This window comes from Pseudomonas sp. RSB 5.4, assembly GCF_037126175.1.
Classification (GTDB): domain Bacteria; phylum Pseudomonadota; class Gammaproteobacteria; order Pseudomonadales; family Pseudomonadaceae; genus Aquipseudomonas; species Aquipseudomonas fluorescens_H.
This window is the reverse complement of the sequence record NZ_CP146986.1, coordinates 6,033,050-6,088,826: the sequence shown is the minus strand read 5'-3', so window position 1 is coordinate 6,088,826 and position 55,777 is coordinate 6,033,050. Positions and strand designations below refer to the sequence as shown.

The 55,777-nt window shown below is 61.0% G+C and carries 55 protein-coding genes and 1 pseudogene (2 of these 56 cut by a window edge); 22 read left to right on the top strand and 34 right to left on the bottom strand.

What is annotated here, in order from left to right:
* The 3 genes in view from V9L13_RS27475 to V9L13_RS27465 are tightly spaced (at most 37 nt apart) and all read right to left on the bottom strand, a layout consistent with a single transcriptional unit that may run on beyond the window.
* Positions 1–317, bottom strand: partial view of a hypothetical protein gene (locus tag V9L13_RS27475; protein ID WP_338801023.1) — the beginning only. The gene continues 400 nt to the left of window position 1, outside the view; only the first 317 of its 717 coding nucleotides appear in the window; it begins with the start codon at positions 315–317; the stop codon falls past the left edge of the window.
* Between the two features lie 37 nt (positions 318–354).
* The gene (locus V9L13_RS27470; protein ID WP_338801022.1) at positions 355–1,089 is read right to left on the bottom strand and encodes a hypothetical protein; all 735 of its coding nucleotides are present in this window, start codon (positions 1,087–1,089) and stop codon (positions 355–357) included.
* 22 nt (positions 1,090–1,111) lie between these two features.
* Complete coding sequence (locus V9L13_RS27465; protein ID WP_198286793.1) at positions 1,112–2,023, bottom strand: LysR family transcriptional regulator; 912 nt, start codon at positions 2,021–2,023, stop codon at positions 1,112–1,114.
* Between the two features lie 77 nt (positions 2,024–2,100).
* On the opposite strand from V9L13_RS27465, the gene V9L13_RS27460 reads away from it, so the two are divergent.
* The 3 genes from V9L13_RS27460 to V9L13_RS27450 all read left to right on the top strand — a co-directional run bounded on the left by V9L13_RS27460 (position 2,101) and on the right by V9L13_RS27450 (position 5,177).
* The gene (locus V9L13_RS27460) at positions 2,101–2,589 is read left to right on the top strand and encodes a DMT family transporter (protein WP_338801021.1); all 489 of its coding nucleotides are present in this window, start codon (positions 2,101–2,103) and stop codon (positions 2,587–2,589) included.
* A 171-nt stretch (positions 2,590–2,760) separates the two neighbouring features.
* Entirely contained in the window at positions 2,761–3,996 is a 1,236-nt protein-coding gene (locus V9L13_RS27455; protein WP_003222486.1) for an aminotransferase class I/II-fold pyridoxal phosphate-dependent enzyme, read from the top strand.
* A 14-nt stretch (positions 3,997–4,010) separates the two neighbouring features.
* Entirely contained in the window at positions 4,011–5,177 is a 1,167-nt protein-coding gene (locus V9L13_RS27450) for an MFS transporter (RefSeq protein WP_338801020.1), read from the top strand.
* Here V9L13_RS27450 and yiaY read toward each other — a convergent pair.
* Positions 5,174–6,322 carry an L-threonine dehydrogenase gene (gene yiaY / locus V9L13_RS27445; protein ID WP_338801019.1) on the bottom strand — a complete coding sequence of 383 codons (1,149 nt, stop codon included), beginning with the start codon at positions 6,320–6,322 and terminating at the stop codon, positions 5,174–5,176. The two genes, V9L13_RS27450 and yiaY, sit on opposite strands and share 4 nt — an antisense overlap.
* A gap of 153 nt (positions 6,323–6,475) precedes the next feature.
* Between yiaY and V9L13_RS27440 the strand changes: the two genes are divergently transcribed.
* On the top strand, positions 6,476–7,495 hold the full coding sequence (locus V9L13_RS27440) for a DUF4917 family protein (protein WP_338801018.1): 1,020 nt from the start codon (positions 6,476–6,478) through the stop codon (positions 7,493–7,495).
* A 99-nt stretch (positions 7,496–7,594) separates the two neighbouring features.
* On the opposite strand, the gene V9L13_RS27435 is transcribed toward V9L13_RS27440, so the two are convergent.
* On the bottom strand, positions 7,595–8,137 hold the full coding sequence (locus V9L13_RS27435) for an XRE family transcriptional regulator (RefSeq protein ID WP_123586926.1): 543 nt from the start codon (positions 8,135–8,137) through the stop codon (positions 7,595–7,597).
* Between the two features lie 106 nt (positions 8,138–8,243).
* Here V9L13_RS27435 and V9L13_RS27430 point away from each other — a divergent pair, with 106 nt between their 5' ends.
* Positions 8,244–9,026 (top strand): aldolase, encoded by a 783-nt coding sequence (locus V9L13_RS27430; RefSeq protein ID WP_338801017.1) that lies wholly within the window; start codon positions 8,244–8,246, stop codon positions 9,024–9,026.
* A gap of 25 nt (positions 9,027–9,051) precedes the next feature.
* Entirely contained in the window at positions 9,052–9,933 is an 882-nt protein-coding gene (locus V9L13_RS27425; RefSeq protein WP_338801016.1) for a dihydrodipicolinate synthase family protein, read from the top strand.
* Between the two features lie 51 nt (positions 9,934–9,984).
* Here V9L13_RS27425 and V9L13_RS27420 read toward each other — a convergent pair whose 3' ends face one another.
* From V9L13_RS27420 to V9L13_RS27400, 5 genes are all read right to left on the bottom strand, one after another.
* Positions 9,985–10,509, bottom strand: a complete 525-nt coding sequence (locus V9L13_RS27420) for a hypothetical protein (RefSeq protein WP_338801015.1) — start codon at positions 10,507–10,509, stop codon at positions 9,985–9,987.
* The gene (locus V9L13_RS27415) at positions 10,509–11,096 is read right to left on the bottom strand and encodes a hypothetical protein (protein WP_338802909.1); all 588 of its coding nucleotides are present in this window, start codon (positions 11,094–11,096) and stop codon (positions 10,509–10,511) included. The genes V9L13_RS27420 and V9L13_RS27415 overlap by 1 nt, the downstream gene beginning before the upstream one ends.
* Before the next feature lie 209 nt (positions 11,097–11,305).
* On the bottom strand, positions 11,306–11,650 hold the full coding sequence (locus V9L13_RS27410) for a YegP family protein (protein WP_338801014.1): 345 nt from the start codon (positions 11,648–11,650) through the stop codon (positions 11,306–11,308).
* A gap of 195 nt (positions 11,651–11,845) precedes the next feature.
* Entirely contained in the window at positions 11,846–12,151 is a 306-nt protein-coding gene (locus V9L13_RS27405; RefSeq protein ID WP_003222468.1) for a ribbon-helix-helix domain-containing protein, read from the bottom strand.
* Between the two features lie 13 nt (positions 12,152–12,164).
* Positions 12,165–12,746, bottom strand: coding sequence for a DJ-1/PfpI family protein (locus tag V9L13_RS27400; RefSeq protein WP_338801013.1), 582 nt, complete (start codon positions 12,744–12,746; stop codon positions 12,165–12,167).
* A gap of 329 nt (positions 12,747–13,075) precedes the next feature.
* On the opposite strand from V9L13_RS27400, the gene V9L13_RS27395 reads away from it, so the two are divergent.
* On the top strand, positions 13,076–14,050 hold the full coding sequence (locus tag V9L13_RS27395; RefSeq protein ID WP_338801012.1) for a DMT family transporter: 975 nt from the start codon (positions 13,076–13,078) through the stop codon (positions 14,048–14,050).
* On the opposite strand, the gene V9L13_RS27390 is transcribed toward V9L13_RS27395, so the two are convergent.
* The 4 genes from V9L13_RS27390 to V9L13_RS27375 all read right to left on the bottom strand — a co-directional run bounded on the left by V9L13_RS27390 (position 14,041) and on the right by V9L13_RS27375 (position 17,558).
* Positions 14,041–15,255, bottom strand: a complete 1,215-nt coding sequence (locus V9L13_RS27390) for an SAM-dependent methyltransferase (protein WP_338801011.1) — start codon at positions 15,253–15,255, stop codon at positions 14,041–14,043. The genes V9L13_RS27395 and V9L13_RS27390 overlap by 10 nt on opposite strands.
* A gap of 280 nt (positions 15,256–15,535) precedes the next feature.
* The gene (locus tag V9L13_RS27385) at positions 15,536–16,153 is read right to left on the bottom strand and encodes a membrane protein (protein WP_003222459.1); all 618 of its coding nucleotides are present in this window, start codon (positions 16,151–16,153) and stop codon (positions 15,536–15,538) included.
* A 33-nt stretch (positions 16,154–16,186) separates the two neighbouring features.
* Entirely contained in the window at positions 16,187–16,936 is a 750-nt protein-coding gene (locus V9L13_RS27380; RefSeq protein WP_338801010.1) for a TPM domain-containing protein, read from the bottom strand.
* Positions 16,937–16,949: 13 nt separating this feature from the next.
* Positions 16,950–17,558: a LemA family protein gene (locus tag V9L13_RS27375; RefSeq protein WP_226501539.1), complete on the bottom strand. Its 609-nt coding sequence runs from the start codon at positions 17,556–17,558 to the stop codon at positions 16,950–16,952.
* A 258-nt stretch (positions 17,559–17,816) separates the two neighbouring features.
* Between V9L13_RS27375 and bglX the strand changes: the two genes are divergently transcribed.
* Complete coding sequence (gene bglX, locus V9L13_RS27370; RefSeq protein WP_338801009.1) at positions 17,817–20,108, top strand: beta-glucosidase BglX; 2,292 nt, start codon at positions 17,817–17,819, stop codon at positions 20,106–20,108.
* 141 nt (positions 20,109–20,249) lie between these two features.
* Here the strand turns inward: bglX and V9L13_RS27365 are convergent, their stop codons facing one another.
* Positions 20,250–21,407, bottom strand: a complete 1,158-nt coding sequence (locus tag V9L13_RS27365; RefSeq protein WP_003222452.1) for a phosphatidylserine/phosphatidylglycerophosphate/cardiolipin synthase family protein — start codon at positions 21,405–21,407, stop codon at positions 20,250–20,252.
* A 1-nt stretch (position 21,408) separates the two neighbouring features.
* A complete protein-coding gene (locus V9L13_RS27360; RefSeq protein WP_103485669.1) occupies positions 21,409–21,999 on the bottom strand; it encodes a YceI family protein in 591 nt (196 codons plus the stop codon).
* A 74-nt stretch (positions 22,000–22,073) separates the two neighbouring features.
* Between V9L13_RS27360 and V9L13_RS27355 the strand changes: the two are divergent.
* Positions 22,074–22,187, top strand: a pseudogene (locus tag V9L13_RS27355) (metal ABC transporter ATP-binding protein); the annotation flags it as partial.
* Between the two features lie 30 nt (positions 22,188–22,217).
* On the opposite strand, the gene V9L13_RS27350 reads toward V9L13_RS27355, so the two are convergent.
* The 3 genes from V9L13_RS27350 to V9L13_RS27340 form a co-directional block, all read right to left on the bottom strand.
* Positions 22,218–22,523, bottom strand: a complete 306-nt coding sequence (locus V9L13_RS27350; RefSeq protein WP_338801008.1) for an amidase — start codon at positions 22,521–22,523, stop codon at positions 22,218–22,220.
* Positions 22,520–23,599 carry a serine hydrolase gene (locus V9L13_RS27345; RefSeq protein WP_338801007.1) on the bottom strand — a complete coding sequence of 360 codons (1,080 nt, stop codon included), beginning with the start codon at positions 23,597–23,599 and terminating at the stop codon, positions 22,520–22,522. Before V9L13_RS27345 ends, V9L13_RS27350 begins: the two co-directional genes overlap by 4 nt.
* Before the next feature lie 168 nt (positions 23,600–23,767).
* On the bottom strand, positions 23,768–24,646 hold the full coding sequence (locus tag V9L13_RS27340; RefSeq protein ID WP_338801006.1) for an acyl-CoA dehydrogenase family protein: 879 nt from the start codon (positions 24,644–24,646) through the stop codon (positions 23,768–23,770).
* Between the two features lie 153 nt (positions 24,647–24,799).
* On the opposite strand from V9L13_RS27340, the gene olsB reads away from it, so the two are divergent.
* Complete coding sequence (olsB, locus tag V9L13_RS27335; RefSeq protein WP_003222441.1) at positions 24,800–25,555, top strand: L-ornithine N(alpha)-acyltransferase; 756 nt, start codon at positions 24,800–24,802, stop codon at positions 25,553–25,555.
* Entirely contained in the window at positions 25,555–26,349 is a 795-nt protein-coding gene (locus V9L13_RS27330; RefSeq protein ID WP_338801005.1) for a lysophospholipid acyltransferase family protein, read from the top strand. The genes olsB and V9L13_RS27330 overlap by 1 nt, the downstream gene beginning before the upstream one ends.
* 110 nt (positions 26,350–26,459) lie before the next feature.
* Here the strand turns inward: V9L13_RS27330 and V9L13_RS27325 are convergent, their stop codons facing one another.
* On the bottom strand, positions 26,460–27,038 hold the full coding sequence (locus V9L13_RS27325) for an ACP phosphodiesterase (protein WP_338801004.1): 579 nt from the start codon (positions 27,036–27,038) through the stop codon (positions 26,460–26,462).
* Between the two features lie 169 nt (positions 27,039–27,207).
* Between V9L13_RS27325 and V9L13_RS27320 the strand changes: the two genes are divergently transcribed.
* Genes V9L13_RS27320 through V9L13_RS27310 form a run of 3 tightly spaced genes read left to right on the top strand, consistent with a single transcriptional unit; the run spans position 27,208 to position 29,780 of the window.
* Positions 27,208–27,528: a helix-turn-helix transcriptional regulator gene (locus V9L13_RS27320; protein ID WP_003222436.1), complete on the top strand. Its 321-nt coding sequence runs from the start codon at positions 27,208–27,210 to the stop codon at positions 27,526–27,528.
* Between the two features lie 5 nt (positions 27,529–27,533).
* Positions 27,534–28,700: an MFS transporter gene (locus V9L13_RS27315; RefSeq protein ID WP_003222434.1), complete on the top strand. Its 1,167-nt coding sequence runs from the start codon at positions 27,534–27,536 to the stop codon at positions 28,698–28,700.
* Positions 28,701–28,730: 30 nt separating this feature from the next.
* The gene (locus tag V9L13_RS27310; protein ID WP_003222432.1) at positions 28,731–29,780 is read left to right on the top strand and encodes an alkene reductase; all 1,050 of its coding nucleotides are present in this window, start codon (positions 28,731–28,733) and stop codon (positions 29,778–29,780) included.
* 342 nt (positions 29,781–30,122) lie between these two features.
* Here the strand turns inward: V9L13_RS27310 and emhR are convergent, their stop codons facing one another.
* Complete coding sequence (gene emhR / locus V9L13_RS27305) at positions 30,123–30,755, bottom strand: efflux system transcriptional repressor EmhR (RefSeq protein ID WP_045122322.1); 633 nt, start codon at positions 30,753–30,755, stop codon at positions 30,123–30,125.
* A gap of 267 nt (positions 30,756–31,022) precedes the next feature.
* On the opposite strand from emhR, the gene emhA reads away from it, so the two are divergent.
* From emhA to V9L13_RS27280, 5 genes are all read left to right on the top strand, one after another.
* A complete protein-coding gene (gene emhA / locus V9L13_RS27300) occupies positions 31,023–32,177 on the top strand; it encodes an efflux RND transporter periplasmic adaptor subunit EmhA (RefSeq protein WP_262141274.1) in 1,155 nt (384 codons plus the stop codon).
* Between the two features lie 3 nt (positions 32,178–32,180).
* Positions 32,181–35,330, top strand: coding sequence for an efflux RND transporter permease subunit EmhB (gene emhB / locus V9L13_RS27295; RefSeq protein WP_338801003.1), 3,150 nt, complete (start codon positions 32,181–32,183; stop codon positions 35,328–35,330).
* A complete protein-coding gene (gene emhC, locus V9L13_RS27290; protein ID WP_003222424.1) occupies positions 35,327–36,787 on the top strand; it encodes an efflux RND transporter outer membrane subunit EmhC in 1,461 nt (486 codons plus the stop codon). The genes emhB and emhC overlap by 4 nt, the downstream gene beginning before the upstream one ends.
* 416 nt (positions 36,788–37,203) lie before the next feature.
* On the top strand, positions 37,204–38,463 hold the full coding sequence (locus V9L13_RS27285) for an OprD family porin (protein WP_338801002.1): 1,260 nt from the start codon (positions 37,204–37,206) through the stop codon (positions 38,461–38,463).
* Positions 38,464–38,742: 279 nt separating this feature from the next.
* Positions 38,743–39,549 carry a methyltransferase domain-containing protein gene (locus tag V9L13_RS27280; protein WP_338801001.1) on the top strand — a complete coding sequence of 269 codons (807 nt, stop codon included), beginning with the start codon at positions 38,743–38,745 and terminating at the stop codon, positions 39,547–39,549.
* Between the two features lie 122 nt (positions 39,550–39,671).
* Here the strand turns inward: V9L13_RS27280 and pcaC are convergent, their stop codons facing one another.
* The 11 genes from pcaC to pcaR all read right to left on the bottom strand — a co-directional run bounded on the left by pcaC (position 39,672) and on the right by pcaR (position 50,683).
* A complete protein-coding gene (gene pcaC, locus V9L13_RS27275) occupies positions 39,672–40,064 on the bottom strand; it encodes a 4-carboxymuconolactone decarboxylase (RefSeq protein WP_003222417.1) in 393 nt (130 codons plus the stop codon).
* A 10-nt stretch (positions 40,065–40,074) separates the two neighbouring features.
* Positions 40,075–40,866 (bottom strand): 3-oxoadipate enol-lactonase, encoded by a 792-nt coding sequence (pcaD, locus tag V9L13_RS27270; RefSeq protein ID WP_338801000.1) that lies wholly within the window; start codon positions 40,864–40,866, stop codon positions 40,075–40,077.
* A 12-nt stretch (positions 40,867–40,878) separates the two neighbouring features.
* A complete protein-coding gene (locus V9L13_RS27265; protein ID WP_338800999.1) occupies positions 40,879–42,243 on the bottom strand; it encodes a 3-carboxy-cis,cis-muconate cycloisomerase in 1,365 nt (454 codons plus the stop codon).
* Between the two features lie 44 nt (positions 42,244–42,287).
* Positions 42,288–43,583, bottom strand: a complete 1,296-nt coding sequence (locus tag V9L13_RS27260) for an MFS family transporter (protein WP_103520919.1) — start codon at positions 43,581–43,583, stop codon at positions 42,288–42,290.
* A gap of 194 nt (positions 43,584–43,777) precedes the next feature.
* Positions 43,778–44,344 carry a protocatechuate 3,4-dioxygenase subunit alpha gene (pcaG, locus tag V9L13_RS27255; RefSeq protein ID WP_003222412.1) on the bottom strand — a complete coding sequence of 189 codons (567 nt, stop codon included), beginning with the start codon at positions 44,342–44,344 and terminating at the stop codon, positions 43,778–43,780.
* A gap of 1 nt (position 44,345) precedes the next feature.
* Positions 44,346–45,050 (bottom strand): protocatechuate 3,4-dioxygenase subunit beta, encoded by a 705-nt coding sequence (pcaH, locus tag V9L13_RS27250; RefSeq protein ID WP_041070512.1) that lies wholly within the window; start codon positions 45,048–45,050, stop codon positions 44,346–44,348.
* Between the two features lie 37 nt (positions 45,051–45,087).
* Entirely contained in the window at positions 45,088–46,293 is a 1,206-nt protein-coding gene (gene pcaF / locus V9L13_RS27245; RefSeq protein WP_338800998.1) for a 3-oxoadipyl-CoA thiolase, read from the bottom strand.
* A complete protein-coding gene (locus tag V9L13_RS27240; protein ID WP_338800997.1) occupies positions 46,290–47,069 on the bottom strand; it encodes a CoA-transferase subunit beta in 780 nt (259 codons plus the stop codon). Before V9L13_RS27240 ends, pcaF begins: the two co-directional genes overlap by 4 nt.
* Positions 47,069–47,926: a CoA transferase subunit A gene (locus V9L13_RS27235; protein WP_338800996.1), complete on the bottom strand. Its 858-nt coding sequence runs from the start codon at positions 47,924–47,926 to the stop codon at positions 47,069–47,071. The genes V9L13_RS27240 and V9L13_RS27235 overlap by 1 nt, the downstream gene beginning before the upstream one ends.
* A gap of 273 nt (positions 47,927–48,199) precedes the next feature.
* A complete protein-coding gene (locus V9L13_RS27230) occupies positions 48,200–49,546 on the bottom strand; it encodes an MFS transporter (protein WP_338800995.1) in 1,347 nt (448 codons plus the stop codon).
* Positions 49,547–49,840: 294 nt separating this feature from the next.
* On the bottom strand, positions 49,841–50,683 hold the full coding sequence (pcaR, locus tag V9L13_RS27225) for a pca regulon transcriptional regulator PcaR (RefSeq protein ID WP_003222399.1): 843 nt from the start codon (positions 50,681–50,683) through the stop codon (positions 49,841–49,843).
* A 652-nt stretch (positions 50,684–51,335) separates the two neighbouring features.
* Between pcaR and V9L13_RS27220 the strand changes: the two genes are divergently transcribed.
* Complete coding sequence (locus tag V9L13_RS27220) at positions 51,336–51,536, top strand: hypothetical protein (RefSeq protein ID WP_003222398.1); 201 nt, start codon at positions 51,336–51,338, stop codon at positions 51,534–51,536.
* Between the two features lie 375 nt (positions 51,537–51,911).
* Positions 51,912–53,387 carry an inorganic phosphate transporter gene (locus V9L13_RS27215; protein WP_003222397.1) on the top strand — a complete coding sequence of 492 codons (1,476 nt, stop codon included), beginning with the start codon at positions 51,912–51,914 and terminating at the stop codon, positions 53,385–53,387.
* A 1,024-nt stretch (positions 53,388–54,411) separates the two neighbouring features.
* On the opposite strand, the gene ccoM is transcribed toward V9L13_RS27215, so the two are convergent.
* Both ccoM and V9L13_RS27205 read right to left on the bottom strand, forming a co-directional pair.
* On the bottom strand, positions 54,412–54,525 hold the full coding sequence (gene ccoM / locus V9L13_RS27210) for a cytochrome c oxidase subunit CcoM (RefSeq protein ID WP_003222396.1): 114 nt from the start codon (positions 54,523–54,525) through the stop codon (positions 54,412–54,414).
* 148 nt (positions 54,526–54,673) lie between these two features.
* Positions 54,674–54,835 carry a hypothetical protein gene (locus tag V9L13_RS27205; RefSeq protein WP_177327516.1) on the bottom strand — a complete coding sequence of 54 codons (162 nt, stop codon included), beginning with the start codon at positions 54,833–54,835 and terminating at the stop codon, positions 54,674–54,676.
* Between the two features lie 181 nt (positions 54,836–55,016).
* Between V9L13_RS27205 and V9L13_RS27200 the strand changes: the two genes are divergently transcribed.
* Positions 55,017–55,777, top strand: partial view of a LysR substrate-binding domain-containing protein gene (locus tag V9L13_RS27200; RefSeq protein WP_338800993.1) — the 5' portion only. The gene runs 106 nt beyond the window's last position; the window shows 761 of its 867 coding nt (coding positions 1–761); its start codon is at positions 55,017–55,019; the stop codon falls past the right edge of the window.

The following is a 55,777-nucleotide window of genomic DNA, read 5'->3' as shown; positions in this document are numbered from 1 at the left end:
CGCGCAGTGTCGATGCGCACATCCTCCAGGCGTACGGCATCGGAGTTGTAGGCGCCCGGTTTACGGTAGGTGGCGATGGGTTTGGCGTTGCTCGCATTGAGCAGCGCCAAATCCAGATCGAACGCCCCGGCATCGTCGCCGCCAGAATCGGCCAGATAGGTGGACTTGACCGAAATCGCCTGACTCGGAAACGCCGGCCAGACATTGCAGCGCGACATGGATTTGCCGTCGAAACTCTTGGTGGTGCAGGCCGCGTGGGCGTGGGAGGTGATGGCCAGGAAACCGAGGGCGATCAGGAGTCTGGTGGGGGTGAGCATGGTTCTTCCTTGATAAGTGTTGTGTTGGGCTGGCGGGTTACAGGCCTTGGAAACCGTTTGGCAAAACGTAGGAGGTTCCGTCGTAGTGCAATGTTGTCAAAACGGGTTTGTTGTCAGTGGTTTTCGTTTTACATGCGTCTCCCGTACCCACACTTGTTGTGTGTTTCTCCAAGGTTTTGACAATCAGATCTGCATAGCCGTGGGAGCTCGTTTTAGCGATTTCTATCGTTCTTGAAATCTCATATCGCTCGCCTTCGCAGTCACCATCCCACTCGCCGCCATACTGATAAACCAGTAACTTATCCAATACCGGGCGCAATTTTTCGCCCTCTTTCGCGTAGAGCGAAAGCAGATTTTCTTCCATCGGATTGATCCGGGAACCGTTAGTGGATAACGCACGTACGCCAAAGGCACGAAGATCGGTAGTAAGCGTGTAGCGAGCCGTATCGAGCGTTATTTCTCGCAAACTGACGCCATCCAATACGAATGCAGCCGCTTTGTAATAAGTCGCAATGGGCTTCGATTGAGCAGTGTCCAGAACGGACAAGTCGAAATCGTAGGTACTCAGTGCTTCGGCGTCATCAGATGGGGATCCGCGCTTAAACTGCGCAGTGGCGTTGATGGTTAATCCTGGATAGGCAGGCCACTCCTTGCAGACAGAAAGATCCAGCTCTCCTGCCATCGGTGTTGGCGTGCACTCGGCGAACACCTGCCCTGCCATCAACCACCCACTCAGGGCCACCCACCCGACCCATCCAGACTTCACTGTCACATCCCACTCCTTGATATGGATTTCAGCCGCGCACTATCCCCTCCTCAATCCTGCGATTCAACCAGTTCAACGCCTGATCCCCACCCCGGCGCTTATGCCACGCCAGCACAAACGTGAACGGCGCGATCTCGAACGGTGGCGGCAGCACGATCAGCTCCTGTTGATCAATCTCGCGCACGCTGCGTGACGACACCGTGAGAATCAAATCCGTACCGCTGATCAACTGTGGCGCGACGTTCCAGTGCGGCAGGCTGATGGCGACTCGGCGGCGTTCGCGCAATGAAGTCAGCGCCCGTTCGATTTCCGGGGTGCCACTGCCGCGCATTTCCAGCAACACATGCGGGCGCGACAGGTAGGTCGGCAAATCCAGAAGCCCCTCGGCCGGCAAGCTGCGGCGATCCAGCAAACAGACGTAGCGCTCTTCGAACAGCAGCGTGCTGCGCAATTCGTTGGGCATTTCCGGGAACACCCCGGCGGCCAGATCAATGTCGCCGTTGAGCACACCTTCGAGCATGCCTTCGCGACTGGCGTGGCTGATTTGCAGGTCGATGCCCGGTGCCTCGCGGCGCAAGGTGCGGATCAGATCGGGCAGGATGATGGCCGCGCCATAGTCGGACATCGCCACACGAAAGGTCCGCCGCGCAGTGGCCGGATCGAAAGTGTTCGGCGCCAGCAGCGATTGCACCTGAGCCAGTGCTTCGGCCAGCGGTGCGACCAGTTCCAGCGCCCGCGCCGTGGGCACCAGGGTCGAACCGGCGCGCACCAGCAGCGGATCGCCAAGCAAGTCGCGCAGCCGCGCCAGCGCATGGCTGACTGCCGGTTGACTCAGGTGCAGCCGCTCGGCGGCGCGGGTGACATGTTGCTCGCTGAGCAAGGCGTCGAGGACCACCAGCAGGTTGAGATCGATACGGCGCAGATCATTCATCTTGTGCATGTTCTGGATGACAAAACGGAATTTAAATCTGCGCGACGAATACTCTAGAGTCCAGCAAAACCTGTTGGAGAATGATCATGAGTACGTTGCAGTGGGTCGGTTTGTTGTTGCTGGCCGCGTTTGCCGGCGCGGTGGTGCCGTTTCAGAGTGCGATCAACAGCAATCTGGCGCGGGGACTGGGACATCCGCTGTGGGCGACCTTGGCCTCGTTGCTGGTGAGTGTGCTGGTGCTGTTGCCGGTGATTCTGGCGTTGCGCCTGCCGCCGCCGTCGCTGGGGTTTATCAGCAAGGCACCGTTGTGGATGTGGGCTGGCGGTGCGTTCGGCGTGTGCTTTGTGGCGCTGGCGGTGATGTTGCTGCCCAAACTCGGCGCGTCCGGGTTTGTTGCGCTGGCGTTGGCCGGGCAGGTGATCGCGTCGATGCTGCTCGATCACTTCGGGCTGTTTGGGCTGGTGGAGAAACAGCTGACGATGTCGCGGGTTTTGGGCGCGTTGCTGCTGATTGGCGGGGTGGTGTTGATTCAGTTTGGTGAGGCAACGAGCAGGAATCTGGCACCTGCCGGGTAGGACTCGGAGGTGCCCGACAGCCCATCAGGACATCGCCCTACAAGCAAATATCCAATAGCGTTCAGTATTGCAGGACGTGTCTGATTCAAGCCCGAAGTCGCATTCCGTAAAGTCTGGCAATACACACAAATTGCAACGACCCGCGGATTGCTACGCTCAAGGGATGCCCAGATGAACCAGATGCAGCAAGCACCAAACCTTTATTCCAACTATCGAAAAGTCATCGCACTGGCAAACCAGGACTGGGAGAACGCCGAGCTCGGCAAAGTCGCCGGGCTCAATGTCGAAGTCATGGGTCCCAATCGCCTGCTCGACCAATATGGACGGGAGCTACAACATTTCTGTACCACGTCCTACCTTGGCCTTGATCATCACCCTGCCCTGCTCGAAGGTGCAATTGCCGCCCTGCAGGAAACCGGCTCCATGCGCGTTGCCAACTCGAAAAATCGCTGCAAACTGGAGATTCTCGAAAAATACGAAACCGAGCTTTCGCAGCTGTTCGATGCTGTGTGCCTGACGACCTTGTCCTGCAGCGCTGCTAGTGCGGGGATCTTGCCGCTGCTGGCCAGCGGTGTATTGACCGATAATCGCCCGCCAGTAATGGTCTTTGACCGTCAGGCGCATTACTCGATGAATCATTTGAAAGCTGCCTGCGCCGACGAAACTCGTGTCATGACCTGTCCACACAACGACATGGATTTTCTGGAACAGATGTGCCAGCAATACGGCCGCGTGGCCTATGTTGGCGACGGCGCCTACAGCATGGGCGGCGTGACCAACATGGAAGGCCTGCTGTACCTCAAGGATCGTTACGGGCTGTTTCTTTATCTGGATGATTCCCACGCGTTGTCAGCCGTCGGCCATAACGGCGTCGGTCTGGTACGACCGAGAATCCAGACGCTGGAAGATGACTGCCTGATCGTTGCGTCGCTGGCCAAGTCATTTGGCGCCAGTGGTGGGCTGGTGATGCTCGGCAACCTGCGCCAGAAAAAAATCATCCAGCGTTATGGCGGCCCGAGCAACTGGTCACAAAGTCTAAACTGTGCGGCAATCGGCGCCGGCCGAGCGTCTATCCGCCTGCATTACAGCGCCGAATTCGCCGCTCTACAGGCCAGCCTCCAAGCTAATATCCGCCTCTTCGACAGTTTGATCAGCACCGAGCAATGCCACAGCGCGATGGCGATCCGCTTGATCGATTGCGGCCAGGCGGATCTGGCCAACTGCATCGCCAGCGAACTGGCCGAGCAAGGCTTTTTCACCAGCGCGGTATTTTTTCCAGTGGTTGCCCAAGGTAAAGCGGCCATTCGGGTAACCTTGCGTGCTGATATGGAGCCGTCGCTGATCCGATATTTCTGCGAAGCAGTCAGCGAGTTGTTGCGCACGCATCGCGTCGATTTCGACATCTGAGCCAAGGACGACAGATGAACGCCAGCGCCACCCTTCCTATCACCTGCTGTACCGTGTTCCTCGCGCAGCTGGGCATGAGTATTTACCTGCCAGCGCTGCCGGAGATTGCCGGCCATCTGCACGCGGAGCCTGCACAAGTGGCGTGGGGCTTATCGATTTATCTGGTCGGCATGGCGCTGCCAATGCTGCTTTGGGGTTCACTGGCCCAGCGTATCGGACGCAAACCGGTGTTGCTCGCAGCGCTGGGCCTGTATGGCGTGACGAACCTGGGCTTGCCGCTGGGTTCGACGCTGGAGTCGTTCCTTTTACTGCGCCTGATTCAGGGCGTTGGCGCCAGCGGGATTTCGGTGATGGCAAGGGTGCTGATTCGCGACAGTTTTCGCGGCGACCTGCTGGCCAAGGCATTGTCGTGGATTTCGATTTCGTTCGTGGTGGCACTGGGTATCGGCCAGTACCTGGGGTCGATCATTCAGGTCGCGCTGGGCTGGCAGGCCATCTTCTACTTGCTCGGCATCACAGGCTTGCTGATGGCTCTGATCGTATCCCGGGTCAACTTCGCGACCTTGGAGGAGGTGCAAACAAACGCTTCGGCATGGAGGGTTTACCGGCGCATCCTGATCCATCGCGCGTTCCTGTTGCCGGCACTGGCCGGCGGTCTCGGCTACGGCGTCATCATCGCCTTCAACACGGCTGCACCGCTGATCCTGCAAGGGCCGTTCAATTGGTCCACGATGGATTACGGTCTGCTCGGCTGGCCGGTCAGTGCGGCGTACTTTCTCGGAGCGCTAGTGGTCAATCGCTGCGTTCTGCGCGCGGGTCAACACCGTTTGATGACGCTGGGCGTGGCGCTGGTGATGGCGGGCTGCGGTGTGATGCTACTGGGCAGTCTGATGGTCAACTCCATCGCGCTGCTGCTGTGGCTGCCCTACTGCGTGGCGGTATTCGGTCAGTCGCTGAACTATCCGATCAGCCTGTCCCGTGCCAACGATGGCGCACCGATTTCGGGAGCTTACGCGATGGCATTGAGCGGATTTATTCACCAACTGATGGCGGCGTTGATCGGCGCGATTGCCAGTCTTATTGCCAGCCCTTCGGCGTGGCCGCTAGCACTGTTGTGCAGTGTGCTTGCGTTCGGCGCGATGCTCTGTGTGAGATTCACGCCGACGCGTGTCAGCCCTTAAAACGCGTTACGGAAAATCTCCTCGATCTGCCGTTGATCCGCCGCCCGTGGATTGGTCAGGCCGCATGCGTCTTTCAGCGCGTTGGTGGCGAGCACCGGGATGTCGCTGAGCTTGGCGCCGAGTTCACGCAGGCCACCCGGAATCTCGACGTCCCTGGCCAAACAACGGATCGCGTTGATCGCCGCCTGGGCGCCCTCTTCCGGGCTGAACCCACGAATGTCAGCGCCCATGGCGTGGGCGACGTCAGTCAGGCGTTCGGCACAGATCAACGCGTTGAAGGTCTGCACGTGCGGCAGCAACACGGCGTTGCACACGCCATGGGGCAAGTCGTAGAAACCACCCAACTGGTGGGCCATCGCGTGCACGTAGCCGAGCGATGCGTTGTTGAACGCCATGCCGGCGAGGAACTGCGCGTAGGCCATGTTCTCCCGCGCCGCGAGGTCGCTGCCGTCGCGCACGGCCAGGCGCAGGTTATTGCTGATCAGGGTCATGGCCTTCAGCGCGCAGGCGTCGGTGATCGGGTTGGCGGCAGTCGAAACGTAGGCCTCGATGGCGTGGGTCAGCGCGTCCATGCCGGTGGCGGCGGTCAGGCTTCTCGGCATGGCGACCATCAGCGCCGGGTCGTTGACCGACAGCAGCGGCGTGACGTTGCGGTCGACGATGGCCATTTTCACGTGGCGCGATTCGTCGGTGATGATGCAGAAACGGGTCATCTCGCTGGCAGTGCCGGCGGTGGTGTTGATGGCGATCAGCGGCAACTGCGGCTTGCTCGATTGATCGACGCCTTCGTAGTCGCGGATCTGCCCACCGTTGGTCGCACACAGGGCGATACCCTTGGCGCAGTCATGGGGCGAACCGCCGCCGAGCGACACCACGAAATCGCAGCGACTGTCCTTGAGCAGTGCCAGTCCGGCCTCGACGTTGGCGATGCTCGGGTTCGGTTTGGCACCGTCGAAGATCACCGAGTCGATGTCCTGCATCGCCAGTTTCTCGGCGGCCATGGCCGCCACGCCAGCCTTGGCCAGCCCCGCGTCAGTGACGATCAGCGCCTTGCGAAAACCGTAGTTGCGGATCGCAAGCATGGCCTCGTCGAGGCATCCGTTGCCCATGATATTTACGGCTGGAATGAAAAAGGTGCTGCTCATGCGCGTCTCCTGACTGGGGCCGAATCGACTGCTCCGATCCGGCGGATGTGCACAGGATCGACCGATCGGTCACCACCGATGTTGATCTGGCTCAATGCCCGCTCGTGATAAAGTCGCCGCCCATCTGCCCTTTGTTTTGAGACTGCCCACGCAATGACCGATTTTCTGCAAGTCGATGCCACCCTCGAAGACTGGAGCGACCTGCGCGCCACCGCCGACTTCAACGGTCTGCTGGTGGGCAATGGCGCCAGCCGCGCGGTGTGGGACGATTTCGGCTACGACTCGCTGTTCGAAAACGCGCGCACCGTGGAAGAGAAACCACTGAGTCCGTCGGAGCTGAGCGTGTTCGATGCGATGCAGACGCGCAGCTTCGAGCAGGTGCTCGGTGCGCTGAAAACCACCAGCCGGGTCAACAAGGCGCTGGCGGTCAGCTCGGCCGCACCACGCAATCGCTACTACGCGATCAAGGAAGCGCTGATCAACACCGTGCATGCGGTGCACATTCCATGGCGACTGGTGCAGGCTTCGACCCTGGCGACGCTCAACGAAGAACTGGCGCGTTATCGCACAGTGTTCACCACCAATTACGACCTGCTGAGCTACTGGGCGATCCAGCACCGCAGCGAGGCGATCGACGACCTGTTCAACGGCCCCGACGCCAGTTTCGATCTGAGCGCAAGCAGCAGCGCCAAACCGCGTCTGCTGTACCTGCACGGCGGTCTGCACCTGGTGCGCAATCAGGACGGCACCGCCCGCAAACTGACTTCGACCGAAGGCACCCTGCTCGGCAGTTTCGCGATCAACAACACGATCAAGACCCTCGACGACGTGCCGCTGTTCGTCAACGAAGGGCCGAGTGCGGACAAGCTGAAGACCATTCGCAGCTCGGATTATCTGTCGTTCTGCTATGAGCAGTTATTGGGCCACGCGCAGAACCTGTGCATCTTCGGGCATGCGCTGGGCGAGCAGGATGCTCACATCGTCAAGGCGCTGCGCCTGGCGAAACCGGCGAGCGTGGCGATCTCGATCTATCCGCGCAGTGCGGCGTTCATTCAGCACCAGAAGCGGCATTACGCGAAGGTGTTCGAGGGGACCGGGGTTGAGTTGCGGTTTTTTGATGCGAAGACGCATGCGTTGGGCAATCCGAAGCTTTCGGTTCCCGTCGAGATCTGATGTAAGCAGTACTGACGCCTTCGCGAGCAAGCCCGCTCCCACCTTGGAATGCATTCCAAATGTGGGAGCGGGCTTGCTCGCGAAGCTTTTTCTGGCGGCTCATTCTTCCGAGCTGTGCACCACCACCAGCAACTGCGCCTGCACCTCGCCCACCGATCTGATCCGGTGCGGCTTCTGCGCATTGAAATGCAGCGCATCGCCGCGTTCCAGCAGCACCCGCTCGCTCATGAAATCCACTTCCACCTGCCCTTCGTGGACGAACAGAAACTCCTCGCCCAAGTGCTCCTTGAAGGTCTTGTCGGTGAATTCGCGCGGCGGATAGATGATGAACGGCAGCAGGTTGCGCTCGCTGACCTGATGCGCCAGCACCGCATACCCCGGGCTCTGATCGTTGGCCGCCAGTGACTGGCGCTCGTGGCTGCGCACCAGGCTGTAGCTGTCGAGGCTGACGTTGTCTTCGGAGAACAATTCCTCGACCTTCACGTTCAGCGCCTTCGCCAGTTTCAGCGCGGCCGCAATCGACGGGGTGTTCAACCCGCGCTCGACTTTCGACAGATAACTCTTGGTCATACCGGATTTTTCGGCCAGCGCCTCAAGCGTTACCCCAAGTTTTTTTCTCAATAATTTCAAACGGATAGACATGCGCAGCAGTTATTCCATCAAGGAAACGACAATTCATGCTTGCTTATGACACTTTGTGTCATATAGGCTCTTTCGTGTCATTTGCAATCACCCAAAGGACACAGACATGGCCAAGACATTAGCACTACCCAAAGCGCAACTGGTCAAGCAAGCGCTGACCCAGATGCAAAACACCCTGGCGGATAATACGTGGACTGACCGGCAAAAGCTGGCGTTGACCTGCCGGATCCTGTTCGAAAGCGGGCATGACTCCGGTCTGGCCGGACAGATCACCGCTCGCGGCCCGCAACCGGGGACCTATTACACTCAACAACTGGGCCTGGGTTTCGATGAAATCACCGCGAGCAATCTGCTGCTGGTCAACGAAGATCTGGAAGTGCTCGAAGGCCACGGCATGGCCAACCCGGCCAACCGTTTCCACAGCTGGGTCTACCGCGCCCGGCCAGACGTGAACTGCATCATCCACACCCATCCGACGCACATTGCCGCACTGTCGATGCTGGAAGTGCCGCTGCAGATTTCCCACATGGACCTGTGCCCGTTGTACGAGGACTGTGCGTTTCTCGAAGGCTGGCCGGGCGTGCCGGTGGGTAACGAAGAGGGCGAACTGATTGCCGGTGCACTGGGCGACAAGCGTGCGATTCTGCTGTCGCACCACGGCCAGCTGTCGACCGGCAATACGATCGAAGAAGCGTGTGTCATCGCCCAACTGATCGAGCGCGCCGCCAAACTTCAGTTGCTGGCAATGGCCGCTGGCACGATCAAGCCGATCATCCCGCAACTGGGGCGCGAGGCCCATGACTGGGTGTCGAAACCCAAACGCCACGCCGCCGCTTTCAACTACTACGCCCGGCAGAACCTGCGCCAACACGCCGATTGCCTGAACTGATATCAGCTTTTTCCGGAGACTCAACATGTCCAACATTCACGGCATCATCGGCTACACCATCACCCCGTTCGGCGCCAACGGCGAAGGTCTGGATCTACCGGCCCTCGGCCAATCGATCGATCGTCTGATCGACAGCGGCGTCCACGCCATCGCCCCGCTCGGCAGCACCGGAGAAGGCGCCTACCTGAGCGACGCCGAGTGGGATCAGGTCGCCGAGTTCAGCATCAAACACGTGGCCAAACGGGTGCCAACCATTGTCAGCGTGTCCGACCTGACCACCGCCAAAGCCGTGCGCCGCGCGCGCTTCGCCGAAGCCCACGGCGGCGATGTGGTGATGGTACTGCCGGCCTCGTACTGGAAGCTCAGCGAGGCGGAAATCCTCGCTCATTACCGCGCCATCGGCGACAGCATCGGCGTGCCGATCATGCTCTACAACAACCCGGCCACCAGCGGCACCGACATGTCGGTCGAGCTGATTCTGCGCATCGTCAATAGCGTGGAAAACGTGACCATGGTCAAGGAGAGCACCGGCGACATTCAGCGCATGCACAAACTGCAATTGCTCGGTGAAGGCCAGGTGCCGTTCTACAACGGCTGCAATCCGCTGGCGCTGGAAGCGTTTGCCGCCGGGGCCAAGGGCTGGTGCACCGCCGCGCCGAACCTGATCCCGCAACTGAATCTGGATCTGTACGCAGCCACTCTGGCCGGCGATCTGCAGCGGGCACGTGAGTTGTTCTACCGCCAGTTGCCCCTGCTGGATTTCATCCTCAAGGGCGGCTTGCCGGCGACGATCAAGGCCGGGCTACGCGAGACGGGACTGGAGGTTGGGGATCCGCGGTTGCCGGTGTTTCCGCTGAGTGACACCGGCAGACATCACCTCACCGCGCTGCTCAACGTTTTGCGCTGACGAAAAAAATCCCGCTCGGAACACTCCGGCGGGATTTTTTCTGCCTGTCGGTCAAAGACTGGCGGCGCGCTTCATCGCTTCACGGTGGAAGGGCTGATCCTTCAGGACCTGCGCAATGAACGTGTCAGTGATCAAGCGCACATGTTCGAACTGCCCGCCCGAGGCGTTGAAGGCCCCCCGCCAGGACTCCGTGTGATTGTGCACGGTATAGACACCCAGTATCTCCTTACCATGGCTGAGACTGAACACCACCGTACTGTCGAAGCTCACCGGTACTGGCACCAGGAACAGCGTGAAGGCACTCAGGAACAACTGAGGCTGAAGCGCACCGACATCGCTGTTGGCGACTACCAGGACGTTGTAGCCCTCCTCGCTTCGACCGGCGCGAACTTCGTCGAAAGTGCCGCGCCGGCGCAGTTCGTCCCGTAACATCCAGCTCGGCAGACCGAGCACATTCACGTTGATCGCCGGCAGTTGCTGGCTGTAATTGGCGTCGGGGGCCTTGAGGCTGTGAGTCGCCTGACAGCCACCCAGCAACATGAGCAATCCCAGAAACAGTAGCTTGTTGATGCGCATTAGAGTTTTCCTGACAGCATGGCTTTATAGACAGAGGCGCTGGGGCCGTTTTCTTCGCGAATGAACGGCGTGGCGCTGTCCAGATTCGGCATGTCCAGACGCTGCAATCCCGGTACTTGCGGGTATTTGGCACGAACCAGCGCCGCATCACGTTCAAGATGATCGCTGTGCAGGAACAGGCATGACAGCTGGAGACCGATCAGGCACCCGGCACGAAAATCGCCGATGTAATAAGCCTTGCCCGCCTCGAGCTGCATGCCGATCGTGAAGTCTTCGCGGCTCCACGTCACCGATTGTCCATGATCGAAACGCACGTTGTAGATCTCATAACGGCCGGGTTTGAGCGGCATGACGAACAACGTGCCGATGCCGTGATCGGTCTCACGTACATCTCGCTCGGTTCGGGCGTAAAACTCGTTGTGCAGGCGTGCAGTGGCGAAATCATCGCTTCCACGCTTACGGATCATCAGCATTTGTTCCTTCGCTGAAAACCTCGTCTTGGACCAGATGCCGACCACACCTACCACATAAGCCACGCCGGAATCGGCGGTTGGCTTGAGTTCATCGTCAATGTGGGTGGGTGACATGCTGTAGCAACCGCTCAGGCCGAGCAGCGCCGTCAGAACAGCGAAAAAGCGAATCTTCAAAGAAAAACTCTCGCGTAAACATTGAAAAACACACGAAAGAGTATTGAACGCCGCCCCTTCCATGGATTGGTCGCGAAGGATAAGCGATGTAGTGGCACATAGCCAGAATTCAGTCGCCATTGTTTTGGCGACTGAGTCGTCGAGTTATTTCAAAGCACCGGCAAGGTCTTGTCCTTGATCACTTTGCTCGGCCCGTTGGCCTTCACGCTGGCGATGCCTTTGGCACACGCGGCGTCCGTGGAGTACGACTCGCTGCTGCCGATGATCTGATGGTTGGCGGCTTTGAGGTTGAAGTATGGGTGGCCATCCTTCGTCGATTTCTTCTCGTAGCGTTCATCCAGCGGGCTGTTGGTCTGCACCGAAGCAATGCCGTTGTCGACTGCCGCGCGAGTGGTGTAGAGCTCGCTGGCGAGAATGGTTTCAGCGTTGGCGGCCTTCAGCACAAACCTGAACTGGCCGTTGCTGCTTTTGCTCACTTCGTACCATCCGGACATGCTCGATTCTCCTTGGCGGTTGAGAGGTTTCGCGCCAGTGAGTAAAGACCAGCCCAGGATTTCTGTCGCCTGTGACGGCCTCTTCGCGAGCAAGCCCGCTCCCACATTGGTTACCGAGTGCTCACCTGTTTTTGTGATCACTGGAGATCCACTGTGGGAGCGGGCTTGCTCGCGAAGGGGTCGACCCGCAGTGGGCTATTTCACAACTGCTCGCACCACCGACAACTGCGGCTCCGTCACCCGCCGCTGACTCAGATACCGCGTACAGCTCACCCGCAGGAACGAGGCAAAATTCACCACCTCCCCGCGATAATCCATCACTTCTTCATACAGCTTGGCGATCAACTGGTTAGTGGTCATGCCATCGACTTCGGCGATTTCGCTGAGGATGTCCCAGAACTGGTTTTCCAGGCGCAATGTCGTCACCACGCCGCAGATGCGCAGCGAGCGCGAGCGGGATTCGTAGAGAATCGGGTCGGCCTTGACGTAGAGCTCGCACATCGGCGCATCCTCGTTACAGGGTGATTTTGGTGCCAAGCAGGCGGAGGAATCCGGACAGCCAGTTCGGATGCGCCGGCCATGCCGGAGCAGTCGCCAGATTGCCCTGAACGTGGCCGTCGGTCACCGGGATATCGATGAACGTGCCACCGGCCAGGCGTACTTCCGGCGCACAGGCCGGATAGGCGCTGCATTCGCGACCTTCCAGAACGCCCGCCGCCGCGAGCAACTGTGCGCCGTGGCACACAGCGGCAATCGGCTTGCCAGCCTTGTCGAATGCTCTTACCAGCGCCAGCACCTTTTCATTCAGGCGCAGGTATTCCGGCGCACGACCGCCGGGAATCAGCAGCGCGTCGTAATCGGCCTCGGCGACCTTGGCAAAGTCGAAGTTGAGGGCGAACAGGTGACCCGGTTTTTCACTGTAGGTCTGGTCGCCTTCGAAGTCATGGATTGCGGTGCGCACGGTGCTACCGGATGGCTTGTCCGGGCACACGGCGTGCACGGTGTGACCGACCATTTGCAGGGCCTGGAACGGCACCATCACTTCGTAGTCTTCGACGTAATCGCCGACCAGCATCAGGATTTTTTTCGCGGCCATGGGGAGGACTCCTCTGGGAAAGGGCTTGCAGGAGTATTCAAGGTAGACCTTATCCGTTCGGGCGGGTAACAACCGGCTACTACGCCTCCCCGCCTTTGTGGCGAGGGAGCTTGCTCCCGCTGGGGCGCGAAGCGTCCCCTCGCTTTCCGTGAGTAAAGAATGCATTCAGGTTTGGCGCCTGCTGCGCAGGCGAGCGGGAGCAAGCTCCCTCGCCACAGGACTTATTCCAACTGTATGGATAACTCTGTGTCTAGCTGTAACAGCCCGACCCGCCCGGTTTATGGCTAGATGAAGCCACCTCCCTGTCACCTTCAATTCTGGTCACTCACATGTCCTCGCGCGAAAACACCGGCATGGCCCTCGGCCTGCTCGGGGTTGTGATTTTCAGCCTGACCCTGCCCTTCACCCGGATCGTGGTGCAGGAACTGCATCCGCTGCTCAACGGCCTCGGCCGGGCGCTGTTCGCGGCGATTCCGGCGGCGGCGCTGTTGTTATGGCGGCGCGAGAAGTGGCCGAGCTGGCAGCAGATCAAAGGCCTGAGCCTGGTGATCGCCGGGGTGATTCTCGGCTTTCCGGTGCTGTCGGCGTGGGCCATGCAAACCTTGCCGGCGTCCCATGGCGCACTGGTCAACGGTTTGCAGCCGCTGTGTGTGGCGCTGTATGCGGCGTGGTTATCACACGAGCGTCCGTCAAAAGCCTTCTGGGCCTGCGCCGCGCTCGGTAGTGCGCTGGTGCTCGGTTATGCGCTTTACACCGGTGCCGGCAGCATTCAGGCCGGTGACTTGCTGATGCTCGGCGCGATTGCCGTGGGCGGTCTGGGGTATGCCGAGGGTGGTCGGCTGGCCAAGGAGATGGGCGGCTGGCAGGTGATCTGCTGGGCGCTGGTGCTGTCGACGCCGCTGCTGATCGGGCCAGTGTTGTATCTGGCGCTGCAGCATCAGGGCGCGGTGTCGGCCAAGACCTGGTGGGCCTTCGGCTACGTGGCGCTGTTTTCGCAGTTTCTCGGCTTCTTCGCCTGGTACGCCGGGTTGGCGATGGGCGGAATCGCGCGGGTCAGTCAGATCCAGTTGCTGCAGATCTTCTTCACCATCGCGTTTTCGGCGCTGTTCTTTGGCGAACATGTCGAGCCGATCACCTGGGTGTTTGCCTGCGGGGTCATCGCAACGGTGATGCTCGGGCGCAAGACCGCCGTGCAATCCAATGTGGGAGCGGGCTTGCTCGCGAAAGCAGTCTCTCAATCGCCGGCAATGGTGACTGACTCAACGCCTTCGCGAGCAAGCCCGCTCCCACAGGATCAGAGGTAGCCGTCCGCGCGCAGCAGGGTTTCCAGGCAGTGCTCGCTGATGTTGTAGAACGCCTTCAACTCGGCAATCTTCACCAGCAATTGAGCCGGGTCCACCGGCTCGGCGCGTTTCACCGCGAGAATCATCTTGTTCTTGTTGGTGTGTTCCAGCGAGATGAACTCGAACACTTTGGTCTCGTAGCCGCAGGCCTCGAGGAACAGTGCACGCAGGCTGTCGGTGACCATCTCCGCCTGTTGCCCCAGGTGCAGACCGTATTGCAGCATCGGTTTGAGCAGCGCCGGGCTCTGGATCTGCAGGCGAATCTGTTTGTGGCAGCACGGCGAGCACATGATGATCGACGCGCCGGAACGGATACCGGTGTGGATCGCGTAGTCGGTGGCGATGTCGCAGGCATGCAGGGCGATCATCACGTCCAGTTCGCTCGGCGCCACGCTGCGCACGTCACCGCACTTGAACACCAGCCCCGGGTGCTCCAGTTTCGCCGCGGCGGCGTTGCACAGGTTGACCATCTCTTCACGCAGCTCGACGCCAGTGACTTCGCCTTCGGCCTTGAGCGTGTTGCGCAGGTAATCGTGAATCGCGAACGTCAGGTAGCCCTTGCCCGAACCGAAATCCGCCACCCGCACCGGTTTGTCCAGCGCCAGCGGTGACGAGGTCAGGGCGTGGCTGAAGACTTCGATGAACTTGTTGATCTGCTTCCACTTGCGCGACATCGCCGGGATCAGCTCGTGCTGCGCGTTGGTCACGCCCAGGTCCTTGAGGAACGGTCGGCTCAGGTCCAGAAAGCGATTTTTCTCGCGGTTGTGCTCGGCGGACGGCGCCTCGCGCAATTGCTGAGGTTTGCTCTTGAACAGCGAAGGCTTGCCCTTTTTGCTGTATTCGAGCTGGGCCTCGTCGGTCACGGTCAGCAAATGCGCATTCTTGAACGCCGCCGGCAACAGCTCGGCAATCACCGCCACGCCTTCACTCAGCGGTAGGTTCTTGGTGATGTCGCGGGTCTTGTAGCGATAGACAAACGACAGGTTTGGCTGCGCCTTGACCGTCACCGCTTTGATGATGATCCGCTGCAGATCTGCCTCTTCACCCACGTACTTGGCCAGCACCAGTTTGATGAAGCCGCTGTGTTCAAGGCTGGTTTGCAGCAGCTCGATGAACTGGGCGTGATGATCGGGCGCAGACGGCGCGGATTGGGCGGTAACGGACATGGACAAGCGGCCTCGGGCGGGGCGAAACGGGAATGGCGGGTATTTTAGGGGGGATGGGGGTTGGGGACACGTTCTTATTTACCCAACGGCTTTAAAAGGGCCCTCACCCTAACCCTCTCCCGGAGGGAGAGGGGACTGATTGGGGGATATTGAAGAGGTTCACCGACTTGAAAGAGTGCCTTTGAATCCATAATCGGCTCGGTTTCTCAGGCCGATGCCGAGCGCAAGACATCTCGGTCGGCTCCCTCTCCCTCCGGGAGAGGGCTGGGGTGAGGGGCTTCTAGGCCAGCACCACCAACCGATTGGGCAATTCATTGCGTACCTGCGTCACTGGCACATGCACCTTGAGCAGTTCACCGCAGGCCTCGATGCAGGTCACGAACCCCTCAAGCGTGCGCCCCTGCCGCACTTGCTCGGTGAACGCGGCGACAATCGCGTCCCAGCTCTTGTTGTCCAGCCGCCGGGAAATCCCCTCGTCCACCAGAATCTCCACGTAGCGTTCTGCCTCGCAGACAAAGATCAGCATGCCGGTGCTGCCGACGGTGTGGTGCAGGTTCTGTTCGAGGAACTGGCGCCGCGCCAGGTTCGATGCACGCCAGTGGCGCACACGGCGCGGGATCAGATGGGTGGTGACTTGCGGCAGACGAAACAGCAGGCACAGGACAATGAACAGCCCCCACTGCACCAGCAACAGGCTGTGCATGGTCAGCCAGCCGGTCAGGTAATGGACGATGCCCGGCACCAGCAGCGCCAACAGGCTGGCCCACAGCAACGGGATGTACGCGTAGTCATCGGCGCGGGCCGCCAGCACGGTCACCAGTTCGGCGTCGGTGTCGCGCTCGACCCGGGCAATCGCCTCGGCGACTTTACGTTGTTCGTGTTCGCTCAGTAATGCCATGTCGAAAAGTGCCTGATCATTATTGTTGTGTGTTCACCAGCCGCCGGACGAACCACCGCCGCCGAAACTGCCCCCGCCGCCGCTGAAGCCCCCGCCTCCACCGCCGCCAAATCCACCACCGCCGAAACCGCCCCCGCCTCCGGAGCCGCCACGGCCGGCGGGAAGGATACCGAGCATCTGGCAGACAAACACGGTCAGGATGAACAACACCACCAGAAAAACAAACAACAGCGGGTGGCGCGAGACAAAATCGCTTTGCGGATCGCCGCTCGACTCGTACACCGTCGAGGGCTCGTCCAGCGGGTTGCCGCCCAGCACCACCAGCATCGCCGCCACGCCGTCACTGATGCCCTTGCTGAAATTGCCGGACTTGAACGCCGGGGTGATCACTTGATGAATGATCACCGAGGTCTGCGCATCGGTCAGCCGATCTTCCAACCCGTAACCGACTTCGATGCGCAGCTTGCGCTCATCACGGGCGACGATCAGCAGCGCGCCGTTGTTCTTGTCTTTCTGGCCGATGCCCCAGTGCCGGCCCAGTTGCACGCCGTAATCCTCGATGGTGGTGCCCTGCAGATCAGGCACCGTGACCACCACCAGTTGCTCGCCGGTAGCTTGCTCGTGAGCCTGCAATTGCTGACTCAACTGGGCGCGCACCGAGGGCTCGATCATCTGCGCCTCGTCCACCACCCGCCCGCTCAGCGCCGGGAACGTCAACTCGGCCCGGGCGCTGACGGCGAACAGCCAGAGCATCAGCACCAGGCCTATCTTCAACACACGCATGGGCAACCTCGAATCAGAACTTCACTTCCGGGGCCTTTTCCGCACCGGGGGTGGTGGCTTCGAAGGTTTCGCGAATCGGCAGATCGCTGTACATCACGCTGTGCCAGAGGCGTCCGGGAAATGTGCGGATCTCGGTGTTGTACTTCTGCACCGCCAGAATGAAATCGCGCCGCGCCACGGCGATCCGGTTTTCCGTGCCTTCGAGCTGCGATTGCAGGGCGAGGAAGTTCTGGTTGGCCTTGAGGTCCGGGTAGCGCTCGGAGACCACCATCAATCGGCTGAGCGCACCGCTCAACTGATCCTGGGCCTGCTGGAACTGCTTGAGCTTTTCCGGGTTGTCGAGGGTGCTGGCATCGACCTGGATCGAAGTTGCCTTGGCCCGCGCCTCGACCACTGCAGTCAGGGTTGCTTCTTCATGCTTGGCATAGCCTCTGACGGTTTCCACCAGATTGGGAATCAGGTCGGCACGGCGCTGGTACTGGTTCTGTACCTGGCCCCAGGCTGCCTTGGCCTGTTCGTCCAGCGTCGGAATATTGTTGATGCCGCACGCGGTCAGCAGCGTAGCCATCACTAACAACGTGGCCACTTGCAAACGCGAACGGTAGGTTGGACTTACATTCATCAGACTGATGCTCCCTGGCGTATTCGTGAAAAGACCGACTGTGAAACCTTCTGCATCGGCGGTTGGGGCATAATCGGCGGCGCCACTGGATTGCAACGGGCCGATGGGCTAAAAAGAGGCCCTGCGCAAACGCTGCCGAAGGTCGGTGGGCGTTTTTGGCTCGGTCATTTTGAGCCTGCACCCGAACAACAATAGTCGCTCCCTAACTTTTGGCTGGCCGGCATTGCATTGCCGCTTGGGCCCTTGAGAAAAATATTCATGAAGAAGCTGTGTTTGCTGGGCCTGTTCGTCAGCCTGGCCAGTCATCAAGTATTGGCCGCCACGACCCCGGTACCCCTGGAAAACAAGGACGCGTTCATCAGCAATCTGATGAAACAAATGACCCTCGATGAAAAGATCGGCCAGTTGCGCCTGATCAGCATCGGCCCGGAAATGCCCCGCGAACTGATCCGCAAAGAGATCGCCGCCGGCAATATCGGCGGTACGTTCAACTCGATCACCCGCCCGGAAAACCGTCCGATGCAGGACGCGGCGATGCGCAGTCGCCTGAAGATTCCGATGTTTTTTGCGTACGACGTGATCCACGGTCACCGTACGATTTTCCCGATTCCGCTGGCCCTGGCATCGAGCTGGGACATGGACGCCATCGGTCGGTCCGGGCGCGTTGCCGCCAAAGAGGCTGCATCTGACAGCCTCGACATCACCTTCGCGCCGATGGTCGACATCTCCCGCGATCCGCGCTGGGGCCGCAGCTCCGAAGGCTTCGGTGAAGACACCTACCTGACCTCGCGCATCGCCAAAGTGATGGTCAAGGCCTACCAGGGCGACACGCCGAGCGCGGCCGACAGCATCATGGCCAGCGTCAAGCACTTCGCCCTGTATGGCGCGGTCGAGGGCGGTCGCGACTACAACGTCGTCGACATGAGCCCGGTGAAGATGTACCAGGACTATCTGCCACCGTACCGCGCGGCGATCGACGCCGGTGCCGGCGGGGTGATGGTGGCGTTGAACTCGATCAACGGCATCCCGGCCACCGCCAATACCTGGCTGATGAACGATCTGCTGCGCAAGGACTGGGGCTTCAAGGGCCTGGCCGTCAGCGACCACGGGGCGATCTTCGAGCTGATCAAGCACGGCGTGGCCGCCGATGGTCGCGAAGCGGCGAAGCTGGCGATCAAGGCCGGCATCGACATGAGCATGAACGACACCCTGTACGGCAAAGAACTGCCGGGGCTGCTCAAGTCCGGCGAGATCGAACAGAAGGACATCGATAACGCGGTGCGCGAAGTGCTCGCCGCCAAGTACGACATGGGCCTGTTCAAGGACCCGTACCTGCGTATCGGCAAGGCCGAGGATGATCCGGCGGACACCTACGCCGACAGTCGTCTGCACCGCGCCGACGCGCGTGACATCGCGCGTCGCAGCCTGGTGCTGCTGAAGAACCAGAACGACACCCTGCCGCTGAAGAAAACCGCGAAAGTCGCACTGGTCGGCCCGCTGGCCAAGGCGCCGATCGACATGATGGGCAGCTGGGCCGCTGCGGGTAAGCCGGCGCAATCGGTCACGCTGTTCGACGGCATGAGCTCGGTGATTGGCGACAAGGCCAACCTGATCTACGCCCGTGGCGCGAACATCACCAGCGACAAGAAAGTGCTGGATTACCTGAACTTCCTCAACTTCGACGCCCCGGAAGTGGTCGATGACCCGCGCCCGGCCAACGTGTTGATCGACGAGGCGGTGAAAGCGGCCAAGGACGCTGACGTGATCGTCGCCGCCGTTGGTGAGTCCCGTGGCATGTCCCACGAATCCTCGAGCCGCACCGACCTGAACATCCCGGAAAATCAGCGCGAGCTGATCCGCGCCCTCAAGGCCACCGGCAAGCCGCTGGTACTGGTGCTGATGAACGGCCGTCCGCTGACCATTCTCGAAGAGAACCAGTCGGCCGATGCGATTCTGGAAACCTGGTTCAGCGGCACCGAGGGCGGCAACGCCATCGCTGATGTGCTGTTCGGCGACTACAACCCGTCGGGCAAACTGCCGGTGACCTTCCCGCGTTCGGTGGGCCAGATCCCGACCTACTACAACCACCTGAGCATTGGCCGGCCGTTCACACCGGGCAAACCGGGCAACTACACCTCGCAGTATTTCGATGACATCACCGGGCCGCTGTTCCCGTTCGGTTACGGCTTGAGCTACACCCAATTCGCCCTGAGCGACATGGCGCTGTCCTCGACCACCCTGAACAAGACCGGCAAGCTCGACGCCAGTGTCACCTTGAAAAACACCGGTCAGCGCGACGGCGAAACCGTGGTGCAGCTGTACATTCAGGACGTCACCGGCTCGATCATCCGCCCGGTGAAAGAACTGAAGAACTTCCAGAAAATCATGCTCAAGGCCGGCGAACAGAAAGTCGTGCACTTCACCATCACCGAGGATGACCTGAAGTTCTACAACGCCCAGCTCAAGTACGCGGCCGAGCCAGGCAAGTTCAACGTGCAGATCGGCCTGGATTCGCAGGATGTGACGCAGCAGAGCTTTGAGTTGCTGTAATTTTTCAGGCAACACATAAACCCTGTGGGAGGGGGCTTGCTCCCGAAGGCGGTGTATCAGCTACCTATATGCTGAATGACGCTCCGCCTTCGGGAGCAAGCCCCCTCCCACATTAGATTTCCGTAATTTTCGAAATTGGCGTTATCCACGCCGATCGAGAATGTTGACCACCACCCGATCCACCCAGCCCCAGATCCTCTGCTTAACCCGCCGCCACAACGGCCGGCGCTGCCACTCCTCCAGACTGACCTGCTGGCTCAGACCGAAATCCTTCTCGAAACTCTGCACCACCGCTGCCGTCAACGACGGGTCCAGCGCCTCCAGATTCGCCTCCAGATTGAAGCGCAGGTTCCAGTGATCGAAGTTGCACGATCCGATACTCACCCACTCGTCCACCAACACCATTTTCAGATGCAGGAAGCACGGCTGGTATTCGAAGATCTGCACCCCGGCCTTGAGCAGGCGCGGGTAGTAGCGATGGCCGGCGTAACGCACCGACGGGTGATCGGTGCGCGGCCCGGTCAGCAGTAACCGGACGTCGACACCGCGAGCAGCAGCCTTGCGCAGCGAACGGCGAATGTTCCAGGTCGGCAGGAAATACGGGGTGGCCATCCAGATGCGTTTTTGCCCACTGTTCAGAGCACGAAACAGCGACTGCAGAATGTCGCGATGCTGGCGCGCGTCGGCGTAGGCCACACGGCCCATGCCCTCGCCCATGTCCGGCACCTTGGGCAAGCGTGGCAGGCCGACATGGGCCGACGGTTTCCAGGCCCGGCGATGGCGGTTGGCGATCCATTGGCGGTCGAACAATATCTGCCAGTCGAGCACCAGCGGGCCGCTGATTTCCACCATCACTTCGTGCCATTCGCTGCTGTCCTGCTCCGGCGTCCAGAATTCATCGGTCGCACCGGTGCCGCCGACGAACGCCAGACGCTGGTCGACCAGCAGCAGTTTGCGGTGATCGCGATAGAAGTTGCCGACCCAGCGCCGCCAGCTCAGGCGATTGTAGAACCGCAACTCGACCCCGGCCTGAATCAGGCGCTGACGCAGGTGCAGGGTAAACGCGAGGCTGCCGTAGTCATCGAACAGGCAGCGCACCCGCACACCGCGCTCGGCGGCCTGCACCAGCGCCTGCACCACGGCTTCGGCACAGGCGCCCGCCTCGACCAGATACAACTCCAGCTCGACCTGTTCCTCGGCGCGGGCAATCTCCACCAGCATGCGCGGGAAGAATTGCGGGCCGTCGATCAACAGCTCGAAGCGGTTGCCGTCACGCCACGGGAACACCGCGCCGCGCATGTCAGCGCGCCGTGAAAATCAGCACCGCACCCACCGGCACCGACAGACTGATGGCCGAAAGACCGGCCAGGTTGCGCAGAGTTTCCAAACCCGGCACCAGGTCGAAATCCTCGGCGTTGATCACCAGCGGCTCCAGCGTCACCACTTGAAAACGTCGGTCATCGAGACGGGTGGCCAGCAACTCCGCCGGGTATTCATGTTGCTTGCCGTGCAGGTTGACGGTCAGCGGCAAGCGTAATTCCAGCTGCGCACCGGGGGCCAGATCGTTGATCGGGCGCAGGTCGATCCGGGTGCTGATGGTCGCTTCGGGAAATTGCTCGATCTGGAACAGCTCCTTGCGCATGCGCTCGTCGCGCAGCGGGATGCCACTGTTGATCGACTCCAGTTCGACTTCAACCTCGGCCCGACCGCTGGGGTCGACCTTGCCGTGCAACACCAGAAAGCGCTGCACTTCGGAAATGTGGGCGTTTTTCGTGCTGACAAACGATAGCCGCGACGACTCGCCATCCAGATACCAGTTGGCCTGCGCCGGCAGCGCGGCGGCGGCCAGCAGCAGACTGGCGAAGGCTTTATAGAGGGAGCGGTTGAACATTGAATACTCGTGGGGGCGATAAACCTGCACGAACCTTAACCGCCCACGCCGTTATTGCAAACTGATCACCGCAAATCCATCGATTGGTGAAAATCCCTGTGGGAGCGGGCTTGCTCGCGAAGGCGGTGAATCAGTCAACACAAATGCTGAATGGCACACCGTATTCGCGAGCAAGCCCGCTCCCACAGGGTTGTTCATTGACTGAAGGATCGAGGATTTCAGGGATTGAGGCGGCAGCCCTGCCGTTCGCTCAACCACTGCGCACGGTTGCTGCGGCCCATGCCGCTGACGGTGATGGTTTTGCTCGCGCTGTCATCGGTAAAGCGGCTGGTCGGCAGCCACTGTTTCACATAGCCGCGGCAATATTCGGCGTCGTTGTTCATCACATAACGACACGAACAATATTCCTTGGCGGTGTACGCGCTGATGATATCGGGGAAGGCCCACAGGTTGTCCCGCTCGAGCCAGATCCAGCAGAGGAGCACGATCAGCACCAGCAGCAGCGCCCGTTTCAACAGCTTCATGGCTGCACCGACTTGAGCACGCGCCTGAGCAGTTCGTTGTGGCGATAGCTGCCGTCGCGATCATCGGCGTAACGCACGATCACCAGTTTCTCGCTGGGGATCACATACAGTGCCTGCCCCCAATGCCCAAGGGCGGCGAAGGTGTCGGGCGGCGCGTCGGGCCACGGCGCGGCGGCAGCATCCACCGGGCGATTGAGCCACCATTGGCCGCCGGGCACCGCTTCGTCCTGATGCGCCTTGTAGCCGGCGAAGGGAGTGCGGTTGAAGGCGACCCAATCCTGGGGCAGCAATTGCCGGTCACCCCAACGTCCATCGCGCTGCATCAACAGGCCAACCCGCGCCAGATCCCGCGCCGTGAGATACGCGTAAGAAGAGGCGACAAACGTGCCGCCGGCATCGGTTTCCCACACGGCATGGCGGATGCCCAGCGGCTCGAACAGCGCCGACCACGGATAGTCGGGATAACGCTGGGGGCCAACCATGGCTTTCAACGCAGCGGCCAACAGATTGCTGTCGCCACTGGAGTAACGGAACGCCTGCCCCGGCGGCGCGTAGGCGTCGTGATCGGCGGTGAACCCTGGCATGTCGCGGTGCCCACGGGTGTAGAGCATCGCTACCACCGAGGATTTCAGCGGCGCGTACTCGTAGTCTTCCTGCCAGTCCAGCCCGGAAGCCCAATGCAGCAGATCCGCCACGCTGATCGCCGGGTGTTTTTCCAGCGCCGGATAAAACGTCGAGACCGGATCATCCAGTTTGAACAGCCCTTCGCCATACGCCACGCCAAGCACCGTGGCCATCAGGCTTTTGCTGATCGACCAGGTCAGGTGCGGGGTCTCGGCACGGGTCGGGCCGGCGTAGCGTTCGTAGATCAACTGACCGTCGCGGATGATCAGCAAGGCGTCGGTGCGGATGCCTTGGCGGGTGGTGTCGTCGCGAGGCGGGAAGGCGTAAGTTTCCAATGCCTCGACCGCTGCGCCGCTGATTTTTGCGCCAGTCGGCCATTGTTCATCGGGCCATTGCCCGGCCTGAACCGTGAAGCTGATCAGCAGCAGAAACAGGGACAGACCTTTGTACATGGTGAGGGCTCTGGGGGAGAACCTGCTGAGGGTAGTCGGGGTTTATGACAGGGGTGTGGTGATTTTGCGGCCGCTTTCGCGAGCAAGCCCGCTCCCACAATTTGATCGCATTCCTGCTGAAGGAACTCGGTCAACCTGTGGGAGCGGGCTTGCTCGCGAAGGGGCCCGTCAGCCCACCGCCAAAGCCTTGGCCAAGCGCTTGGCCCGCGCGCCCGCCGCCAACTGCATCACCGACTGATCACGCTGCCACATCAACGCCCACTCCGGATTACCCTCGGCCAACGCCCGGTCGATCTCGGGTTTGAACGCATCGAACTGCGCAAACAACCCACCCAACAGCACGTGCCCGGCCGGGTTGTTCGGCGGCTGGCGACTCGCTTCCGCACACCCGCCCAGCAACGCCAGCAAGCGCAACAGCAGCGGCTGCGACCAGCCGCTGTCCTGACCGACGCCATACAGCCACGCGGTCATCGCGCTCAGCACGTAAACATCCTCCAGAGTGCGGAACGGCTTCACATAAGCATCCCAGCCGTCCCCCGCGAGCAACTCGCACAAGGCGCCGTCCAGATGCAGACGACCGTGACTGATGTCCGGCATCAGCGGCAGCGCCGGGAGTTTTTCCACGCGCACGCCGGGTTCGCCGGGATAGACCACCGCCAGACTCAGGCGCGGTTTTTCACCGGGCTCTTCACTGCGCGCGGCGATCAATAGCCAATCCGCCGCATCCCCTGCGGTGACGAAATCCTTTTGTCCGTTGAGGCGCAAATCCGTCAGGCGCGTTTGCATGTCCGCCGGGCGCAAGCTGCGCTGTTCGGTCGCACACAACGCGCCAAGACTCGGCGGTGCGCTCGGCCAGAGCATGCGCAATGCCGCCTGATACCCCACCAGAAACGCCAACCCCGGCGTCGCCATCCGCCGCCCTCCGGCCACCGCCAGTTCAAACGGCGTGACGCTGCCCAGTTGATGCAACAACGTGGCGAAACCTTCCGCCAGATCTGCGACGGCGGGCAGGCGTTCACGACTTTCGAGCAGGGTTGGCCAGGGCATAAGAGGCTCCTTGTGGGCTGTCATACAAGCATCACCAAACGTTCATGGCGATGACACCGGGGCTACATAGCCTGACTTTGCACAACATGGCTGCATAAAGAAAGTCGATCGGCTGCAACCCACGACGGGTTCAAGGCCCGTACGGAGATTCCAATGACTCAGATCGCCCGCATCAGCGACACCGGCAATGAACGCCGCCTGCAAGCCGAACGCCTGATCGGCGCCGAGGCCTTGCAGCAAGCCCAGGCCCTGCGCTTCAACGTGTTCAGCGGCGAGTTCAACGCCAAGCTGAAAGGCGCGGAGCTGGGTCTGGACATGGATGACTATGATGTTCACTGCAGCCACATCGGCGTGCGTGACCTGAACACCGGGCGTCTGGTGGCGACTACCCGTCTGCTCGATCACACCGCTGCCAGCAGTCTGGGCCGTTTTTACAGCGAAGAAGAATTCAGCCTGCATGGCCTCGCCCATCTGCAAGGGCCGATCCTCGAAATCGGCCGCACCTGCGTCGACCCGGCCTACCGCAACGGCGGCACCATCGCCGTGCTCTGGGGTGAACTGGCCGAAGTGTTGAATCAGGGCGGCTACAGCTACCTGATGGGTTGCGCGAGCATTCCGATGCAGGACGGCGGCGTGCAGGCCCACGCGATCATGCAGCGTCTGCGCGAACGTTATCTGTGCACCGAACACTTGCGCGCCGAACCGAAGAATCCGCTGCCGTCGCTGGATATCCCGTCGAACGTGATCGCCGAGATGCCGCCGCTGCTCAAGGCCTACATGCGCCTGGGTGCGAAGATCTGCGGCGAGCCGTGCTGGGACGAAGATTTCCAGGTCGCCGACGTGTTCATCCTGCTCAAGCGCGACGAACTCTGCCCGCGCTACGCCAAGCACTTCAAGGCGGCCGTGTGATGAGCCGGTTGCGCGTGTACGCGCGAATCGCGCGGGTGCTGCTGGTGGTGGCGCTGGGCTTGACCATGGCCAGCGTCTTCGGGATGTTCGAACGTCTGGGCCTGGCGCACTCGATGCAACGTCGGCAGCGCTGGTCGCGGTTTTTCATGGCGCGTCTGAGCCATGCCCTGCCCTTTCGCGTAACCGTGCACGGCGAGTTGCCGAAGCAGCCGATGCTGTGGGTCAGCAATCATGTGTCATGGACTGACATTCCGCTGCTGGGCATGCTCACGCCGCTGTCGTTTCTGTCCAAGGCCGAGGTGCGCACCTGGCCGGTGGCCGGTTGGCTGGCGGCGAAGGCCGGTAGTCTGTTCATCCGTCGCGGCTCGGGCGACAGCCAGTTGATCCGCAAACAGATGACCCGTCACCTGCAAACGCAACATCCGCTGCTGATGTTCCCGGAAGGCACCACCACCGATGGCCGTTCGCTGCGCACCTTTCATGGTCGCCTGCTGTCAGCGGCGATTGATTCGGAGGTGATGCTGCAGCCGGTGGCGATCCGTTATCTGCGCGATGGCGAAATCGACACGCTGGCACCGTTCATTGGCGACGATGATTTGCTGTCGCACCTGATGCGTCTGTTCAGCAACGACTGCGGCGATGTCGAGATTCATGTGCTCAAGCCGATTGCCTGCGTGGGTCGCGAGCGTGCAGCACTGGCGTTCGAAGCACAGCAGGCGGTGCAGAAGGCGTTGTTTGGTGAGGTGGCCAAACCTGCCGAACCGCGTCGCGCCGGCGAATTGATCGCCGCCTGAAACACAGATCCCCCCTGTGGGAGCGGGCTTGCTCGCGAAGGCGGTGTGTCATTCACCATTTTTGAAGGATGATCCACCGCATTCGCGAGCAAGCCCGCTCCCACAGGGGTCTACGGTGTTGCCGAGTGTTGTGCAAAATCCTGAAGCTGCGGATAGAACAAGCGGAAATCCTCACTCAGCGGCTCATACAACCGCCGCAACTCCTGCATCGCCCCCGCCAGCTCCTCAGGCCGGGTCAGACGCCGCGAGATGCCACGCAGCACCTGCTCCAACACTTCAAACTCTTGATACGAACCCAGCCAATCATTGGCAACCATGTGCGGGGCGATTTTCGCCAGGCGTTCTGGCAATTGCCGTTCATTCGACAACACCCGGTAAACATCGCGGGTGAAATGTTCCAGCGGCTGATCGGCGTACAGCGTCCAATCGCGCGCCAGGCAATGGTCGAAAAACACATCGAGGACAATCCCGGCATAACGCCGCCGGGTCTCGGAGAAACGTCCGAGGGCGATGTCCACCAAAGGGTGGCGATCGGTGAACACATCGATTCGCCGGTGCAGCTGAATCGCCGCTTCGATCTGCGGAGCAAACTGCCCCTGCAGCCGTCCTTTGACGAAATCGCCATACAGGCTGCCAAGTAATTGCTCGGGGCGCTGGCCCCCGAGGTGTAAATGTGCGAGATAGTTCATGGGCGCAGCTTAGCACTGCACGCTTTCATCGTTACAGCACACATATCGTTATAACCCGATATACCGATTTATGCGGTCGTCAGACCAAATTCATATTGGTATATCGCGAAATACCGATTTAAAGTTCGCCTCATCGCGATATAGCGCTACACATCACGAGCATAAAGCCATGAACCTCGACCTCGACGAAATAATAAAAGCCCTGGCACACCCAGTACGGCGAGACATTCTCATCTGGCTGAAAGACCCCAAAGCCCAGTTTCCTGAGCAGATTCACAACCACGAGTACGGCATCTGCGCCGGGCAGATCGATCAACGCTGCGGCCTGTCGCAGTCGACCGTCTCTGCCCATCTGGCGACCCTGCAACGCGCAGGTCTGATCAGCAGCCAGAAAGCCGGCCAGTGGCACTTCTTCAAACGCAACGAGGACGTGATCCAGGCGTTCCTCGACGCCATCGTCAAAGAGCTCAGCGCTCCCACAAGGAATTGATTCAAATGCCCCTCTCGCTACTCATCCTGGCCTTGAGCGCCTTCGCCATCGGTACCACCGAGTTCGTCATCATGGGCCTGCTGCCCGATGTGGCGGCTGACCTCGGTGTGTCGATCCCGGGCGCCGGCTGGCTGGTGACCGGTTACGCCCTGGGCGTGGCCATCGGCGCGCCGTTCATGGCACTGGCCACCGCCAGACTGCCGCGCAAGGCCGCACTGGTAGCGCTGATGGGCATTTTCATCGTCGGTAACCTGCTGTGCGCCATCGCCAGTGACTACAACGTGCTGATGTTCGCCCGTGTCGTCACCGCGCTGTGCCACGGTGCGTTCTTCGGTATCGGTTCTGTGGTAGCTGCCGGACTTGTAGCGCCGAACAAACGCGCATCCGCCGTGGCGCTGATGTTCACCGGCCTGACCCTGGCCAACGTCCTCGGTGTACCGCTGGGCACGGCACTGGGTCAGGAAGCCGGCTGGCGTTCGACGTTCTGGGCGGTGACCGTGATTGGTGTTGTGGCACTGATCGGTCTGATCCGCTTCCTGCCGGCCAAGCGTGACGAAGAAAAACTCGACATGCGCGCCGAACTCGCCGCCCTGAAAGGCGCCGGCATCTGGCTGTCGTTGAGCATGACCGCGCTGTTCGCCGCGTCGATGTTCACCCTCTTCACCTACGTCGCGCCGCTGCTCGGCGATGTCACCGGCGTCTCGCCCAAAGGCGTGACCTGGACCCTGCTGCTGATCGGCCTCGGTCTGACGGTGGGCAACATCATCGGCGGCAAACTGGCGGACAAGCGTCTCGGCGCGACCCTGATCGGCGTGTTCGTGGCGATGGCGGTGGTCTCCACCGTGTTGAGCTGGACCAGCGTGGCGCTGATCCCGACGGAAATCACTCTGTTCCTCTGGGCCACCGCCTCCTTTGCCGCCGTCCCGGCGCTGCAAGTCAACGTGGTGACCTTCGGCAAGGCCGCACCGAACCTGGTGTCGACCCTGAACATCGGCGCTTTCAACATCGGCAACGCCCTGGGCGCCTGGGTCGGCGGCAGCGTCATCGCCCACGGTTTCGGCCTGACCAGCGTGCCCCTGGCCGCCGCCGCGCTGGCCGTGCTCGCGCTGCTGGTGACCCTGATCACTTTCCGTCAGAACGGCGATGCCGGCCTGGCCCCTGCTACCCACTGATTAACCACTTAACTGACGAGGGTTGTACACATGGCAACTATTTTCGATCCGATCAAACTGGGCGACCTCGAGCTGTCCAACCGCATCATCATGGCCCCGCTGACCCGCTGCCGCGCCGATGAAGGCCGCGTGCCGAACGCACTGATGGCCGAGTACTACGTGCAACGCGCCTCTGCCGGCCTGATCCTGTCCGAAGCCACTTCGGTGACGCCGATGGGCGTTGGCTACCCGGACACCCCGGGCATCTGGTCCAACGATCAGGTGCGCGGCTGGACCAACGTGACCAAAGCCGTGCACGCTGCCGGCGGCAAGATCGTTCTGCAACTGTGGCACGTCGGCCGCATCTCGCACCCGTCGTACCTCAACGGTGAAACTCCGGTCGCGCCGAGCGCCATCCAGCCTAAAGGTCACGTCAGCCTGGTGCGCCCATTGGCCGACTACCCGACTCCACGTGCCCTGGAAACCGCTGAAATCGCCGAGATCGTCGACGCCTACCGCACCGGTGCCGAGAACGCCAAAGCCGCCGGCTTCGACGGCGTGGAAATCCACGGCGCCAACGGCTACCTGCTCGACCAGTTCCTGCAAAGCAGCACCAACCAGCGCACCGACAACTACGGCGGCTCCCTGGAAAATCGTGCACGTCTGCTGCTGGAAGTGACTGACGCGGCGATCGACGTCTGGGGCGCCGGCCGCGTCGGCGTGCACCTGGCGCCACGCGCCGACTCCCATGACATGGGCGACGACAATCTGGCCGAGACCTTCACTTACGTCGCTCGCGAGCTGGGCAAGCGTGGCATCGCCTTCATCTGCTCCCGCGAAAAAGAAGGCGCTGACAGCCTCGGCCCACAGCTGAAAGAAGCCTTCGGCGGCGCGTACATCGCCAACGAACGCTTCACCAAGGACAGCGCCAATGCCTGGCTGGCAGAAGGCAAGGCTGACGCGGTGGCGTTCGGCGTACCGTTCATTGCCAACCCGGACCTGCCGGCACGTCTGAAGGCCGATGCACCGCTGAACGATCCGCGTCCAGAGCTGTTCTACGGCAAGGGCCCGGTCGGTTACATCGACTACCCGACGCTGTAAACCTTATTCAGGACGCGACAGAAATACAAAAGCCCCCGACTTGTGAAAGTCGGGGGCTTTTTCTTGGGTTTTGCCCCGCAATCGCTGAAGCTCCATTGTGGGAGCGGGCTTGCTCGCGAAAGCGGTATAACCGTCGGCAGATGTATTGAATGTTCAGACGCCTTCGCGAGCAAGCCCGCTCCCACAAGGTGATGCTGTCATTATTGGCGACAGCTAACATTCGTTCACAGCGAAGACACAAAATCCCTACAAAATCCGTAGCTCGCTACGTTTAAACTCGCGGTTCGGGTCTATATAAAAGCAGGCCGATTGACATAACCTGTGCCAATTACGCATTTTGTTTCATTTGCGCAGGCTGGGGCTCAGGCGCAGCATGTCCAGCCCTGTATCGACCCAGCGCTCGGCTTCGGCATGCAATTGAAAGCTGTCCGGCGCCAATAGCCATCCATACAGGAGGCCATCGATATACGCATGAATGCTGATGGCCGCCCGGGCAGTGTCGAGATCTTCCGGCAACTGGCCGCGATTTACCGCATTACGCAAGGTCAGGCCGATGCGCAGGTTGCAATCGAGACTGGCCGTGCGGCGCTGCTGGCGCAGATCGCACATTTCATCGGTGAATTCGCACTTATGAAAAAGAATCTCGTTGATGCGACGGGTCTTCGGATCCAGGGCTACCTGATGGAACAGATGGATCAACAGCTTGCGCATGCACCCCAGCGGGTCGAGTTCGTCCTCGCTCTCGCTGGCCTTCGCCAATTCATCCAGCGGTTCATGCAGGCTGTCGAGCATCGCCTGCACCAGATCCGCCTTGTTGCTGAAATGCCAGTAGATGGCACCGCGCGTGACGCCAGCCAGCGTTGCGATATCCGCCAGGGTCGTGCGGGCCACGCCTCTTTCATAAAACGCTTTCTCGGCCGCTTCGAGAATCTGGCTGCGCGTTTCCTGAGCTTCCTCTTTGGTACGACGGACCATGGCAGTAAAACCTCAAACAGGATGTTTCAGGGATGGCTGAATATCCGCTGAATAAAGAGGGGGCCGATCTCTCACGAATCAGCTCCCCAGCCTACAATTTCAAACCTTGCGACGACTTTTGTAACAGGGTGGGTACGACGCCAAGGTGTTTACAAACAACCATGAACGTAAGTATATTCCTTAGCAAGCTACTTATCCACTCGACCCGATTTTTTTACCCTTCCACACTTCTTGTGCGCACTGTGCGCGCCTGACCCGAGGATCTTCATGCAATTCAAGCCAGCTGTTACCGCTCTGGTCACTGCCGTCGCCCTGGCATCGCTGCTCAGCGGATGTAAAAAGGAAGAAGCGGCCCCAGCCGCTCCGCCTCCTCAGGTCGGCGTCGTCACCCTGCAACCACAAGCCTTTACACTCACGTCCGAACTGCCGGGCCGCACCAGTGCGTACCGCATCGCTGAAGTTCGACCACAGGTCAACGGCATCATTCTCAAGCGTTTGTTCAAGGAAGGCAGCGACGTCAAGGCCGGTCAGCAGCTGTATCAGATCGACCCGGCCGTCTATGAAGCCACCCTGAAAAGCGCCGAAGCCAACCTGCGATCGACCAAGTCGATCTCCGACCGCTACAAGCAACTGGTTGACGAGCAGGCCGTAAGCCGCCAGGAATACGACACTGCCGTGTCCAACCGCATGGAGTCGGAAGCCTCGCTGCAGAGCGCGCAGATCAACCTGCGTTACACCAAGGTCTACGCACCGCTCTCCGGGCGTATCGGCCGTTCTTCGGTGACTGAAGGTGCACTGGTCAACAACGGTCAGGCTGACGCGATGGCGACGATCCAGCAACTGGACCCGATCTACGTCGATGTCACCCAGTCCTCGGTTGAACTGCTGGAACTGCGCCGCGAGTTGGAAAGCGGTCGCCTGCAGAAGGTCGGCGACAACTCGGCAGCGGTCAAACTGACCCTCGAAGACGGCAGCCAGTACAAGCTCGACGGTAAGCTGGAATTCTCCGAAGTGTCGGTTGATCCGACTACCGGCTCCGTGACCTTGCGCGCCGTGTTCCCGAACCCGGATCACACCCTGCTGCCTGGCATGTTCGTACGCGCTCAGTTGCAGGCCGGGGTCAACGCTGCCGCCATTCTGGCGCCGCAGCAAGGCGTGACCCGCGATCTTAAAGGCACCCCGACCGCACTGGTTGTCGGCCCGGACAACAAGGTTGAACTGCGTCAGCTCAAGGCCAGTCGCACCGTCGGCAGCCAGTGGCTGATCGAGGATGGCCTGAAAGCCGGCGATCGCCTGATCACCGAAGGCCTGCAATATGTTCGACCAGGTGTTCAGGTCAACCCGACTGAAGCGACCAACGTAGCCAAGAACCCGGCCCCCGCTCAGGCAGCTGACAAAGCCGCTGGCGGCAAAGGGGAGTAACTCATGTCGAAATTTTTTATCGACCGTCCGATTTTCGCCTGGGTAATTGCCCTGGTGATCATGTTGGTCGGGGCACTATCGATCCTGAAATTGCCGATCAACCAGTACCCGAGCATTGCGCCTCCGGCCATCGCGATCTCCGTGACCTACCCGGGTGCTTCGGCACAAACCGTGCAGGACACCGTGGTCCAGGTGATCGAGCAGCAGCTCAACGGTATCGACAACCTGCGTTATGTGTCCTCGGAAAGTAACTCCGACGGCAGCATGACCATCACCGCGACCTTCGAGCAAGGCACCAACTCCGACACCGCGCAGGTTCAGGTTCAGAACAAGCTGAACCTGGCCACCCTGCTGCTGCCGCAGGAAGTGCAGCAACAGGGTATCCGCGTGACCAAGGCAGTGAAGAACTTCCTGCTGGTGATCGGCGTGGTGTCGCGTGACGGCAGCATGTCCAAGGACGACCTGTCCAACTACATCGTGTCGAACATGCAGGACCCGATCTCGCGGACTGCCGGTGTCGGTGACTTCCAGGTCTTCGGTGCCCAGTACGCGATGCGCATCTGGCTCGACCCGGCCAAGCTGAACAAGTACAACCTGACCCCGGCCGATGTCAGCACCGCGATTTCGGCGCAGAACGTCCAGGTGTCGTCCGGTCAGCTCGGTGGTTTGCCGGCGCTGCCTGGCCAGCAACTGAACGCCACGATCATCGGCAAAACGCGTCTGCAGACTGCCGAGCAGTTCAAGGCGATTCTGCTGAAGGTCAACCAGGACGGCTCGCAAGTACACATCGGTGATGTTGCCGACGTCGGCCTGGGCGGTGAAAACTCGACCATCTCGGCCCAGTTCAACGGCAAGCCTTCTTCCGGTCTGGCGGTAAAACTGGCCAACGGCGCCAACGCCCTCGACACCGCCAAAGCCCTGCGTAAAACGATCGACGAGCTCAGCCCGTTCTTCCCGCAAGGCATGGAAGTGGTGTTCCCGTACGACACCACTCCGGTGGTGACCGAGTCGATCAAGGGTGTGGTTGAAACTCTGGTCGAAGCGATCGTGCTGGTGTTCCTGGTGATGTTCCTGTTCCTGCAGAACTTCCGCGCCACCGTCATCACCACGATGACCGTGCCGGTGGTATTGCTCGGTACGTTCGGCATCCTCGCGGCGTTCGGTTTCAGCATCAACACCCTGACCATGTTCGGTATGGTGCTGGCCATCGGCTTGCTGGTGGACGACGCCATCGTCGTGGTGGAAAACGTCGAGCGGGTGATGAGCGAAGAAGGCTTGTCACCGAAGGAAGCGACCAAGAAGTCCATGGGCCAGATCCAGGGCGCTCTGGTCGGTATTGCCCTGGTTCTGTCGGCGGTACTGTTGCCGATGGCGTTCTTCAGCGGCTCCACCGGTGTGATCTACAAGCAGTTCTCGATCACCATCGTTTCGGCCATGGCCCTGTCGGTGATGGTGGCGCTGATCTTCACCCCGGCGCTGTGCGCCACCATGCTCAAGGCGATTCCGAAAGGCGAGCACGGCACACCGAAAAAAGGCTTCTTCGGCTGGTTCAACCGCAGCTTCGACCGTGGCGTGAAAAGCTACGAGCGCGGTGTCGGCAACATGCTGTCGCGCAAAGCGCCGTACCTGCTGGCCTACGTCCTGATCGTGGTCGGCATGATCTGGCTGTTCACCCGCATTCCGACCGCGTTCCTCCCGGAAGAAGACCAGGGCGTACTGTTCGCCCAGGTGCAGACCCCGGCCGGTTCCAGTGCCGAACGTACGCAAGTCGTGATCGACGAAATGCGCTCCTACCTGCTGGAAAAAGAGTCCGGTGCGGTGTCCTCGGTGTTCACCGTGAACGGCTTCAACTTCGCCGGTCGTGGTCAGAGCTCGGGGCTGGCGTTCATCATGCTCAAGCCGTGGCACGAGCGTGATGCGAGCAACAGCGTGTTCGCCCTGGCCCAGCGCGCCCAGCAGCACTTCTTCAGCTTCCGTGACGCGATGGTGTTTGCCTTCGCTCCGCCGGCAGTACTGGAGCTGGGTAACGCCACCGGTTTCGACGTGTTCCTGCAGGATCGCGCCGGTATCGGTCACGAAAAACTGATGGAAGCGCGTAACCAGTTCCTCGGCATGGCCGCGCAGAGCAAGGTGCTTTACCAGGTCCGTCCGAACGGTCTGAACGACGAGCCGCAATACCACCTGGAAATCGACGATGCGAAGGCTCGCGCCCTGGGCGTGAGCATTACCGACATCAACAGCACCCTGTCGATTTCCTTCGGTAGTAGCTACGTCAACGACTTCATCGACCGCGGTCGTGTGAAGAAGGTGTACGTGCAAGGCCAGGCCGGTTCGCGCATGAGCCCTGAAGACCTGAAGAAGTGGTACGTGCGCAACAGCGCCGGGACCATGGTGCCGTTCTCCGCGTTCGCCAAGGGCGAGTGGATCTACGGTTCGCCGAAACTGGCGCGTTACAACGGTGTGGAAGCGATGGAGATCCTCGGTTCTCCGGCGCCGGGTTACTCCACCGGTGAAGCGATGGCCGAAGTCGAAGCGATTGCCAAGAAGCTGCCGGCCGGTGTCGGTATCTCCTGGACGGGTCTGTCCTACGAGGAACGTCTGTCCGGTTCGCAGGCGCCAGCGCTGTACGCCCTGTCGCTGCTGATGGTGTTCCTGTGTCTGGCGGCACTGTATGAAAGCTGGTCGATTCCGATCGCGGTCATGCTCGTGGTACCGCTGGGGATCATCGGTGCGCTGATGGCCACCAGCCTGCGCGGTCTGTCCAACGACGTGTACTTCCAGGTGGGCCTGTTGACGACCATCGGTCTGGCAGCTAAAAACGCCATTCTGATCGTCGAATTCGCCAAGGAGCTGCATGAACAAGGGCGCAGTCTGCGCGATGCGGCGATCGAAGCCTGCCGCATGCGTCTGCGACCGATCATCATGACCTCGCTGGCATTCGTCCTCGGTGTAGTACCGTTGGCGATCTCCACCGGCGCCGGCTCGGGCAGTCAACACGCAATCGGTACAGGTGTGATTGGCGGTATGCTCACGGCCACGATCCTGGCAATTTTCTGGGTCCCCCTGTTCTTCGTCACCGTGTCGTCCATGGGCCAGCGCAAAAATGCGGACCAGGATGACACCACAGAAACTCCTAAAGAGGCTGGCCAATGAGCAAGTCGCTACTCTCCATCGCGGTCGCAGCCTTCGTGCTGAGCGGTTGCTCGCTGATTCCTGATTATCAGCGACCAGAAGCACCGGTTGCGAACCAGTTCCCGCAGGGCCCGGCGTACTCGCCGGCCCAGGCACCGGCGCAAGCCGCTGCCGAGCAAGGCTGGAAGCAGTTTTTCCATGATCCTGCCCTGCAACAGCTGATCCAGGTCTCGCTGGAAAACAACCGCGACCTGCGCGTCGCGGCGCTGAACATCGACGCCTACGCCGCTCAGTACCGCATCCAGCGGGCCGATCTGTTCCCGGCGGTTTCGGCGAACGCCACCGGCAGCCGCCAGCGCGTTCCGGCACGGGCTTCGCAGACCGGTGAAGCGGGCATCACCAGCTCCTACTCCGCCACCGTCGGCATCAGCGCCTACGAACTCGACCTGTTCGGTCGGGTGCGCAGCCTGAGCGAACAAGCGCTGCAACAATACTTCGCCACTGAAGAAGCGCGTCGCAGCACCCAGATCAGCCTGGTGGCCAGTGTGGCCAACGCCTACCTGACCTGGCAGGCCGACAAGGAACTGCTCAAGCTGACGCAGGACACCCTCGGTGCCTTCGAAGAAAGCTACAAGCTGACCAGCCGCAGCAACGAAGTCGGTGTCGCCTCGGCGCTGGACCTGGCGCAGTCGCGTACCTCGGTGGAAAACGCCCGGGCGCAACTGGCCAAGTACACCCGTCAAGTGGCTCAGGACGAAAACAGCCTGACCCTGCTGCTCGGCACCGGTATCCCGGCCAACCTGCAAGCGGCCAAACCGCTGTCGGATGACCTGCTCAGCGACGTACCGGCCGGCCTGCCTTCGGACCTGCTGCAACGTCGTCCGGACATCCTGCAAGCCGAGTACAACCTGAAAGCGGCCAACGCCAACATCGGCGCGGCCCGTGCGGCGTTCTTCCCGAGCATCAGCCTGACGGCCAACGCCGGTACGCTGAGCCCGGACCTGTCCGGCCTGTTCAAGGGTGGTTCGGGTACCTGGCTGTTCTCGCCGCAGATCAATCTGCCGATCTTCAACGCCGGCAGCCTGCGCGCCAGCCTCGACGCGGCGAAGATCCAGAAAGACATCGACGTGGCGAACTACGAGAAGTCGATTCAGACCGCCTTCCAGGAAGTCGCCGACGGCCTGGCCGCCCGCCAGACCTACACCGAGCAGTTGCAAGCGCAACGTGACTTCGTCGCGGCCAACCAGGATTACTATCGCCTGGCCGAGCGTCGTTACCGCATCGGTGTCGACAGCAACCTGACCTTCCTCGACGCCCAGCGTCAGTTGTTCAGCGCGCAACAGGCACTGATCACCGACCGCCTCGCGCAGCTGACCAGTGCGGTCAACCTGTACAAGGCGCTGGGTGGTGGCTGGAATGCGCAGACCGCGCAGAACGAACCGCTGAAAGAAGAAGCACCGAAGATGAAGCTGTTCTGATCATCCGGTGAACACAGGGAGCCCGCCACTTGGCGGGCTTTTTGTTGCCTGCCAGAAAGATTGTGGCGTCTGAACCGGCCTCTTCGCGAGCAAGCCCGCTCCCACTTTTGGAATGCATTCCCCTGTGGGAGCGGGCTTGCTCGCGAAGAGGCCCTGATAGACGCCAAAAAAACCCGACTCAATCTTGCGTTCGATAATCGCCCAAAACCCGCTTTCCCCGATTGAATCCCGCCCATCGCGCCCCGCACCATTCGTCCCACAAAACCAATAACAACAGGTTCGACACCATGCTCCCGCGCCCTGCCCCGCCCGGCTGATCACCGCCGCTGCATCCCAGATTCTGCAAGCTCTTGCCTGCCCCGAAAGTGGCGGCAACAGACCCGTTCGACCCAAAAAAAATAACAAGAGACCCTGCGATGACTCATCCAACTGCGCCGTACGCCCTCCCCGGCCTGATCGCCCTGGCACTGACCGGCGCCGCCCTGCCTGTCGCAGCCGAAGAAGCCGGATTTGTCGAAGGCGCCAGCGCCAACCTGAACCTGCGCAACTTCTACATCAACCGCAACTTCACCAACCCGACCAAGGCTCAGGGCAAGGCTGAAGAGTGGACGCAGAGCTTCATCCTCGACGCCAAATCCGGCTTCACCCAAGGCACCGTCGGCTTCGGCATGGACGTGCTGGGCCTGTATTCGGTGAAGCTCGACGGCGGCAAGGGCACCGGCGGCACGCAATTGCTGCCACTGGATCACGACGGGCGCCCGGCGGACAATTTCGGCCGTACCAACGTCGCGTTCAAGGCCAAGCTGTCGCAGACCGAAATCAAGGTCGGCGAATGGATGCCGGTGCTGCCGATCCTGCGTTCGGACGACGGCCGTTCGCTGCCGCAAACCTTCCGTGGCGGGCAGATCACCTCGAAGGAGATCAACGGTCTGACCCTGTACGGCGGCCAGTTCCGCGCCAACAGTCCGCGCGACGACAGCAGCATGAGCGACATGTCGATGTTCGGTAAGCCGGCGTTCACCTCGGACCGCTTCAACTTTCAGGGTGGTGAATACGTTTTCAACGAAAAGCGCACGCAGATCGGCCTGTGGAACGCCGAACTCAAGGACATCTACAGCCAGCAATACGTCAACCTGACTCACAGCCAGCCACTGGGCGACTGGACCCTGGGCGCCAACCTCGGCTTCTTCTATGGCAAGGATGACGGCAGCGCCCGCGCCGGCGAACTCGACAACAAAACCTGGTCTGGGATGTTCTCGGCCCGCTACGGCGGCAACACCTTCTACGTCGGCCTGCAGAAACTCACCGGCGACAGCGCCTGGATGCGCGTCAACGGCACCAGCGGCGGCACCCTGGCCAACGACAGCTACAACTCCAGCTACGACAACGCTCAGGAGCGATCCTGGCAGGTGCGCCACGACTACAATTTTGCCGCCCTGGGCATCCCCGGCCTGACCTTGATGAACCGCTACATCAGCGGCGACAACGTGCACACCGGAACCATCACCGATGGCAAGGAATGGGGCCGGGAATCGGAGCTGGGCTACACCGTGCAGAGCGGCGCCTTGCGCGACCTGAACGTGCGCTGGCGCAACTCGACCATGCGCCGCGACTTCAGCAACAACGAGTTCGACGAAAACCGCCTGATCATCAGCTATCCGATCAGCTTGCTGTAAACACCAAGTCCCTGTGGGAGCGGGCTTGCTCGCGAAAGCGGTTTATCAATCACTTCAATGCTGCCTGACCCTCCGCCTTCGCGAGCAAGCCCGCGCCCACAGGGGTGTTGTGCCATCCGTCAGGATCTGTAGCGCTTCGCAAAGCCTCGGGTAGAGTAGGAAACACCTGAAGGACTCAGGCGCCACACCCTCCCCGCTTCCGCTCTCCAAAGTTGTTGGTCCTCAAGATTTGGCCAGGTTGTCATCGGAAGACACTGCTGATCATCGGAGGACCACCTCATGATCAACCCACTCAACGCAGCCCCCGACTGGGACGCCAAGGCGTACCAGCAGTTTTCCCGTCAACGCCAGCGCCCGGTCAACGAATTGCTCGATCGCGTCGAACTGGATAACCCCAAACACATTTACGACCTGGGCTGCGGCACCGGCATTGCCACGCAGCTGCTGGCCGAGCGCTGGCCGCGTGCGCAGTTGCTGGGTGTCGACAGTTCGCGGCAGATGCTGGATCAGGCCCGATGTCTGTCGATCAACGCCCGCTGGCAAGAGTGCGACCTGCTCGAATGGCAACCCAGACAACCCGCCGACCTGCTGCTCGCCGCAGCGGTGCTGCATTTCATTGGCGATCATCAACAACTGCTGCCGCGCCTGCTCGGGCATCTGAACCCCGGCGGCTGTCTGGCGGCGCACATGCCGGACTGGCGCGATGCCTTGTGGTATCGACTGATGCTCGACACCCTGGAAGACGCCGGCCCGGGCCATACCCCTATCGGCACACCGCAACTGCGCCAGCACATGGCGGCGCGACCGCTATTGTCGCTGGAAGATTACTACCGCTTGCTGGCGCCGCTGACCACGTCACTGGACATCTGGGAAACCGAGCAATTGCAGGTGGTCGGCGGCAAGTCGCCGATCTACGACTGGGTGAAGGTCTCGGCGCTACGGCCGGTGATGCAGGCGCTGACGCCACAGGAACAGGCGCGGTTTATCTACCACTATCTGATGCGGGTGCATAAGCATTATCCGCCGGAGAAAAACGGGCAGACGCTGTTTCCGTTCAAGCGGATTTTCATTGTCGCCAGGGTCTGAGTGCCTGTGCTGATTAATGCATCACGGCTTCTGTCGCTTTCGCGAGCAAGCCCGCTCCCACAGGGGAAATGCATTCCAAATGTGGGAGCGGGCTTGCTCGCGAAGGCGTCAGTTCAGGCCCCTCACTCCCGGGATTCAACCCCCAGCTCATCCCACACCGACTCCGCCAGATGGAACGTGGCATTCGCCGCCGGGATCCCGCAATAGATCGCACTCTGCATGATCACTTCCTTGATCTCACCCCGGCTCACGCCGTTGTTCGCCGCCGCACGCAAATGCAGTTTCAGCTCGGCCTCGCGGTTCATCCCGATCAGCATGGCGATGGTGATCAGGCTGCGCGTGTGCCGTGGCAGGCCCGGGCGGGTCCAGATGTCGCCCCAGGCGTGACGGGTGATCATCTCCTGGAATTCCGAGTTGAACTCGGTCAGCGCATTCAGGCTGCGATCGACATGGGCATCGCCCAATACCGCGCGGCGTACTTGCAAGCCTTCGTCGTAACGTTGTTTCTCGTCCACAAATCTTCCCTCACTGAGCGTTCAGAAACGCCAACACCCGATCACTGAAAGCGGCACCGGCCTGCACGTTGGACAGGTGCGCGGCATAGAACTCGGCGTACTCGGCGCCGCGCACATGCTCCTGAATGAAATGCCCGCCGGACGGTGGCGTCACCGCATCTTCGGTACCCGCGATCACCAGCAGCGGCAGGTTGATCGACGCCAGTTGCTCACGGAAATCGGCATCGCGTACCGCCGCGCAATTGGCCGCATAACCTTCAGGTGACGTCGCCGCGAGCATGTCGGTGATCTTCTTCGCCGCGGCCGGATTGGCCGTGGAAAACTCCGGGGTAAACCAACGGGCAATCGACGCATCACGCAGTGCGACCATCGCTGCCGGGCCATCACGCAACACGGTTTCGATGCGCGGATTCCACACCGACGGGTCGCCGATCTTCGCGGCGGTGTTGCACACAATCAGTTTGTGCAGACGATGACCGGCATTGATCCCCAGCCACTGGCCGATCAACCCGCCCATCGACAATCCGCAGAAATGCGCACGCTCGATGTGCAGCGCATCCAGCAGACCCAGCACGTCGCGACCCAGTTGCTCGATGCTGTACGGCCCCGGCGTCACCAGCGACTGGCCGTGTCCGCGCGTGTCGAAACGCAGCACCCGGAAGTGCTCGGTGAACGCCGGTATCTGCGCGTCCCACATGTGCAGGTCGGTGCCCAGCGAGTTGGACAGCACCAGCACCGGCGCATCGACCGGCCCATCCAATTGATAGTGCAGTTCGCCATCGGCGAGTTGAACGAAAGCCACAGCCCTCTCCTTTCAGACAGACAATGCGTTGTGTTCGGCCACCGCGCGCTCGACCCAGGCTTGCGCCTGGCCGAGGTAATGCGCAGGGTCGAGCAGATGATCGAGTTCGGTGCTGCTCAGTTCGGCAGTCACTTGCGGCTCGTCGCCGAGTACCGCACGCAGGTGGCGCTGTTCGGCCACCGCGCGTTTGCAGCATTGTTCGAGCAAATGGTGCGCGGTGTCGCGTCCGACCCGCTGCGCGAGGACGATGCTCACCGCTTCGGCCAGCACCAGGCCTTGGGTCAATTGGAGATTGCGCGCCATGCGTTCGGCGTCGACTTCCAGACCATCGGCCAGCAGGCGCGCCTGTTGCAACGCACCGGACACCAGGCAGCAGATGTCCGGCAGGGTTTCCCATTCGGCATGCCACAGACCGAGGCTGCGCTCGTGTTCCTGCGGCATGGCGCTGAACAGCGTCGAGACCAGCCCCGGCACCCGCGTCGCGGCACCGATCAACACTGCCGCGCCGACCGGATTGCGCTTGTGCGGCATGGTCGACGAACCGCCCTTGCCCGGCGCCGACGGCTCGAACACTTCCGCCGCTTCGGTCTGCATCAACAGACTCACATCGCGCCCGAGTTTGCCGAGGCTGCCGGCGATCAAACCGAGTACCGCGCCGAACTCGACGATGCGATCACGCTGGGTGTGCCACGGTTGCTCGGGCAGTGTCAGTCGCAGTTCTTCCGCCAAGGCCTGAGCGATCGGTAATGCTTGCCCGCCGAGCGCCGCGAGGGTGCCGGAGGCTCCGCCGAATTGCAGCACCAGCAGCCGTGGCTTGAGTTCACGCAGACGCTGGCGACTGCGGGTCACCGCGCCGAGCCAACCGGCAATCTTCATCCCGAGCGTGACGGGCGTGGCGTGCTGCAGCCAGGTGCGCCCGGCCAGTGGCGTCGCCGCATGACGTTGGGCTTGGGCGGCGAGCGAATCGGCGAGCGCTGCCAGATCGCTTTCAATCAGCTCCAGCGCCTGACGCAGTTGCAGCACCAGCCCGGAATCCATCACATCCTGACTGGTCGCCCCCAGATGCACATAACGCTCGGCCTCGGCACTGCTCGCGGCGATCTGCTTGCCCAACGCCTTGACCAGTGGAATCGCCGAGTTACCGGCCGTGGCAATCGCCTCGCCCAGCGCCGCGAAGTCATACAGACCGGCGTTGCAGGCGGCGGCAATCGGCTCGACAGCGGACGCCGGAATCACCCCGACCCGCGCTTCGGCCCGGGCCAGCGCCGCTTCGAAATCGAGCATCGCCTGCACTCGGCCCTGATCGCAGAACACGTCGCGCATATCGCGGGCAGTGAAGTAGGCATCGAACAATTGATTGCCCGGTCGCTGAGTCATAAACAGTCCTTCGGCGCGGGCCATCGCGGCCCGCGCTCATCGGTTTACAGATCGTGATGCAAGTACGCCGCCTGTTTCGGCAGGCGCAGGCTGAACAGGAACGCCACCGCCATCATCACCGTGACGTACCAGTAGAAGGCGTTTTCCATGCCCCCGGCCTTCAGGCTCAGGGCCACGTATTCAGCCGAGCCGCCGAAGATCGCGTTGGCCACCGCGTAGGCCAGACCGACGCCGAGGGCGCGGACTTCCGGCGGGAACATTTCGGCTTTCACCAGGCCGCTGATCGAGGTGTAGAAACTGACAATCGCCAGCGCCACGGTAATCAGCACAAAGGCCAGCACCGGGCTGCTGATGCTTTTCAGGCTCAACAGAATCGGTACGGTAAACAGCGTGCCGAGCGCGCCGAACCAGAGCATCGAATTACGTCGGCCGATCTTGTCGGCGAGCATGCCGAACAGCGGCTGCATGCACATATACAGGAACAGCGCGCCGGTCATGATGTAGCTGGCGGTCTTCGCGTGCATGCCGGCGGTGTTCACCAGGTATTTCTGCATATAGGTGGTGAAGGTGTAGAAAATCAGCGAGCCACCGGCGGTGTAACCGAGCACGGTGATGAACGCGGCTTTGTGATCACGGAACAGTGCGCGGATGCTGCCGGCGTCCTTGTTCTCGCGCATTTCCTTGCTGGCGGTTTCTTTCAGCGAACGCCGCAGGAACAGCGAGATCACCGCCGCCACCGCACCGACCACAAACGGAATCCGCCAGCCGTAGGCACGCAGTTCGTCTTCGCTGAGGAACTGCTGCAGGATCACCACCAGCAACACCGCCAGCAGTTGTCCGCCGATCAGCGTCACGTACTGGAACGAAGCGAAAAAGCCGCGCTGGCCCTTGAGCGCGACTTCACTCATGTAGGTCGCGGTGGTGCCGTATTCGCCACCCACCGACAAACCTTGCAGCAGACGCGCGAACAGCAACAGCAGCGGTGCCCACACGCCGATGCTGGCATAGGTCGGCAGACAGGCGATGAGCAGCGAGCCGAAGCACATCATCAGCACCGAAATCATCATCGAAGTCTTGCGGCCCTTCTTGTCCGCCAGCCGCCCGAAAATCCAGCCGCCAATCGGGCGCATCAGGAAACCGGCGGCGAATACGCCGGCGGTGTTGACCAGTTGCACCGTGGGGTTGTCGGAGGGGAAAAACGCCGGGGCGAAATAGATCGCGCAGAAGGCATAGACATAGAAGTCGAACCATTCGACCAGATTGCCGGACGAGGCACCGACAATAGCGAAGATGCGCTTGCTGCGCTCTTCGCCGGTGTAATGAGCGGTGGTAGTTGTCATTGTTTTTACTCTGAGGGGACAGGTGAGAGTCTAGACACACTTCGCAACAGTCCCGTTCCACATCGAATCAGCCATACAGTTTCCCTGTGGGAGCGGGCTTGTTCGCGAAGAGGGCGTGTCAGGCAATATTAATGTTGACTGACCCACCGCCTTCGCGAGCAAGCCCGCTCCCACATGTGATGTGTGTTGCCCCTTCAATAATCGAAAAACACCGTCTCCGCCTCAGTGCCCTGCAAAATCACATTCCACTGATAAACACCCGCCGCATCCGGCTTCGCCAGCAACGTCCCGCGGCGCTCAGCCGGCACACATTCCAGCAGCGGATCATTGACGTTCGCCGGATCGCCTTCGAAGTAAATGCGTGTCAGCAAGTGTTTGACCAGGCCGCGGGCAAACACCAGCACCACCAGGTGCGGGGCCTGGGTCGAGCCCTTCAGGCCTTCGACCGTGCCCGGTTTGATCGTGGTGAAACGGAAGCGCCCTTCGGCGTCCACCGGCACCCGGCCGAAACCTTCGAAGTGCGGGTCCAGCGGTTTGTCCTGCTCGTCTTCCGGGTGCGCGTATTTGCCGGCGGCGTTGGCCTGCCAGACTTCGAGCATCGCGTCGTTGACCACATCGCCGTTGCCGTCAACGACTTGTCCAGTGATCGCCACGCGCTCGCCGAGGGTTTGTTCGACCGCGAGGTTTTCGCGGTTCAGCCAGGTCAGGCCGATGTGGTAGTATGGCCCGACGGTGTGGGACGTGGTGGCAGTCAGCGTCATCTTATTTCTCCATCGGCGTGGCGTCGCGGCCGCGCAAGACGATGTCCCAGCGATAGCCGAGGGCGTAGGACGGAATGGTTTTTTCCAGATCGAAAGCGGCGATCAGACGTTCCTTCGCGGAGGTGTCCGGCACGCAGTTGTAGATCGGGTCGTAGGCCAGCAGCGGGTCGCCGGGGAAATACATCTGCGTCACCAGACGGGTGAGGATGCTCGGCCCGAACAGCGAGAAATGGATGTGCGCCGGGCGCCACGCATTATGGTGGTTGCCCCACGGATAGGCGCCTGGCTTGATGGTCTGGAACTGATACCAGCCGTCGGCGTCGGTCACAGTGCGGCCGGTGCCGGTGAAGTTCGGGTCCAGCGGCGCGTCGTGCAGGTCACGCTTGTGGTTGTAGCGACCGGCGGCGTTGGCCTGCCAGATCTCCACCAGAATCCCCGGCACCGGCAAACCGTTTTCGTCGAGCACACGGCCGTGAATGATGATGCGCTCGCCCAACGGCTCGCCGTCGTGCTGGGCGGTCAGGTCGTTGTCCTTGTCGGCGACGCGTTCGGCACCGATGGTCGGGCCGGTGATCTCCGACAACGAATGCGGCAGAAACACCAATGGCTTGGACGGCGAGCGCAGGTTGGTGGATTGATACGTCGGGTGCAGGTACTCAGGCTGGGTGCCTTCCTGCGGACGACGGTAGCCAGGCTTGTCAGTCATTTCGCTTTCCTCAGTTCTTATCAGTCGACGCGCTGCGTCAGACGCGTTCGATGGCCAGGGCCAGACCCTGCCCGACGCCAACGCACATGGTCGCCAGACCTTTCTTGCCGCCGGTCTTTTCCAACTGATGCAACGCGGTCAGCACCAGTCGCGCGCCGCTCATGCCCAACGGGTGACCCAAGGCAATCGCGCCACCGTTCGGGTTGACCTGCGACGCATCGTCGGCCAGACCCAGTTCCCGCAGCACCGCCAGGCCCTGGCTGGCGAAGGCTTCGTTGAGTTCGATCACGTCGAAATCGCTGACCGCCACCCCGAGACGCTCGATCAGTTTGCGCACCGCTGGCACCGGGCCGATGCCCATCACCCGTGGCGCGACGCCGGCACTGGCCATGCCCAGCACTTTGGCGCGGGCGGTCAGGCCGTGTTTCTTCACCGCTTCAGCCGAAGCGAGAATCAGCGCGGCCGCGCCGTCGTTGACCCCGGACGCGTTGCCAGCGGTGACAGTCTTGTCCGGGCCGTTGACCGGTTTGAGTTTGCTCAGGGCTTCAATTGTCGTGTCGGCGCGAGGATGTTCGTCCTGGCTGACCACGGTTTCGCCCTTCTTGTGGGCGATCCGCACTTCGACGATTTCCTCGGCGAAGTAGCCCGCAGCCTGCGCAGCGGCGGTGCGTTGCTGGCTGCGCAGGGCGAACGCGTCCTGGTCGGCGCGCGATACTTTATAGTCGTCGGCGACGTTGTCGGCGGTCTGCGGCATCGCATCGACGCCGTACTGGGCTTTCATCAACGGGTTGATGAAACGCCAGCCGATGGTGGTGTCTTCCAGTTTCATGTTGCGCGAGAACGCCGCGTCAGCCTTGCCCATCACGAACGGCGCGCGGGACATCGACTCGACGCCACCGGCAATCGCCAGCTCCATCTCGCCACTGGCAATGGCGCGGAACGCGGTGCCGATCGCGTCCATGCCCGAAGCACAGAGACGGTTGAGGGTCACGCCCGGCACGCTCTCCGGCAGGCCGGCCAGCAGCAGCGCCATGCGTGCCACGTTGCGGTTGTCTTCGCCGGCCTGGTTGGCGCAGCCGAGGAACACTTCGTCGATCGCGTTCCAGTCCACCGAGGGATTGCGCTCCATCAGCGCCTTGATCGGCACGGCGGCCAGATCGTCGGCGCGCACGGCGGCCAGACCACCGCCGAACCGGCCGATGGGGGTGCGAATCGCGTCGCAGATATACACGTCACGCATCATGCTTCTCCCGGTGCCTGGCCGTGGGCGGCGGCGGTGCGCGCTTCGAGATCGCGCAGCGCGGTCAGTTCGACCTCGGTCGGCGCAGCCGTGGTTTCAACGTTGTCGGCAAAGCGGATCGCCCAACCGGTGGCGGCGACCACTTGCTCGCGGGTCACGCCCGGATGCAGTGCGGTGACCACGAATTCGTGGGTGTCCGCTTCCGGCTCCATGATGCACAGGTCGGTGATGATCCCGACCGGACCGGCGCCCGGCAGGCCCAGACGCTTGCGTGAATCGCCGCCCTCGCCGTGACCGACCGAGGTAATGAAGTCGAGTTTGTCGACGAACGAGCGCGCCGACTGTTTGAGGATGATCAACACGCTTTTCGCCGAGCCGGCGATTTCCGGCGCGCCACCGGCACCCGGCAGGCGCACTTTCGGCGCGTGATAGTCGCCGACCACGGTGGTGTTGATGTTGCCGAAACGGTCGACCTGCGCCGCGCCGAGAAAACCGACGTCGATGCGCCCGCCCTGCAGCCAGTAGCGAAAAATCTCACCGGTCGGCACGACGGTGTCGGCAGTTTCCGCCAATTCGCCGTCACCGATCGACAGCGGCAGCACGCTTGGTTTGGCGCCAATCGGGCCGGATTCGTAGATCAGCACCACGTCCGGCGACGAAGTCAGGCGCGCGAGGTTGGCGGCTTTCGACGGCAGACCGATGCCGACGAAGCACACCGAGCCGTTTTTCAGGCGACGGGCCGCAGCGACGGTCATCATTTCATTGGTGGTGTAAGTCATTACTTGGCCTCCGAAGCAGCGGCCAACTTGGCCTGGAACTCGCTGAAATCAGCGCAGCCATGGATGTATTCGTTGATCCACGCGGTAAACGTCTCACGGTCACGGGCGATCGGATCCCACGCCTGATAGAAACGATTGTCACGCTCGGTGTAACCGTGGGCGTAGGACGGATGCGCGCCGCCGGGTACATGGCAAACCGCGCTCAAGGCCCAGGTCGGCAGCACGCAGGCATTCATCGGGGCGTTGAGGTTATCGACGATCTCCTCGACGGTGACGATGCAACGCTTGGCCGCCAGCGCGGCTTCTTTCTGCACACCAAGAATGCCCCACAGCAACACGTTGCCTTGGCGGTCGGCCTTCTGCGCGTGGATCACGGTCACGTCCGGACGTACCGACGGCACCGCCGCCAGCACTTCACCGGTGAACGGGCAGGTCACGGATTTGATCAGCGGATTGACCTTCGGCAGGTCGGAACCGGCGTAGGCCCGCAGCACGGCGAACGGTAGGCCGGAAGCGCCGGCGACGTAGGCGTTGGCCAAGTCAGCGTGGCTGTGCTCTTCGATTTCCAGCGCATGCGGCCACTGCTTCTCGACCGCGTCGCGCAGGCGGTGCAGCGAACCCACACCCGGGTTGCCGCCCCAGGAAAAGATCAGCTTGCGTGCACAACCGGCACCGATCAGTTGGTCGTAGATCAGGTCAGGCGTCATCCGCACCAGGGTCAGATTTTTCTTGCCCTGACGAATGATTTCATGACCTGCGGCTGTCGGAATCAGGTGAGTGAAGCCTTCGAGCGCGACGGTGTCGCCGTCGTTGACGAATTGCTTCACCGCGTCGTGCAGCGAAAGGATCTCAGCCATGGAGCAGGCTCCCGTTTTTGTAGTGAATCGCCAGTGAGAAAAAGGCGCGAGGTTCAGCGCCGGAGTCACTGCAGATTAAGCCGCTGAAAATCGCCAAACAATCCGATAATCGACTGAGTGTTCGTTTATCGAACAGATTGTTACCACCCTATCAATCAAAGCCAAAGGCATCGCGAGCAAGCCCGCTCCCACATTTGAAATGTGTTATCCCTGTGGGAGCGGGCTTGCTCGCGAAGGCGCCGGAACATGCAGCGCGGATCAAAATGACTCGACTCAAGTCGCATCCGCATGACTCACCACGCCTTTAATCACCACCGCAGTCGTTGCCAACGCCGCCGGAATCACCAACGCCGTCAACACCTGCTCAAAGTTCCAGCCCAATCCCAGCAACGTCGCGCCCATCCACGCCCCGAGAATCGCACCAAAGCGGCCAATCCCGAGCATCCACGACACCCCGGTTGCGCGGCCCTGGGTCGGATAAAACCGCGCCGCCAGCGAAGGCATCGCCGATTGCGCACCGTTGACGCACATCCCCGCCACCAGCACCAAGGTTGCGAGCAACGTGATGTTGCCCAGGCTCTGCCCTACCGCGTAGGCAAACACCCCGGCCAGCAGGTAGAACGTGCCGATGACCTTGTGCGGATTGAAGCGGTCCATCGCCCAACCCACAGCGACCGCACTCAACACCCCGCCGAACTGGAACAACGCGCCAATGAACGCCGCCTGCTCCATGCTCGCCCCGCTGTCACGCATCAGGGTCGGCAGCCAACTGGTCAGGAGGTAGACGATGACCAGGCCCATGAAGTAGGTCAGCCACAGCAGCAAGGTACCGACGCTGTAGGTGCCGGAGAAAATCACCGCGAACACGTTGCGCGCCTTGACGGTTTTCTGTTCCGGCACGCTGAAACTCGAGGCCTGCGCGACGGTGACCGGATCGATCGGCGACAAGGTCTTGCGTACTTTGTCGGTGCCGCGATTGCGCACCACCAGAAAACGCGCCGACTCCGGCAGCCAGAACAGCAGCACCACCGCGAGGATCAGCGGCAGGATCCCGCCGATCAGCAGCAGGCTGTGCCAGCCGAACGCCGGGATCAGCTTCGCCGAAATGAAACCGCCGCCAGCCATGCCGAGGTTGAAACCGCAGAACATGCTGGTCACCAGCAAGGATTTCTTGCGCTCCGGGGTGTATTCCGAGAGCAGTGTGGTGGCGTTGGGCATGCCGGCGCCCAGACCGAGGCCGGTGAGGAAACGCAGCACCAGCAATTGTTCGACGTTGGTGCTGTAGGCCGAAGCCAGACTGAAAGCGCCAAACAGCAGCACCGCGCCGACCAGTACCACTTTGCGCCCGAAGCGGTCAGCCAGTGGGCCGGAACCCAGTGCGCCGAACACCATGCCGATCAGCGCGGCACTCATCACCGGGCCGAGGCTGGCGCGGTCGATGCCCCAGTCCTGGGACAAGGCCGGGGCGATAAAGCCCATCGCCGCGGTGTCGAGGCCATCGAGAAACACAATCAGGAAACACAGGATCACCACGCGCCACTGATAGCGCGAGATCGGTTGGGCATTGATGAAGGTCTGCACGTCGAGGCAGTTACCTACAGCGGACTGAGGCTGGTTCATTATTTTTATTCCACGCAAAAAACGCAGTCGAACGGCGGCCGGCCAAAAAGCGGCACGGTCACAAGAATAGAAGGCTGGAATCAGGCGTTGCGGTGAATCCGGCAACAGGGAATGGGGCTGAGACAGTCGGGGAGCATGCGCATGGTGAGTTGCCTCTTGTCATTATTATGGGAGTCGACAATCCGGCAGGCTCATTCACATCTGCGCCGGATGACGCTGCCGCGACATTAATGATCCGAGGCTTTTAGCGTCAATTCGATAAACGCAACACTGTGCGTTTATCGAACAGCTTCATCAGGCGAACAACTGGGCGCTGAGGTCGCGGCTGGCACTGAGCAGGCCCGGCAGAAAGCGTTGCTCCAGCTCGGTACGGCTAACGCGCCCCGCGTGGGTACTGACGTTGAGCGCCGCGACCACCTGGCCCGACGCGTCGTACACCGGCACGGCAATCGAACGCAGGCCTTGCTCGAGTTCCTGATCGACGATGCACCAGCCCTGCTGCCGAACTTCCTGCAGGCATTCGAGCAGACTTTCCGGGGTATGCAGGGTGCGACTGGTTTTGGCCACCAGTTCGGCATGGTCGAGGTATTCGCCCAGCGAGGTGTCGTCCAGCGCCGCCAGCAGGATGCGGCCCATCGACGTGCAATACGCCGGTAGCCGCCCACCCACCGACAGGTCCACCGAAATCAGCCGCTGCGTGGTCGCCGAACGGGCGATGTACAGAATGTCGTCGCCTTCAAGTGTGGCCATGTTGCAGGCTTCGTGCAGTTGCTCGCTCATGCGGTCGAGGTACGGCTGGGCCGACACCGCCAGCGGCGTCGATGACAGATAGGCGTGGCCAAGGGTCAGGACTTTGGGCAGCAACGAATATGTGCGGCCATCGGTGGTGGCGTAACCCAGTTTGATCAAGGTGTGCAGGCAACGACGCACGGCGGCGCGGGGAATTTCCGTGCGGTGGCTGATCTGGGCGATGGTCAGGTGTCGCTTACGCTCCTGAAACGCCTGCACCACCGCCAGGCCACGGGCCAGCGAGGTCATGAAATCCGGATCGCCGGTCAGCGCCTGGATGCGCTTGGCCGGCGAAGCGACGATCGGCGGCGCCACGGAGGTGAAGGAGTTGCGCATTTGATCGTTCATTTCTTGTCCTTTTGCATCACGGATCAATGGCTATACAAGCGGCTCGCCGACAGATGCACAAGGGCCGAGACGCCAAGATTGGGCGATTATCGAACCGCCGACCGATTATCGCAATCCATCAGCCGCCGTCCTTCGCGGCTTCTTCAATCGTTGGGCCAACCTGTTCAGCCAACTTTGCATGACCCATTAGTTGCTCGACTTAATGGCGCCAGAAACTGAACGCGCGTCCTTAAAGGTTTCGACAAATTTCAACTAGCGATAAAACTTGTCAGCAACAAAACGATCACACATCCCGAACCGTTTTTAACTTGGCAAAGATAGTCAATCCCGATTCGACCGCTATAATGCACCTCAGTGGCGCCGCGTTTTCACTGGCCGAGGGTGCCGCCCGCTGATGCGCTGCCTATTGCCGTCAGCCCCGGCCAGCGCCTGACGCTCATTATTCATGCACCGCCAGCGCGCTTGCTGAAACAGGAAACTGATGCTGCGTCAGTTTTAATCTGGTGCCGTAGCCGCCTGCAACATGGAAGTCTTGATCGCCCTGCCGACAACTCCAATGCCTGAACTGGCATTGCCCCTCGGTGGACGTGTTCAATCGACTCGTTGCCGTGCGTTTCACCAGACATTTATCTCAACTCAAACAGGTAGCACTGTGACGAAAGACGAACTGCGCGCGGAACTTGAGCGCCAGGAACAACGTTACAAGGAAGTTTACGGCGGGGAAGTCACCACCTACGCCGCCCAACCCGAACCGGAACGCAAGGCATGGCGTAAACGCCCCACAGTTCAGGATCAGGTTTTCCAGCAAGAACTGAAAAAGATGGAAGAAGAACTCAAAACCGAAGAGCCATGAACGGGCGATCCTGAGTTTTTCGAGGGCCTGCGTCGCCACCGGCTACAAGCACGGTGACCCGATGATGCCTTGCGCGCCCGCTACCCGCGGGCAGCGGCCACCTCCCCCGTCCTGCACGGGAAAGGAGCGTGTCTGACTCGTTTCAGAGATATTTCACACAAACGTTTGAGGCCCCTGCGCGCTCGACAAAACGCCTGCTGCCTGAAAGTTTTTCCAAGCCAATCAAGCACTTGAAAAACCCTGCAACACGCTCGGGCTTTGCACCTTGCAACAATTTAATTCGACATTGATTGCTACCGATGAGCAGGTAGGGGATCGATTTCCAGTCTTTTCTGGCATAATCGCGCCCCCTTATGACCGGGTCAGAAAACCTTCATGATCGATTTATTCAGCGGACTGGATGCTTGGGTGCTTGTGAGCCTCTTGCTCGCCCTGACGTTTGTCCTCGCCTTCGAGTTCATCAATGGATTTCATGACACCGCTAACGCGGTAGCCACTGTTATCTACACCAAAGCCATGCCGCCTCACCTGGCGGTGTTCTTCTCCGGTGTGTTCAACTTCCTCGGCGTGTTGCTGGGCGGCGTTGGCGTGGCGTATGCCATTGTTCACCTGCTGCCGGTAGAACTGCTGATCAATGTGAACACCGGCCATGGCCTGGCGATGGTGTTCTCGTTGCTCGCCGCGGCGATCACCTGGAACCTGGGCACCTGGTACTTCGGTATCCCGGCCTCCAGCTCCCACACCCTGATCGGCTCGATCCTCGGCGTCGGCCTGGCCAACGCCCTGATCAACAACATCCCGTTGGCCGACGGCGTGAACTGGCAGAAAGCGATCGACATTGGCGCCTCGCTGGTGTTCTCGCCAATGGCTGGCTTCCTGATCGCCGCGCTGATCCTGATCGGCCTGAAGTGGTGGCGCCCGCTGTCGAAGATGCACAAGACCCCGGAACAGCGCCGCAAGATCGACGACAAGAAGCACCCGCCGTTCTGGAACCGCCTGGTCCTGGTGATCTCGGCCATGGCCGTGAGCTTCGTGCACGGTTCCAACGATGGCCAGAAAGGCATCGGCCTGATCATGCTGGTACTGATCGGTATCGTGCCTGCACAGTTCGTGCTTGACCTGAGCAGCACCACCTACCAGATCGAGCGCACCCGCGACGCGACCTTGCACCTGAGCCAGTTCTACAAGCGCAACGCCGATTCCCTGGGCGAATTCCTGGCCCTGGGCAAAAGTGTTGAAGGCGATCTGCCGGAAAAATTCCGCTGCAACCCGCAGCAGACCGAACCGACCATCAACGCCCTGCTTGGCACCCTTAAAGGTGTAGCGGACTACCATTCGCTGTCCTCGGAAAGCCGCATCGAAGTCCGTCGCTACCTGCTGTGCCTGGACGATACCGCGAAGAAAGTCGGCAAGCTGCCAGGCCTCGAAGCGCGTGAAAAGGCTGACCTGGACAAACTGCGCAAAGACCTGACCACCACCACTGAATACGCGCCGTTCTGGGTGATTCTGGCGGTCGCCCTGGCCCTCGGCCTGGGCACCATGGTCGGCTGGAAACGCGTGGTACTGACCATCGGCGAGAAGATCGGCAAGCAAGGCATGACCTACTCTCAGGGCATGTCGGCGCAGATCACTACTGCCAGTCTGATCGGCATGGCCAACATTTTCAGCCTGCCGGTGTCCACCACCCACGTCCTGTCCTCGGGCGTGGCCGGCACCATGGTCGCCAACAAGAGCGGCCTGCAGGGTGGGACTGTTCGCACTATCCTGCTGGCGTGGGTGCTGACCTTGCCGGCGACTGTGGCGTTGTCGGCTGGGTTGTTCTGGTTGGCGTCCAAAGCGTTGGGTAGCTGATAGACTGCTTCAAGCTTTGATGAAAAGGCGTGATTCGAAAGGATCGCGCCTTTTTTGCTTTGGTTGGATTGGGGGCATATCCGTTGCTGCGGGTGTTGCCGCTGGCGGTTTCGCTCTTACAGCGAGTCACCTTTTCCAAACGCCGAAAAGGTAACCCAAAAGGCTTTGCCCCGGCGTACGGCACTTCGCTGAGGCTCAGTGTTCCCTCGCTACGGTGTCCATCAGGGGGCATCGCCTACGGTTTGCTTCGCTGCACCTCCTCTCGATGTATGCGGCTTCGCCGCATGGCGCTGCGCGCCTACCCCCTGATGGACACCTTCGCTCGGCCTGCCGAAGGGGCTTGAAGATCAAAAGCCACATCAAGAGCCAGAGCCAGAGCCAGAGCCAGATCAAAAGATCGCAGCCTTCGGCAGCTCCTACATGGGATGGGGTGTATTCAGTAAGAGATTGTTCGGCTATCAGGCCGCCTTCGCGAGCAAGCCCGCTCCCACAGTAGGGCCGGGTATATCAGTAAGAGATTGGTCGGCTGTCAGGCCGCCATCGCCAGCAGGCTGGCTCCTACAATTTAGAGAACGTGCACCCCATGCGGCGAAGCCGCCCCACTCAACACAATGAGCGTTAGCTCGAGTACCGCTTTTGATTTTGATCTGAGGGCCCGTCGGCAGGCTGAGTGGAGGGATTTATCCGGGGGTGGGAGCGCAGCGACCGTTTGGCGCAGCCAAACACAGCGAGAGGAGGTGCAGCGAAGCAAACCGTAGGCGCTGCCCCCCGGATGAATCCCGGAGCGAAGGAACCCGAGCCCAGGCGAGGGCCGAACGTCAGGGTAAAGCCTTTTTGGTTACTTTTTCGGCGTCTGGAAAAAGTGACCCGCCGTAAGGGCGGAACCCTAATCAGCAACCCCCGCAGAAACGGATATACACCCAAAACCCCAAGAACATGGTCGGCCCAAAGGCCGCCAAGAACAAAAAAAAAGGGCAACCGAAGTCGCCCAAAATGCCTTGCGTGCTCATCAAACCCAGAAAGACTACTTCTTGCGCTTATTCGCATCCTTCCAGATAAAAAATCCAAACCCTGCAAAAAACAGAACCATGAGACCTACGGTCAGAACCCCGGCAAACACCACGTTATCGAAAAACATGACTGTGGCCTCCTGGCCCCTGCTTTGCTGCGATGGAACTAAGTTAACCAATCACGCAGACGCAGAAATTGACCAGGATCAAGTCCGGACAACACAGAAGGCAAAGGCGGGAAAATAACTGACCTGCATCAAAGGACGCAGGGGGAGATCAACGCTTTTTCGGCTTGTTTTTCGACTTTTTCTTGGCTTTTCCCAGCGGCATCGCTTGCTCGAAGGCCTTGCGCACTTCGTTCAGGCGTTTCTCGTTGAGATCATGCACACGCTTGGCGCGCTCGGTGCTGAGGTCGATCAGTTTGTCGTCTTGGCTCATGGCGGGTGCATCACTTGAAAGAATCACAACTGCCGCATCAAAGGCAGGACTGCGCCAATAATGCCGCCTGGCGCCGAGCCTGACCAGCCGTCGACGCGGGCAACCTGGAACAATTGATGTACCACGCGGCGGTTTTCACCGCACAATCTGCGCTTTGCCGCGAACCCCAAGGATGTTTGCCGTGCCCCTGCATCAGGACCTGCCGCCGCTGATGGCCCTGCGCGCCTTTGAAGCCGTGGCCCGCCATTTGAGTTTCATCAAGGCTGCCGACGAGTTGTCAGTGACCCAGAGTGCGATCAGCCATCAGGTGCAAAAACTCGAAGAGTTTCTCCACCTGCGCCTGTTTGTCCGACGCACCCGGGCCATCGATCTGACGCCCGCCGGGGAAGCGTACTACCGACAAATCGAACCCGCCCTCGCTGTCATTGCGGCCGCCACCCGGCAACTGCGCGGCGAGCAGCCGACCACCTTGCGCATCGGCCTGCTCGCCTCCTTCGCCACTTTATGGCTGGCGCCGCGACTGGCGGATTTCAACACGAAAAACCCACACATCCACGTCGAACTGCTGCCCTCCGTGCAATTGGCCGATGTCGATGGTGGCGAGGTGGACATGGCGATCCGTTATGGCAAGGGTGGCTGGCCGAAAGTCCTGGCCCGACGCTTCATGAGCGAAACCCTGACCCCGGTATGCAGCCCGGATTTCAAGGCCAAAGGCGTGAAAAACGGCCCGCTGCTGATGGCCAAATCGCACCAGCCTTTCGAATGGACAGACTGGTATCAGCACAGCGGCATCGACCTGAGCCACGTCCCCAGTGTCATGCTCCATGACTACAACATCGTCGTCGAGGCGGCGGTCGCCGGTCAGGGCATCGCCATGGGCCGTCAATGCCTGATCGAACGCCGGCTCAAGGAGGGCTCTCTGGTACCGGCGTTTGACACGCC

Coding starts and splice junctions, on each gene's coding strand:
- V9L13_RS27285 (WP_338801002.1), top strand. CDS start 37,204: ATGACTCATCCAACTGCGCCGTACGCCCTCCCCGGCCTGATCGCCCTG.
- V9L13_RS27460 (WP_338801021.1), top strand. CDS start 2,101: ATGAGTACGTTGCAGTGGGTCGGTTTGTTGTTGCTGGCCGCGTTTGCC.
- V9L13_RS27440 (WP_338801018.1), top strand. CDS start 6,476: ATGACCGATTTTCTGCAAGTCGATGCCACCCTCGAAGACTGGAGCGAC.
- emhA (WP_262141274.1), top strand. CDS start 31,023: ATGCAATTCAAGCCAGCTGTTACCGCTCTGGTCACTGCCGTCGCCCTG.
- V9L13_RS27385 (WP_003222459.1), bottom strand. CDS start 16,153: ATGGCATTACTGAGCGAACACGAACAACGTAAAGTCGCCGAGGCGATT.
- V9L13_RS27400 (WP_338801013.1), bottom strand. CDS start 12,746: ATGGCCGCGAAAAAAATCCTGATGCTGGTCGGCGATTACGTCGAAGAC.
- V9L13_RS27375 (WP_226501539.1), bottom strand. CDS start 17,558: ATGAATGTAAGTCCAACCTACCGTTCGCGTTTGCAAGTGGCCACGTTG.
- V9L13_RS27325 (WP_338801004.1), bottom strand. CDS start 27,038: ATGAACTATCTCGCACATTTACACCTCGGGGGCCAGCGCCCCGAGCAA.
- V9L13_RS27345 (WP_338801007.1), bottom strand. CDS start 23,599: ATGTACAAAGGTCTGTCCCTGTTTCTGCTGCTGATCAGCTTCACGGTT.
- bglX (WP_338801009.1), top strand. CDS start 17,817: ATGAAGAAGCTGTGTTTGCTGGGCCTGTTCGTCAGCCTGGCCAGTCAT.
- V9L13_RS27280 (WP_338801001.1), top strand. CDS start 38,743: ATGATCAACCCACTCAACGCAGCCCCCGACTGGGACGCCAAGGCGTAC.
- V9L13_RS27415 (WP_338802909.1), bottom strand. CDS start 11,096: ATGTCACCCACCCACATTGACGATGAACTCAAGCCAACCGCCGATTCC.
- V9L13_RS27360 (WP_103485669.1), bottom strand. CDS start 21,999: ATGTTCAACCGCTCCCTCTATAAAGCCTTCGCCAGTCTGCTGCTGGCC.
- pcaH (WP_041070512.1), bottom strand. CDS start 45,050: ATGACTGACAAGCCTGGCTACCGTCGTCCGCAGGAAGGCACCCAGCCT.
- V9L13_RS27450 (WP_338801020.1), top strand. CDS start 4,011: ATGAACGCCAGCGCCACCCTTCCTATCACCTGCTGTACCGTGTTCCTC.
- V9L13_RS27395 (WP_338801012.1), top strand. CDS start 13,076: ATGTCCTCGCGCGAAAACACCGGCATGGCCCTCGGCCTGCTCGGGGTT.
- V9L13_RS27320 (WP_003222436.1), top strand. CDS start 27,208: ATGAACCTCGACCTCGACGAAATAATAAAAGCCCTGGCACACCCAGTA.
- V9L13_RS27235 (WP_338800996.1), bottom strand. CDS start 47,926: ATGGCTGAGATCCTTTCGCTGCACGACGCGGTGAAGCAATTCGTCAAC.
- V9L13_RS27230 (WP_338800995.1), bottom strand. CDS start 49,546: ATGAACCAGCCTCAGTCCGCTGTAGGTAACTGCCTCGACGTGCAGACC.
- V9L13_RS27365 (WP_003222452.1), bottom strand. CDS start 21,407: ATGCGCGGCGCGGTGTTCCCGTGGCGTGACGGCAACCGCTTCGAGCTG.
- V9L13_RS27315 (WP_003222434.1), top strand. CDS start 27,534: ATGCCCCTCTCGCTACTCATCCTGGCCTTGAGCGCCTTCGCCATCGGT.
- pcaR (WP_003222399.1), bottom strand. CDS start 50,683: ATGAACGATCAAATGCGCAACTCCTTCACCTCCGTGGCGCCGCCGATC.
- V9L13_RS27430 (WP_338801017.1), top strand. CDS start 8,244: ATGGCCAAGACATTAGCACTACCCAAAGCGCAACTGGTCAAGCAAGCG.
- pcaG (WP_003222412.1), bottom strand. CDS start 44,344: ATGACGCTGACTGCCACCACGTCCCACACCGTCGGGCCATACTACCAC.
- emhC (WP_003222424.1), top strand. CDS start 35,327: ATGAGCAAGTCGCTACTCTCCATCGCGGTCGCAGCCTTCGTGCTGAGC.
- V9L13_RS27260 (WP_103520919.1), bottom strand. CDS start 43,583: ATGACAACTACCACCGCTCATTACACCGGCGAAGAGCGCAGCAAGCGC.
- V9L13_RS27240 (WP_338800997.1), bottom strand. CDS start 47,069: ATGACTTACACCACCAATGAAATGATGACCGTCGCTGCGGCCCGTCGC.
- V9L13_RS27340 (WP_338801006.1), bottom strand. CDS start 24,646: ATGCCCTGGCCAACCCTGCTCGAAAGTCGTGAACGCCTGCCCGCCGTC.
- V9L13_RS27410 (WP_338801014.1), bottom strand. CDS start 11,650: ATGTCCGGATGGTACGAAGTGAGCAAAAGCAGCAACGGCCAGTTCAGG.
- V9L13_RS27390 (WP_338801011.1), bottom strand. CDS start 15,255: ATGTCCGTTACCGCCCAATCCGCGCCGTCTGCGCCCGATCATCACGCC.
- V9L13_RS27420 (WP_338801015.1), bottom strand. CDS start 10,509: ATGCGCATCAACAAGCTACTGTTTCTGGGATTGCTCATGTTGCTGGGT.
- ccoM (WP_003222396.1), bottom strand. CDS start 54,525: ATGTTTTTCGATAACGTGGTGTTTGCCGGGGTTCTGACCGTAGGTCTC.
- V9L13_RS27425 (WP_338801016.1), top strand. CDS start 9,052: ATGTCCAACATTCACGGCATCATCGGCTACACCATCACCCCGTTCGGC.
- pcaF (WP_338800998.1), bottom strand. CDS start 46,293: ATGATGCGTGACGTGTATATCTGCGACGCGATTCGCACCCCCATCGGC.
- olsB (WP_003222441.1), top strand. CDS start 24,800: ATGACTCAGATCGCCCGCATCAGCGACACCGGCAATGAACGCCGCCTG.
- V9L13_RS27405 (WP_003222468.1), bottom strand. CDS start 12,151: ATGTGCGAGCTCTACGTCAAGGCCGACCCGATTCTCTACGAATCCCGC.
- V9L13_RS27330 (WP_338801005.1), top strand. CDS start 25,555: ATGAGCCGGTTGCGCGTGTACGCGCGAATCGCGCGGGTGCTGCTGGTG.
- emhB (WP_338801003.1), top strand. CDS start 32,181: ATGTCGAAATTTTTTATCGACCGTCCGATTTTCGCCTGGGTAATTGCC.
- V9L13_RS27205 (WP_177327516.1), bottom strand. CDS start 54,835: ATGAGCCAAGACGACAAACTGATCGACCTCAGCACCGAGCGCGCCAAG.
- V9L13_RS27435 (WP_123586926.1), bottom strand. CDS start 8,137: ATGTCTATCCGTTTGAAATTATTGAGAAAAAAACTTGGGGTAACGCTT.
- V9L13_RS27215 (WP_003222397.1), top strand. CDS start 51,912: ATGATCGATTTATTCAGCGGACTGGATGCTTGGGTGCTTGTGAGCCTC.
- V9L13_RS27465 (WP_198286793.1), bottom strand. CDS start 2,023: ATGCACAAGATGAATGATCTGCGCCGTATCGATCTCAACCTGCTGGTG.
- V9L13_RS27455 (WP_003222486.1), top strand. CDS start 2,761: ATGAACCAGATGCAGCAAGCACCAAACCTTTATTCCAACTATCGAAAA.
- V9L13_RS27265 (WP_338800999.1), bottom strand. CDS start 42,243: ATGACTCAGCGACCGGGCAATCAATTGTTCGATGCCTACTTCACTGCC.
- V9L13_RS27380 (WP_338801010.1), bottom strand. CDS start 16,936: ATGCGTGTGTTGAAGATAGGCCTGGTGCTGATGCTCTGGCTGTTCGCC.
- V9L13_RS27350 (WP_338801008.1), bottom strand. CDS start 22,523: ATGAAGCTGTTGAAACGGGCGCTGCTGCTGGTGCTGATCGTGCTCCTC.
- yiaY (WP_338801019.1), bottom strand. CDS start 6,322: ATGAGCAGCACCTTTTTCATTCCAGCCGTAAATATCATGGGCAACGGA.
- emhR (WP_045122322.1), bottom strand. CDS start 30,755: ATGGTCCGTCGTACCAAAGAGGAAGCTCAGGAAACGCGCAGCCAGATT.
- V9L13_RS27310 (WP_003222432.1), top strand. CDS start 28,731: ATGGCAACTATTTTCGATCCGATCAAACTGGGCGACCTCGAGCTGTCC.